The sequence below is a fragment of the Sphingomonas sp. 2R-10 genome (assembly GCF_030062225.1).
Taxonomy (GTDB): Bacteria; Pseudomonadota; Alphaproteobacteria; order Sphingomonadales; family Sphingomonadaceae; genus Sphingomonas.
In genome coordinates, this window is sequence record NZ_JASCXF010000026.1 from 1 (window position 1) to 55081 (window position 55081).

Annotated in this window: 56 protein-coding genes and 1 pseudogene (1 of these 57 cut by a window edge); 36 read left to right on the forward strand and 21 right to left on the reverse strand. The window is 66.3% G+C overall.

Going from position 1 to position 55081, the window contains the following annotated elements; all coding sequences use genetic code 11:
• Positions 1–8 precede the first annotated feature (8 nt).
• From QLH51_RS12860 to QLH51_RS12900, 9 genes are all read right to left on the reverse strand, one after another.
• Positions 9–476: a thermonuclease family protein gene (locus QLH51_RS12860; protein WP_206429151.1), complete on the reverse strand. Its 468-nt coding sequence runs from the start codon at positions 474–476 to the stop codon at positions 9–11.
• The gene (locus tag QLH51_RS12865; RefSeq protein WP_125659967.1) at positions 473–1471 is read right to left on the reverse strand and encodes a deazapurine DNA modification protein DpdA family protein; all 999 of its coding nucleotides are present in this window, start codon (positions 1469–1471) and stop codon (positions 473–475) included. Before QLH51_RS12865 ends, QLH51_RS12860 begins: the two co-directional genes overlap by 4 nt.
• A 3-nt stretch (positions 1472–1474) precedes the next feature.
• Positions 1475–1762 (reverse strand): hypothetical protein, encoded by a 288-nt coding sequence (locus QLH51_RS12870; protein WP_125659964.1) that lies wholly within the window; start codon positions 1760–1762, stop codon positions 1475–1477.
• A gap of 39 nt (positions 1763–1801) precedes the next feature.
• Positions 1802–2101 carry a hypothetical protein gene (locus QLH51_RS12875; RefSeq protein ID WP_125659961.1) on the reverse strand — a complete coding sequence of 100 codons (300 nt, stop codon included), beginning with the start codon at positions 2099–2101 and terminating at the stop codon, positions 1802–1804.
• A 326-nt stretch (positions 2102–2427) separates the two neighbouring features.
• Entirely contained in the window at positions 2428–2892 is a 465-nt protein-coding gene (locus QLH51_RS12880; protein WP_125659958.1) for a macro domain-containing protein, read from the reverse strand.
• A 53-nt stretch (positions 2893–2945) separates the two neighbouring features.
• Complete coding sequence (locus tag QLH51_RS12885) at positions 2946–3701, reverse strand: hypothetical protein (protein ID WP_125659956.1); 756 nt, start codon at positions 3699–3701, stop codon at positions 2946–2948.
• A 51-nt stretch (positions 3702–3752) separates the two neighbouring features.
• Positions 3753–4451, reverse strand: coding sequence for a hypothetical protein (locus QLH51_RS12890; protein WP_125659953.1), 699 nt, complete (start codon positions 4449–4451; stop codon positions 3753–3755).
• An 82-nt stretch (positions 4452–4533) separates the two neighbouring features.
• The gene (locus QLH51_RS12895; protein ID WP_125659950.1) at positions 4534–5025 is read right to left on the reverse strand and encodes a hypothetical protein; all 492 of its coding nucleotides are present in this window, start codon (positions 5023–5025) and stop codon (positions 4534–4536) included.
• Positions 5018–5485 carry a hypothetical protein gene (locus QLH51_RS12900; RefSeq protein ID WP_125659947.1) on the reverse strand — a complete coding sequence of 156 codons (468 nt, stop codon included), beginning with the start codon at positions 5483–5485 and terminating at the stop codon, positions 5018–5020. The genes QLH51_RS12895 and QLH51_RS12900 overlap by 8 nt, the downstream gene beginning before the upstream one ends.
• Positions 5486–5643: 158 nt before the next feature.
• Between QLH51_RS12900 and QLH51_RS12905 the strand changes: the two genes are divergently transcribed.
• The 4 genes and pseudogenes from QLH51_RS12905 to QLH51_RS12925 all read left to right on the forward strand — a co-directional run bounded on the left by QLH51_RS12905 (position 5644) and on the right by QLH51_RS12925 (position 8683).
• The gene (locus QLH51_RS12905) at positions 5644–6126 is read left to right on the forward strand and encodes a MucR family transcriptional regulator (protein ID WP_125659945.1); all 483 of its coding nucleotides are present in this window, start codon (positions 5644–5646) and stop codon (positions 6124–6126) included.
• 15 nt (positions 6127–6141) lie between these two features.
• A pseudogene (locus QLH51_RS12915) lies at positions 6142–7584 on the forward strand (DUF6880 family protein).
• Positions 7585–7735: 151 nt separating this feature from the next.
• On the forward strand, positions 7736–8284 hold the full coding sequence (locus QLH51_RS12920) for a DUF6037 family protein (RefSeq protein ID WP_206429146.1): 549 nt from the start codon (positions 7736–7738) through the stop codon (positions 8282–8284).
• Between the two features lie 123 nt (positions 8285–8407).
• Positions 8408–8683: an HU family DNA-binding protein gene (locus QLH51_RS12925; protein WP_125659939.1), complete on the forward strand. Its 276-nt coding sequence runs from the start codon at positions 8408–8410 to the stop codon at positions 8681–8683.
• Positions 8684–8793: 110 nt separating this feature from the next.
• Here QLH51_RS12925 and QLH51_RS12930 read toward each other — a convergent pair whose 3' ends face one another.
• On the reverse strand, positions 8794–9855 hold the full coding sequence (locus QLH51_RS12930; protein WP_164516187.1) for a trypsin-like serine peptidase: 1062 nt from the start codon (positions 9853–9855) through the stop codon (positions 8794–8796).
• Between the two features lie 178 nt (positions 9856–10033).
• On the opposite strand from QLH51_RS12930, the gene QLH51_RS12935 reads away from it, so the two are divergent.
• Positions 10034–11380: a hypothetical protein gene (locus QLH51_RS12935; protein ID WP_164516186.1), complete on the forward strand. Its 1347-nt coding sequence runs from the start codon at positions 10034–10036 to the stop codon at positions 11378–11380.
• Positions 11381–11478: 98 nt separating this feature from the next.
• On the opposite strand, the gene QLH51_RS12940 is transcribed toward QLH51_RS12935, so the two are convergent.
• Together QLH51_RS12940 and QLH51_RS12945 are read right to left on the reverse strand one after the other, a co-directional pair.
• Entirely contained in the window at positions 11479–12111 is a 633-nt protein-coding gene (locus QLH51_RS12940; RefSeq protein WP_125659929.1) for a hypothetical protein, read from the reverse strand.
• Positions 12112–12208: 97 nt separating this feature from the next.
• Positions 12209–12634: a hypothetical protein gene (locus QLH51_RS12945; protein ID WP_206429145.1), complete on the reverse strand. Its 426-nt coding sequence runs from the start codon at positions 12632–12634 to the stop codon at positions 12209–12211.
• Positions 12635–12977: 343 nt separating this feature from the next.
• Here QLH51_RS12945 and QLH51_RS12950 point away from each other — a divergent pair, with 343 nt between their 5' ends.
• On the forward strand, positions 12978–15245 hold the full coding sequence (locus QLH51_RS12950; protein ID WP_125659926.1) for a hypothetical protein: 2268 nt from the start codon (positions 12978–12980) through the stop codon (positions 15243–15245).
• 316 nt (positions 15246–15561) lie between these two features.
• Positions 15562–17271 (forward strand): D-arabinono-1,4-lactone oxidase, encoded by a 1710-nt coding sequence (locus QLH51_RS12955; RefSeq protein ID WP_125659923.1) that lies wholly within the window; start codon positions 15562–15564, stop codon positions 17269–17271.
• 214 nt (positions 17272–17485) lie between these two features.
• On the opposite strand, the gene QLH51_RS12960 is transcribed toward QLH51_RS12955, so the two are convergent.
• From QLH51_RS12960 to QLH51_RS12975, 4 genes are all read right to left on the reverse strand, one after another.
• Positions 17486–21763, reverse strand: a complete 4278-nt coding sequence (locus tag QLH51_RS12960; RefSeq protein WP_125659920.1) for a strawberry notch-like NTP hydrolase domain-containing protein — start codon at positions 21761–21763, stop codon at positions 17486–17488.
• A 61-nt stretch (positions 21764–21824) separates the two neighbouring features.
• Positions 21825–23867 (reverse strand): ParB/RepB/Spo0J family partition protein, encoded by a 2043-nt coding sequence (locus QLH51_RS12965; RefSeq protein WP_125659917.1) that lies wholly within the window; start codon positions 23865–23867, stop codon positions 21825–21827.
• A 34-nt stretch (positions 23868–23901) separates the two neighbouring features.
• Positions 23902–24795, reverse strand: a complete 894-nt coding sequence (locus QLH51_RS12970) for a DUF7146 domain-containing protein (RefSeq protein WP_125659914.1) — start codon at positions 24793–24795, stop codon at positions 23902–23904.
• A gap of 103 nt (positions 24796–24898) precedes the next feature.
• Positions 24899–25087, reverse strand: a complete 189-nt coding sequence (locus tag QLH51_RS12975; protein WP_125659911.1) for a hypothetical protein — start codon at positions 25085–25087, stop codon at positions 24899–24901.
• A gap of 305 nt (positions 25088–25392) precedes the next feature.
• On the opposite strand from QLH51_RS12975, the gene QLH51_RS12980 reads away from it, so the two are divergent.
• From QLH51_RS12980 to QLH51_RS13010, 7 genes are all read left to right on the forward strand, one after another.
• The gene (locus QLH51_RS12980) at positions 25393–25851 is read left to right on the forward strand and encodes a sigma factor-like helix-turn-helix DNA-binding protein (RefSeq protein ID WP_125659908.1); all 459 of its coding nucleotides are present in this window, start codon (positions 25393–25395) and stop codon (positions 25849–25851) included.
• A 29-nt stretch (positions 25852–25880) separates the two neighbouring features.
• On the forward strand, positions 25881–26231 hold the full coding sequence (locus QLH51_RS12985; RefSeq protein ID WP_125659904.1) for a hypothetical protein: 351 nt from the start codon (positions 25881–25883) through the stop codon (positions 26229–26231).
• A gap of 39 nt (positions 26232–26270) precedes the next feature.
• Positions 26271–26741: a hypothetical protein gene (locus QLH51_RS12990; protein ID WP_125659901.1), complete on the forward strand. Its 471-nt coding sequence runs from the start codon at positions 26271–26273 to the stop codon at positions 26739–26741.
• 180 nt (positions 26742–26921) lie between these two features.
• Positions 26922–27671 carry a helix-turn-helix transcriptional regulator gene (locus tag QLH51_RS12995; RefSeq protein ID WP_125659898.1) on the forward strand — a complete coding sequence of 250 codons (750 nt, stop codon included), beginning with the start codon at positions 26922–26924 and terminating at the stop codon, positions 27669–27671.
• 80 nt (positions 27672–27751) lie between these two features.
• Complete coding sequence (locus QLH51_RS13000; protein WP_125659895.1) at positions 27752–28378, forward strand: acyl-homoserine-lactone synthase; 627 nt, start codon at positions 27752–27754, stop codon at positions 28376–28378.
• Positions 28378–29334 carry a phytanoyl-CoA dioxygenase family protein gene (locus QLH51_RS13005; RefSeq protein WP_206429144.1) on the forward strand — a complete coding sequence of 319 codons (957 nt, stop codon included), beginning with the start codon at positions 28378–28380 and terminating at the stop codon, positions 29332–29334. Before QLH51_RS13000 ends, QLH51_RS13005 begins: the two co-directional genes overlap by 1 nt.
• A complete protein-coding gene (locus QLH51_RS13010) occupies positions 29331–29723 on the forward strand; it encodes a MarR family winged helix-turn-helix transcriptional regulator (RefSeq protein ID WP_125659892.1) in 393 nt (130 codons plus the stop codon). Before QLH51_RS13005 ends, QLH51_RS13010 begins: the two co-directional genes overlap by 4 nt.
• A gap of 45 nt (positions 29724–29768) precedes the next feature.
• On the opposite strand, the gene QLH51_RS13015 is transcribed toward QLH51_RS13010, so the two are convergent.
• The 3 genes from QLH51_RS13015 to QLH51_RS13025 all read right to left on the reverse strand — a co-directional run bounded on the left by QLH51_RS13015 (position 29769) and on the right by QLH51_RS13025 (position 31331).
• Complete coding sequence (locus tag QLH51_RS13015; RefSeq protein ID WP_125659889.1) at positions 29769–30014, reverse strand: hypothetical protein; 246 nt, start codon at positions 30012–30014, stop codon at positions 29769–29771.
• A gap of 366 nt (positions 30015–30380) precedes the next feature.
• Entirely contained in the window at positions 30381–30761 is a 381-nt protein-coding gene (locus tag QLH51_RS13020; RefSeq protein WP_164516184.1) for a helix-turn-helix transcriptional regulator, read from the reverse strand.
• A gap of 153 nt (positions 30762–30914) precedes the next feature.
• Entirely contained in the window at positions 30915–31331 is a 417-nt protein-coding gene (locus tag QLH51_RS13025) for a hypothetical protein (protein WP_125659883.1), read from the reverse strand.
• Positions 31332–31622: 291 nt separating this feature from the next.
• On the opposite strand from QLH51_RS13025, the gene QLH51_RS13030 reads away from it, so the two are divergent.
• The 20 genes from QLH51_RS13030 (at position 31623) to QLH51_RS13125 (ending at position 47961) form a co-directional block, all read left to right on the forward strand.
• A complete protein-coding gene (locus QLH51_RS13030; RefSeq protein ID WP_125659880.1) occupies positions 31623–31901 on the forward strand; it encodes a hypothetical protein in 279 nt (92 codons plus the stop codon).
• Positions 31898–32677, forward strand: coding sequence for a DsbC family protein (locus QLH51_RS13035; RefSeq protein ID WP_125659877.1), 780 nt, complete (start codon positions 31898–31900; stop codon positions 32675–32677). The genes QLH51_RS13030 and QLH51_RS13035 overlap by 4 nt, the downstream gene beginning before the upstream one ends.
• A 160-nt stretch (positions 32678–32837) precedes the next feature.
• Positions 32838–33155 (forward strand): hypothetical protein, encoded by a 318-nt coding sequence (locus QLH51_RS13040; RefSeq protein WP_125659874.1) that lies wholly within the window; start codon positions 32838–32840, stop codon positions 33153–33155.
• Positions 33156–33264: 109 nt separating this feature from the next.
• Positions 33265–33531 carry a type IV conjugative transfer system protein TraL gene (locus QLH51_RS13045; protein WP_125659870.1) on the forward strand — a complete coding sequence of 89 codons (267 nt, stop codon included), beginning with the start codon at positions 33265–33267 and terminating at the stop codon, positions 33529–33531.
• 8 nt (positions 33532–33539) lie between these two features.
• Complete coding sequence (locus QLH51_RS13050) at positions 33540–34175, forward strand: TraE/TraK family type IV conjugative transfer system protein (RefSeq protein ID WP_125659867.1); 636 nt, start codon at positions 33540–33542, stop codon at positions 34173–34175.
• Entirely contained in the window at positions 34159–34929 is a 771-nt protein-coding gene (locus QLH51_RS13055; protein ID WP_125659863.1) for a type-F conjugative transfer system secretin TraK, read from the forward strand. The genes QLH51_RS13050 and QLH51_RS13055 overlap by 17 nt, the downstream gene beginning before the upstream one ends.
• Positions 34926–36230: a TraB/VirB10 family protein gene (locus tag QLH51_RS13060; RefSeq protein ID WP_206429143.1), complete on the forward strand. Its 1305-nt coding sequence runs from the start codon at positions 34926–34928 to the stop codon at positions 36228–36230. Before QLH51_RS13055 ends, QLH51_RS13060 begins: the two co-directional genes overlap by 4 nt.
• Before the next feature lie 32 nt (positions 36231–36262).
• Entirely contained in the window at positions 36263–36877 is a 615-nt protein-coding gene (locus QLH51_RS13065) for a TraV family lipoprotein (RefSeq protein ID WP_125659860.1), read from the forward strand.
• Positions 36874–39399 carry a TraC family protein gene (locus tag QLH51_RS13070; RefSeq protein ID WP_206429142.1) on the forward strand — a complete coding sequence of 842 codons (2526 nt, stop codon included), beginning with the start codon at positions 36874–36876 and terminating at the stop codon, positions 39397–39399. The genes QLH51_RS13065 and QLH51_RS13070 overlap by 4 nt, the downstream gene beginning before the upstream one ends.
• The gene (locus tag QLH51_RS13075; protein ID WP_125659853.1) at positions 39399–39722 is read left to right on the forward strand and encodes a hypothetical protein; all 324 of its coding nucleotides are present in this window, start codon (positions 39399–39401) and stop codon (positions 39720–39722) included. The genes QLH51_RS13070 and QLH51_RS13075 overlap by 1 nt, the downstream gene beginning before the upstream one ends.
• Complete coding sequence (locus QLH51_RS13080; protein ID WP_125659850.1) at positions 39719–40069, forward strand: hypothetical protein; 351 nt, start codon at positions 39719–39721, stop codon at positions 40067–40069. The genes QLH51_RS13075 and QLH51_RS13080 overlap by 4 nt, the downstream gene beginning before the upstream one ends.
• Entirely contained in the window at positions 40066–40299 is a 234-nt protein-coding gene (locus QLH51_RS13085) for a hypothetical protein (RefSeq protein ID WP_125659847.1), read from the forward strand. Before QLH51_RS13080 ends, QLH51_RS13085 begins: the two co-directional genes overlap by 4 nt.
• The gene (locus QLH51_RS13090) at positions 40289–40912 is read left to right on the forward strand and encodes a conjugal transfer protein TraW (protein WP_125659845.1); all 624 of its coding nucleotides are present in this window, start codon (positions 40289–40291) and stop codon (positions 40910–40912) included. Before QLH51_RS13085 ends, QLH51_RS13090 begins: the two co-directional genes overlap by 11 nt.
• Positions 40909–41922 (forward strand): TraU family protein, encoded by a 1014-nt coding sequence (locus QLH51_RS13095; protein ID WP_125659842.1) that lies wholly within the window; start codon positions 40909–40911, stop codon positions 41920–41922. The genes QLH51_RS13090 and QLH51_RS13095 overlap by 4 nt, the downstream gene beginning before the upstream one ends.
• 232 nt (positions 41923–42154) lie before the next feature.
• The gene (locus QLH51_RS13100; protein ID WP_125659982.1) at positions 42155–44041 is read left to right on the forward strand and encodes a hypothetical protein; all 1887 of its coding nucleotides are present in this window, start codon (positions 42155–42157) and stop codon (positions 44039–44041) included.
• On the forward strand, positions 44038–45141 hold the full coding sequence (gene traN / locus QLH51_RS13105) for a conjugal transfer protein TraN (RefSeq protein ID WP_125659839.1): 1104 nt from the start codon (positions 44038–44040) through the stop codon (positions 45139–45141). The genes QLH51_RS13100 and traN overlap by 4 nt, the downstream gene beginning before the upstream one ends.
• Positions 45113–45964 (forward strand): type-F conjugative transfer system pilin assembly protein TrbC, encoded by an 852-nt coding sequence (locus tag QLH51_RS13110; RefSeq protein WP_206429140.1) that lies wholly within the window; start codon positions 45113–45115, stop codon positions 45962–45964. The genes traN and QLH51_RS13110 overlap by 29 nt, the downstream gene beginning before the upstream one ends.
• A complete protein-coding gene (locus QLH51_RS13115) occupies positions 45936–46532 on the forward strand; it encodes a S26 family signal peptidase (RefSeq protein ID WP_125659836.1) in 597 nt (198 codons plus the stop codon). Before QLH51_RS13110 ends, QLH51_RS13115 begins: the two co-directional genes overlap by 29 nt.
• Positions 46529–47404, forward strand: a complete 876-nt coding sequence (locus QLH51_RS13120) for a conjugal transfer protein TraF (RefSeq protein ID WP_206429139.1) — start codon at positions 46529–46531, stop codon at positions 47402–47404. The genes QLH51_RS13115 and QLH51_RS13120 overlap by 4 nt, the downstream gene beginning before the upstream one ends.
• Positions 47401–47961, forward strand: a complete 561-nt coding sequence (locus QLH51_RS13125; RefSeq protein ID WP_125659833.1) for a hypothetical protein — start codon at positions 47401–47403, stop codon at positions 47959–47961. Before QLH51_RS13120 ends, QLH51_RS13125 begins: the two co-directional genes overlap by 4 nt.
• An 11-nt stretch (positions 47962–47972) precedes the next feature.
• On the opposite strand, the gene QLH51_RS13130 is transcribed toward QLH51_RS13125, so the two are convergent.
• A complete protein-coding gene (locus tag QLH51_RS13130) occupies positions 47973–49139 on the reverse strand; it encodes an ATP-binding protein (protein WP_125659830.1) in 1167 nt (388 codons plus the stop codon).
• Positions 49140–49246: 107 nt separating this feature from the next.
• Here QLH51_RS13130 and QLH51_RS13135 point away from each other — a divergent pair, with 107 nt between their 5' ends.
• Complete coding sequence (locus QLH51_RS13135) at positions 49247–50665, forward strand: conjugal transfer protein TraH (RefSeq protein ID WP_125659973.1); 1419 nt, start codon at positions 49247–49249, stop codon at positions 50663–50665.
• A 5-nt stretch (positions 50666–50670) separates the two neighbouring features.
• Positions 50671–54327 (forward strand): conjugal transfer protein TraG N-terminal domain-containing protein, encoded by a 3657-nt coding sequence (locus QLH51_RS13140; protein WP_125659827.1) that lies wholly within the window; start codon positions 50671–50673, stop codon positions 54325–54327.
• Positions 54328–55052: 725 nt separating this feature from the next.
• Here the strand turns inward: QLH51_RS13140 and QLH51_RS13145 are convergent.
• On the reverse strand, positions 55053–55081 hold the end of the coding sequence (locus QLH51_RS13145; RefSeq protein ID WP_125659824.1) for a DUF3108 domain-containing protein. It continues 667 nt past the right edge of the window; 29 of the gene's 696 nt are visible here — the last part of the coding sequence; its start codon lies beyond the right edge, outside the window — the gene reads right to left on this strand; it ends in the stop codon at positions 55053–55055.

The window sequence follows — 55081 nt, forward strand, 5'->3', positions numbered from 1 at the left end:
GTTCGGGTCTAGCGGTGCCGAAAACCCCGCCCGCCTTCCCGCCCGCCCTCGGCACGCAGCCAGGAGCCGATCGGCCGTCCATCCATCATGCAGCGCGCAACGATGCGGTCATAGCTGCGGTGCCCGGCCACGCAGGTGAGCGTTCGGCCCATCGTCAGCGCGGCCAGCCTTGCCTTGGCGCGTCGCCCCCCGGCCTCTCTCGATTCGGGCGCATAGAAGTCCGCGAGCCGTATCTCGATCCAGCGATCGGGTCGACCGGCAGGTCCGACACACAGCCCGTCGCCATCGATGACATGGCGGACGGTGCCTGTGAACCGCGTACCAGGGGCAGGGAGCGCCGCGGTACAGGGGTCGGCATGCACAACCGTGGCCGTCAGGCAGCAGGATATGCCGGCAAACAATGCGACGGCGCGCAGCATGCTCGAAGCGGTGAACGACATGTCCCGGATCATCGGTATGTTCGGGTCGGCGATCAAGGATCGAGCATGTCGGCCGCCCACTCGGCGATCCACCCGGCGGTGATCTGATCGTGACCGATCTCGCCATCGGCGATCAGGTCGCGGATTTCCCGGCGAGCGTCGGCCAATGCCCGTTCCCACCGGTCGGATGGAGAAGGATCGGGAACGTCCAGTTCGAGGATGCCCTGCGCAGGAACGGCACGATCGGCCCGCTCGTACTGACGCGCCGTCCAGCGCGCCATATGAGCAGCGACCATCTGCCCGGTCTTCGATCGGCCGGCGGCATGGGCTTCCCGGCGCGCAGCGATGCCATAGGCCTGGCTGTCGATGCTGGCGATCCGGTCGCCGAAGCCGGCGGGCAGCGACAGTGCCGTGCCCTTGACCCCGAAGCCGTGCAGCCGGACCTCGGGAGGCAGGGTCCGGTCGAGCCGGTCGATCACGGCCACCAGGCCGTCGGGGCCGCCGACATGCCTCCGGCAGAGGCTGCCGACGCCGACCACCTGTCCCGGCCGCACGAGATGCGCGATACCGTCCCACGATCGCAGATAATCCTCGGGCCGCCGCCCCTGCAGCACGGGCATGAAGGCGTGCGCGATGCCAGCGTCGATGGCGCGCGCATGGCAGGCGCGATTGAGCTGGATGGTCCGCGCGATCCGGTCGAGCACCTCGTCGCGGTCCTGCGCGATCTCGGCCTCGCAGCACAGGTCGAGGCTGGCGAAGCGCCGGAACGGGAAGGATCCGGCGAGCGTGATATAATCGTCGATGGTCCAGGGGATGCCGCGTTCCTTCACCGCCAGGACGAAGCCCGCGCTGTCGAGATCGACGGATAGGAGGCCATGCGCGTTGGCGAGCGTGCCGGTGCGCCAGCCGCACCACTCGCGCCAGCCCTGGCGGCACTGCCAGCGCGAGAAGGCGTTCGCGGAGACGAGGACCGGCACCTGCATGGCACGGGCGCGATCGAGCAATGGCCCCCTGGACAGGCTGGGCAAGCCGACGACGATCTCGATCGCCACGGCTCAGGTCCGCCGGGGTCGTCCGTCGGAGTCGTAGCGCGCGGGGTCCGCACCCGCCACGTCCCAGCCGAACATCGAGCCGACCAGCATCGCCTCGATCTGCGCGGGACTTGCCTTGAACACGGCGTTGATGCGCTCGATCGTCATGCCGTCGGGAAGCGGCCAGTGCCCGGCCTGCCCGCGCTTTATGATGATCGGCTCGTGCGTGCTCGGCAGCACCGTCGCGCACATCTCGGGCAGTGCGGCGAGGATTTGTTCGTGATTGCGGTCGACCTCGGTCGGCTCGATCATGGTGATGGCTCCTGTACGAAACGGCGTTGGAGGGTGAGGTCAGGCGGCGCGCCAGCAGCACCAGCGCTCGGCGGCCTGCCGGGGCGTGAGGAGATCACGGCAGCCCGCGCAGTAGCGGCGGAACGATGCGTCAAGCACGAGGCCCGGATCGCGCAGGATCGCGATCACGGCGTCCTGGAACGGATCGTCGTCGTTGGCGGCACCGCGCTCGCGATCGAGAAAGGCCTGCAGCATCGCCGCCGATCCAGTGTGGGCGGCATAGCGCAGGAGCACGGCGACCTGGGCGGCGTCGGTCCAGCCGTGGTCGGCGGCCACCCGCCGGAACAGGGTATCGATCATCGGAAAGCTCCTCCGGGGGGATGCGGGTCGGGACGCTACCATCGCGTGCCTCAGTCGAATGGAAGGCCTGGCTGAAAAGGCCGGTTCACCGCGCCGCAGATGCCGAGCGGGCACATGCCGTAGCGGCCCTCACGGTCGGCGAGCAGGTCGCGGGCGGCATGCAGCGTGACGAACGGTCCGTAGTGACCACTGGGCCGGCGACAGCGAGTGCCTTCCCGGGCGCCGCAGGTCGGACAGACGACGGTGATGGCAGGATCACACGACCAAGTGCGATCGCAACCCGCCCGGTTACATCGGACGGGTCGGCACGAGACGCCAGCCATGGCTCAGGAACTCAGGAAACTACGAGACGCGCGTGGCTGGTAAAAGAGGATACGCGCATCGAGGTCGACGAGCGTCGCCCGGATCATCGCCGCGATTCGCTGCCAGTCGAGGCCGCCGCAACCGCAACCGAGCGCCGGCACGGCGACGCTCGCCGGCTCGAACCGTTCGATGCACGTCCGCAGCGCCGCCAGCCCGGCGTCGATATCGCCGTAGCGCGATCCATCGCGCCAATGCCGCTTGGTCGGCAGGTTGACGATGCGCCGGCCATCGGGAAGCCGCCACACATGCAGCCGGCCGGGACGCAGGCGACCGGCGAGGCAGACACGCCGATAGTCGTCGAACATGTCGGGATGGCGCCGCCGGAACGCGAGCGCGATCCCCGCGCCCATGACGCCGGCACAGTTGACGGCATTCACCAGCATGTCGGCGCGGGAGGCCAGGAGGTCGCCATCGACGAACGCGATCATGGGTGTCTCCGGATGTCGGGGAAGTCGGCGACGGACATTTCCGCCGCCCCGGATCAGGTGATGACGTAGCGCGCCAGGTGCTCCCAGCAGAGTGCGAGCGCATCGTCGGGCGTCCCGACGCTGCCGAGACCGACGTAGCGGCAATGCCCCGCCCGCACCTCGTGCGCGTGGACGTCGATCACGTCACCCTTGGGATAATGGATACCGCGGCGATCGTTGAACATCGCCGGTATGAAGGTCAGGCGATAGGGCGCGTAGAGTCCGACGTGGCGATCGGCCGGGCTTCGGACCCTCGCCTCGTCCGCGAGCTGGCGGAGCAGCTGATCGACCTCCTCGGCTTGCGTCGGGTACGCAGCACGCAGATGCGCGATGCGGATGGCCTGCCCGACCGTGCCGTAGCCGTCGATCCGCAGTCGCTCCATCAGCAGCATCGCCCGCCGCGCGGCGTCGAAATGGTCGGTGCAGGCGAACTCCTCGACCTGCGAGCGGCGATCGTAGATGACGGGCGCGAGGAAGTCCGCATCGAGCCAGCGAGCCAGGCCGTCTTCGAGCCGGTACGCCCAGGCAGCTGCCGCCTCGTAGTCGGCATCGTAACCCACCGCCAGCTCGCGGTACGTACCGAAGTCGTGGACGTTGCGCTCGATGTGGAAGGCGGCGCCCTCGGGCGGCTTGCCGTGGCAGGCGGTCAGCGCGGCGCGGTAACACAGGATTTCGAGCAAATTGGCCTGTTCGAACAGGTCGGTGATGCCAAGCTGGGCGCAAGGCTCCTCGGCTGGTGCGGGACCGATGTTCAGCGTTTCTCGGGTCATGGGCGGGCGTCCTCCTTGCTCGACGCCCGCCCACACACCCCTCTTCTCCGGTCAGGCGGCTTTGCGCTCCCATTCGTACAGTAGATGTGCATCGGGTTCGCGCTCGCTGCCCATCGCGATCCGTACCAGCCGACCGTCGCAGGCGAAGCCGGTTGCCCGAGGATAGCTGAGATGGCTGCCGCCGATCACGACATCGACCGAGCGGACCTTCTCGACCGTGCGTACGACGCCGAGGTTGCGGTTCGGCCAGGGGGAGTGGATCAGTTTGAGCGTATCGCCGAGTTTGATCGTCTTCCGGAAGGCGGCAAGCGACAGCTTCTGCTCGACCGGATGCGCGGTACCGCGCCGCGCCGCCAGCGCCGCCCAATAGGCCGCGCCGATCCGCACCTCGCTATATAACGCGCAGGACATATGATCCTGGTAGAAGTTGGAGCGGGTGAAACCGAACCGTTCGATCTGGTCGCGCACTGCGGTCTCGAACGCGCGACGATCGTCCTCTGCCGTCAGATCGTCGGGATGATCGAGCAGTTCGACCGTGATCTTGCGCCCGCCCGCGAACGTCTCGCTGCGCAAGCCGAAGTGGCTGCTGCCGAACGTCGCGGTGAGGTGATGCTCGATTCGCCGGCTCAGGTCGGAGAGCGGCTCGCCCGGGCGGTGCAGGTCGCCCTGATAGTGGAAGTTGCCGCGCTCGTCGGTCGGAGTCTGGCTATAGAGGGCGAGCGGCTGGATCGCCACATTCGTGTCGGGCATGCTGTGTATCCTTCGATGAGAGAATGACGCGCCCCGTCGCTCCCCCACGCGCGGTGGGGCGTGGCGGGCTTTGGATGTGGAATCAGATGCGCAGGGCGGCGGCGAGCGCCTCGCCGGTGGTACCGCTGTCGAGGTGGTCGGGATGGACGACGCACCAGCCGCCGCCGAACTCGCCGACCCGGGGCTTCGAGCAGCTCCAGCTATATTCGAAGCCGATCGGTGCCTGTTCGAGGCTGGCGCGGCAGCATCGCTGGGTCAGCGACGCGATGGCATTCGGCTGAAAGTCCGTGGTCCCGAACACGTGGACGACGCTGCGATCGGGATGCTCGATCGAATTGCCGCCTTCGATCCCGGCACCGAGCGACGGGAAGTCGGGATCGGTGAAAATTCGGCGCAGGCCGCTCCACGCATCGTCGCCGTCGGGCGGGAAGATGACGAAGAACTCCGGGCTCGGTGGATCGGGCTCGAAATCGTCGGCGAGGTTGGCAGCGGCGAGGAACGCCTCTTCGAGCAGTGCCATCTCCGCGTTCGAACAGGTGAAGGCGAAGCTCGCCTGGATCCAAGTCTCAGCCATGGGTCGCCTCCGCGCATTCGGAAGGCAGGTCGTCGACGATCACGAGCGGGCCCGGCGTGAAGTTGGCCTCGACTGCCCGCGCCTCGATCGCGGCGATGCTGCCCAGTTCGCGGATCGTCTCGAGGCTGAAGACGAACTCATCGTCCTCGGTGACCGCGTGGCTCCGCGGTTCACCCGATCCGGTGAAGACTTCCCGGTCCGGTCCGAAGCTGCCCGAACAGCGGACATAGGCCAGCCCATGATCGCGGCAGAATTGCTCGAGCTGCTCGAAATAGCCCCAAGCGACCTCATGGGCCTTCAGGTCGAGGGGAGTATCGACAGGCAGATTCTCGGGGTCGAAGGGTTCTCCCTCCCAATCGACGCGGAGATCCTCGTCGTCGATATGCTGTTTCAGGTCGTCCAGAAGCGATCGGGGCAAGGTGCCACCGATCGCGATCCGGGCCGATACACGGTCCGCCATGGTGAAACTCCGGGTCGAACACATGATCGTGCTCCCCCTTCCCTGCCCCCTTCCTCCTCGCATCATGGCGGGACGGCGCGTGCTGGATTGGCACTGGACACGACAGCGGATCGTCGCCCAGAACCGGGCGACCGACAGTCCAGCGAAAGATGTACGCGATGGCCGATGCCGAACAGCCCGACTATACGACCCTGACCGTCCAGCTTCTCACCGCCTATGTCTCCAACAACACGGTACCGATCGATCAACTATCCGGTCTGATCGAACAGACGCGGGCGACACTGGCGAAGCGGGACGAGGTGCCGTCGGCGCCGGAGGCCGAAGAACAGGACTTCACGCCGGCCGTCTCGGCTCGCAAGAGCCTCGCCTCGCGCGAGCACATCGTCAGTATGATCGACGGCAAGCCGTACAGGACGCTCAAGCGGCATCTGTCGACGCACGGCCTGACGCCCGCCGACTACCGCGCGCGGTACAAACTGCCCGACACTTATCCGATGGTAGCACCGGCCTATTCGGAAGCGCGTCGCGAGACGGCAAAGCGCCTTGGCCTCGGTCGCAAGCCCGCGATATCCCCAAGCGATGCGCCCGAGAAGCCACGACGCGGTCGCCGGCCGGCCGGCAACGTGCCGGAGGCCAGCTGACATAAGGCGGGAGGGATGGCATCCGCGAAGACACTCAACGCGAAGAACCTCGAAATGCTCGGGGCCGAGCGGCTGGCGGCTCTGCTCATGGATATTGCGGCCGGTGACGCCGCGATCAAGCGGCGGCTGCGTCTGGCGCTCGCCGGCGAGGCGAGTCCGGCCGATGCCGCGCACGAGGTGGCGAAGCGGCTGACGACCATTACGCGGTCGCGCAGTTTCATCGGCTGGGACAAGGTGAAGACCCTCGCCGCCGATCTCGAAGCATAGCACCGCGCGATCATGGACCTGGTCGCACCGCGCGATCCAAAGGCCGCACTCGACCTGCTGTGGCGCTTCGCTGCCTGCGGACAATCGGTGTTAGAGCGCAGCGACGACGGCAGCGGGCGGTTGGGAGAGATTTTCTGTAGCGTGGCCGAGGATATCGGACCGGTTGCGGTCGCCGCGCGGGCTGACCCGCTCACGATCGCCGAGCAGGCGTTCGAAGCGGTGCGGTATGACGAGTACGGCGTGTACGACCGGCTGATCCCCGCACTCGCCCCCGCACTCGGTGCGAACGGTCTCGCGCGCATCCGCGATCTCGCGACCGCGTGGCAGGCCGAACCGGTCGTCACCCCTCCGCAGAAGGATCGGAAGGCCATCGGCTGGGGTAGCGGCGGTGCGTTGTTCGCCGATCAGATCGACACCAGCCACCGCAAGCATGCCTCGGCACGATTGCTGAAGGAGGTCGCCGATGCCTGCGGCGATGTCGATGCCTGGATCGCGCAATATGACGCCAAGGGACGACGTGTTCCCGCGATCGCCGCGGGGATCGCCGAGCGCCTGCTCGCCGCCGGTCGCGCCGACGAGGCATGGACCGCCATTGAGGCCAGCGAAGCGGGACGCGGCGGCTGGGTGCCGCCGGAATGGGAGAAGTCACGCCTCGCGGTGCTGGACGCGCTCGGGCGGCACGAGGATGCTCATGCGTTCCGATGGGAACGGTTCACGACCGCGCTCGATACAGGTCACCTGCGCGCCTACCTACAGCGTCTTCCTGATTTCGAAGATTTCGATGCCGAACAGCGTGCCCTCGCCCATTCCCGCGCCTTCCCCGATGTGCACCGCGCGCTGGCGTTCCTGACCGCCTGGCCGGCGCTCGATCGTGCCGCGTCGCTGGTGCTCGAGCGGCCGGACGCGATCGACAGCAACCTCTATGAGCTGCTGACGCCCGCCGCCGAGGCGCTGGAACCGAAATATCCACTCGCGGCCACCGTGCTGCGCCGTGCGATGATCGACTTCACGCTGACGAATGCGCGATCCTCGCGCTATCGCCACGCCGCACGTCACCTTGCCGAATGTGCTGGTCTCGCACGACGGATCATCGATCACGGCGCCCTGCCCGACCATGACCGCTACCTCGCGCGGCTGCGCGCCGATCATGGTCGCAAGCCTGGCTTCTGGCGCGAAGTGGATGGGCAATGATGCCTGTTTCATGACAGGGCAGGCCCAGCGCCGCGTCCCGAATGCGACGCCTCCATCGACACGTTTCTCCGGCATGGGCTATTCCCAATGACTGGCATCAATACATATCGCTCCTCAGGCGGATGTGGAATGGAGCGATCGCATAATGGAAATGGCCGGACTGCGCGCACTTCACGCCAGCATGCGTGGCCTGCCCGTCGATATCCAGCAGTTCCGCTTCGAGGCCGGCGCGGTCGAATTCGCCTGCCTCTTCTCGGTTCGCGAAGCTCCGTTCGTACTGACGCTTACCTCGCGCACCCGAACCCCGGTCTTCTTCCGGTTCGACGTCCAACGCGGCTACAGGATCGATGTCTATCTCGGCGAACGATACCGCGATCTGCGTGACCTGCTCTTCGTCGACGGACGAAGTGGCAAGGCGTTCGAACCCACGACATTCTTCGCCGAGCTCGATCGCGCAATTCCGCGAACGGCACGTACCGCGGCGGTGCCGACGGCCGCTGCAATCGCGCAGTTGCGCCATGACATCGAGGAGCGCGACCGTCCCTGGTTCGATCGATGGGAACAGCGGGGCAGCGGTCCGAGTCGGCGCAACCTCGCCAAGACGCTCGCGCTGCTCGGTCAGGAGGCCCGCGACTTCAGCGTCGAAGCGAACAAGTCGAGCATATGGAGCGCGGTACCGACCCGGGGACTCTGGCAATGATCTCCCGGCGTCAGATCACTCCTTGATCCTGAAAGGTCTTTCGGTACCGCCGTTGATCGATGTTGCATGAACAGGACCGTCGGCGTTAATCGGACTATCGAATTCGCAAAGGACCGCGGCTCCATGAACAATGCCGAACTCGCCGAAACGCTCGCCGCCGATCACGGGATCGGCAAGGCCGATGCGAAGAAGATCGTCGATGGCCTGTTCGCCGCGATCGGTGAAGCGGCCGCTCGCGGCGAGGAGGTTTCGATCAACGCCTTCGGGAAGTTCAAGGTGAAGGACAGCCCCGCGCGCGATGGCCGCAACCCGCGCACGGGCGAGAAGATGACGATCAAGGCTTCACGCAAGCTGACTTTCCAGCCGGCCAAGGCCGTGAAAGACAAGCTTGCCGGCTGACCCCTGCTCATGTTCGCCGCGCTTCGACCCGGCTAATCCTACGTCTTGCCACCCGACCGATGAGACATCGGACGCGAGGATCAAGCTTGTCGGATCGCCGCCCGCCCGGATCAACCCGGCAGCGCGCCGTACCGACGGAGGTCATCCGCCAGCTTGTCGAACACCGTTCCGTAATTCGTCCTGCGCGTACATCCCCCGAAGTGCAGGGCAAGGACGCGTGGCGGCCGACCGGGTCCCAGATCGAAGATCGGCGACCCCGAATTGCCGCCCAGCGTCGAGACATCGTGGCGGATCGTCCAGCCACGCACATCGCCATCGAAACCCGGCTGCGCATCCACCTCGCCCGAGGCTGCGCGCTTGAAGCCGAAGCGGTTGTCGAAGACCTTGAGCAGCGCGCGTTCGGCTTCTTCGGCGCAGGCGAGTTGGTCGTCGGGCTTCTCTACGACGATCCTCGGTCGACCGGGGTAGCCGACGATGCCGACCGTCTGGCCCTCACCCGGTTCGTCGAGCGTCAGGGCGAGTGCACCCGGCAGGACGTCGCCCGCTTCCGCCGGCCCCAGGCGGAGCAGCGCCATGTCCAGTACGTCGAGGCCGGATCCCGTACCGACCACGTCTGACCCTGCCCATAGCACCTCCAGTACAGCGAACCGGCGACGAACAGATGATCCGTGCTCACCTGCGAAGTTCAGCCACCACAGGCCGTTGAGCGGAAACGGCCCGGACCCCGCTTTGCCGCCCCGGATCATGATCTCGGCGACATGTCGGTTGGTCATCGCGAGATCGGGGCCGACGACGAAGGCCGAGCCGGCATAGAACACGCCGTCCATCCACGGCTCGGCGATGCGGACATCCGATTCCACCCGGCCGACCGATCGCCCGATCGTCTCGATCGTCGCCGCCTGCCGGTTCATCAGGTCGATGAAGGGACCGTTGCCCATCGGCGGAAGCATCTTCCCGTCCTCGATGAAGGATACAGGACGCGAACCGTCCGCGATGACGATCGCCTCGACGGCGAAATCGTCGAGGACATGATCGTCGGGCACGCTCGGATCGTAGATCTGATCGACGGTGGAGCGAAAGAGATCGATCGTCGGACGCGAAAATGGCGTTTCCTGCCAATCTCTTGGCAGCAACGTATCGATATGCTGCTCGATGTCGCCTCGTCCTGGCATCGCGTCCGAAATGGAACCCGGCCCGGCATCCACGTTTCCGGACATCAGTATCTTTCGAACGGCCCCCTTTGTGTTCGCACCAGGCATTACGTCCTCCGACTCGCCATCATACCGCTATAGACTATACTGGGGCGGCGACTCGGCAAGGTCGCGTGCGGGGGCACGAAACATGCGGGCAATGGCGACGGGATTGGCCCTGGCACTCCTTCTGACAGGAAAAGCAGCAGTGGCGCAGTCGGTGGACGAGCTCAACGCGGACAAAGCGAGGCTCATTGCGCAAAAGGAGCGTGACGAGGCAGCCAGGCAGGCGGTAGACGCCGCCGCGGCGCTCAAAGCCGCGGAGGCGGCCGCGGCCGACGATCTCGCCCAGCGCAAACAGGCTGCCGAGGCCACCAAGGCGGTGCTCGACGCCGAGAAAGCCAACGTCGATCTGCAGGTCGCCAACGACAAGGCGGCGGCGGCGCGTCTCGAGCAAAAGGTCGGAAGCGTTCCCGACGCGCCCGCAATCACCGGCGGTGTCACCCCGCAGACGGGTGCGGGCAAGACGGAAGCGGCCTTGCTGTCTGCCGCCGCTTCCGCGGATGCGGCGCGGCAGATCGCCCGGAAGCTCGAGAATGTCGGCGGTCCGTTCATCGTGCGGGCCGGGACCGCCCGTCTGTCGCTCGATCAATGGGATCAGTTCGACGTCGGCATCAAGCTCATCGATGCGCAATTGGTTCGGGCGCAGTCATTGTTCGATACCGCCGAGCAGAGCAAGCCGACGCCGGCCGCACTCGGCACGGCCAGTGTTCGTGAAACGCCTTTTCTTGCCGCTGCCGGTGTCGGCATCCAAGCGCTGGCCAAGTTCGGCAAGTTCTTCCAGACCGAATATACGGCCGGCAGCATCGACCTGACGCCGGATGACAGCCTCCTCGTCGCCGATGTCGGCAACGCGCTCAAGTCGAAGGGATTGCTGCTTCCCGACATGTATCTGGCCGCCCGGCCGGGTACGACCATATTGCCGACGTTGCAGGCGACGGCGGCGACGGTGCAGACGGCAGTCGAGAACGCGACGGCGGCGGATCGCAGTGCCGCGGCGCTCAAGGATGAAGCCCAGAAGGCCGCCGATGCAGCCGTAAAGGCGGGGAAGCTGGCAGCGGCCGCGCGGTACGAGGCGGCAGCCGGCGCGGCCAAGGCGGCGGTGACCGCTTTCGAGGCGTTCACTTCGCGCATGTTGCAGGCCGACGAGAAGGGCCGGTTGCCGGTGACCGCGATCGCCGAGCAGAAGGTCATCGTCGATGCGCTTGCAGCGGGCCGGAAGATCCTCTTCGTTCACGTCCATTTCGCCGGCGGCAGTTATTATACCTACAAGAACCTCTGGACCTTTCTCGGCAAGATGCCCTTCCGGGTGTCCGGCGCCATCGTCGCGTCCTATACCGTGCTGGACGGCAAGACCGCCGCGGTGGTAGATACCGGATCGGTACGCGTGAGCGGCGGTTTCAAGACGATGCGCGAGGTCGCGCAATCGGCTGCTCCGACGCAATGATGGTTCGATGCGGCAACAGCGTCGCCGGTTCCTCAGCCGGATCGATTGATGCGATCATGACCCTGAAACCTGAGCGCCATCGCGGCTCGCCCTGACAGTCATGCCGTCAGGTCGACTGTGCCGCCTCGCACGGCCAAGAGCGATGCATCGAATTTAAGCGCGCCCGGCGATTGCAGGGACTTGCGCAGTTTCTCCAGGATCGTGTCCTGTTCGGACTCCTTCGGTGCTCCACCGAAATTGCGAATGACGGCGTCGCTGCCGGTCAGTGTCGCCTCAGTCCACCCCAATGCTGACCGGACGGCTGGACTGAGCGCGGGAAACAGGGACTTGACCGCCGCGGCCGATCCGCGAGGATTGCCTTCGAACGGAGCGAGCGTAGCCCACATCCGTCCAGCGAGGGCAGCTTTAGCGGTCAGGCTTTCATCCGAGGAGAAGCCGTCGCCTTTCGCAGCGGCCGCCAGTTCCTCATCCGTCAAGGATGATACGTCGAGGTGCCGCCCCCCATTTGCGGTATCGGCGACGATCCTGGTGCCTTGCGAAGCGGCCTTGGCATAATCCGCATCGAGCTTCTCACGTGCCGCCTGCCCGGCTGCTTTCGAAACAGGCACCGAACTCGGAGTCGAGCTTGCAGCAGGCGTATCGCTTGCGACCCTGGTCGCACCGATGTTGCTGCCTGTGCCGATTCCGACAGATCCGTAGCTTTTTGGAAACGTTGCGCTTGTGATCTGCATGCCTGGGCACCATGGTCTAGATTTCACCGTATCTTTACGGGAACCGGTTGACGCTTGGTTAAAGGCCCGGAACATTCCTGCTCCGGGCCTTCATCGATCATTGAATTCTGACAGTCCAGGCGTAATTGCCGAAGTTGTCGAGGTTGGTCAGTGTCACCGTACACCGCGCAGATCCTGCTCGCGACGTGCCGGTGCCGCGGGGTGTCCAGTATCCCTGCGTGCCGAGGATAGGGTTTCCTGGCGTGTAAAGACTCGAGAGGTTGAAGCGGCAAACCTTCGCACCACTGGTGTAGTCGAAGGCGACGGCGGAGTTCTGGCCGCAGCTGACCGTGGAGGTACCGCTCGTCGCACTCGGGGACACCGGCGTGAGCGCCGGCGAGGGAGCCGCACAGGTGTTGAGATAGGTCGGCGAAGCGACGGCCGTCGTACTGTTCTGGACGCGAATTCCCACGGAAGACGCGCTGGCAGAGCTGGCGGCTACAAGAGCCACAGTTGCAAAAGCACCAAGCACAACCTTCTTCATCGGCTCACTCCTCCATCGACGAACAATATTGATCGCCTCGAGTGATTATATTGACGCATTATGACTCTTTTTATGCGTAAAGACGTCCATAGCCGAATAAATCCTCCAATATGAAGGTAATAAATTTCGATCTATCCACGTCACTTGATAGATGAAAGTCCAGTCTATTTTTCAGATGCTGACTTTGAGTTGCAACAAACCGATATTATCTGCGACACGTCTTTAGAGACGGCAGCTTTGGTTGAGCCCGTAACGTGATCGCAAGCGGCGTGGTCGAAGCACCGAATTGCGAACTGGCCAGGACTTTGGTCTGGCGCCCCAAGACGATCGCGAGGCGCGGAGCATGTTTGAAGCGAGCCTGTCCGTGCTGATTGTCGCTTTGGCCAGCGCGCACAGCGCGCAGCGCCCACCCGACCGATCATCCACTGCTGAGGCGGATACAACGGACATCATAGTCACCGGTCGGCGGCGTAGGACCGGCGTGACCGATCGATATTCGGAAGCATCCATCCGAACGCTTGGCGCGATGACGATCGGAGAAGTGATCGCACGTCTCGAACGGCGTAATGGCGGTCGTCCATTCTCCATCATCGTGAACGGGCGTCGGATCGCCGACATCTCCGACCTGCGCGAGATTCCGCCTGAAGCCCTGGCAGAAATCGAAGTGCTTGCGAATGATCGCGCCGGCACGTTCGGCTTCCCGGCCGACAGGCAGGTTCTCAATCTCGTTCTAAAGGAACGGTTCGCATCGATCACAGGAGATGCGGCAGTCCGCGTGCCGACCGAGGGCGGTGGCTACGGTGGTACCTCGGCGATACGAAGTGCCAACATCCACCACGAGCGACGCTTCAATATCGTCGCATCACTTCAGGGTTCCGCCGCATTGAAAGGCAGCGAACGACGGCACCTTCTTGAGGACGAGCAGGATGGCGCGCTGGCTCGCTATCGGACACTCGTCCCTTCCAACAGAAGCCTGTCCGTCACATCCGGATTAGCCCTGCCGCTCGGCGCCGTCAGCCTGAACGTCTCGGGATCGGTCAGCGACACGCTCAGCCTTCAGCAATCGCGCTTCTATCGCGTTCCGTCGGTGCCACGCGATAGCGGCGAGGTCGTTAGCGGCGCGATCGATATTTCGCGAAGCCGCTCGATCGTCACCGGCGTCAGTGCCTCCGGGGTCTTCGGCCGCACCAACTGGACCGCCGAAATCACCGGCTCGGTGATTTCCAACCGCGTTCGCAGTCGGGCGTCCGATCGGGCCATTTCACTTGCTCAGCGAGACGTTCGGGCATCCGTCCTACCCGGGACATACTCGCCTCTAGCCAGCAGCAGCGATAGCACGAATCTCGACTTTTCTGTCATGGCAACCCGAAGTCTCGTTTCGCTTCCCGCCGGCGAGATTAACGCGAACATGCGGATCGGTGGGGGTCGGCAAACGGTAGCCGCTTCCAACACAGCCGATCGAGCAGAGCGTCGACAGCGCTTCGCGCAGGGGCGAACGCGGTGGCACGGCGGCGTAGACGTTCCTTTGATTGGACCGGCGATGCCTGGGTGGGGTAAACTGGGAACCGTATCACTCTCGATCAACGGTGATGTCGAAAGGGTTGGCGGCAGCAGTGCCAATCCCGGCTACGATACCGCCGTGACATGGCAACCTGTCGATGCCCTGTCGATCAGTCTCAGCAGAAACCGAACCGGTATCATCCCCGACTTGTCGAGACGCCGCGATCCGGTCGTCTATAGCGACGGTACGCTAGTCATTGATGCCAGAACCGGCGGTTATGCCATCGTAACCCGCATCGCCGGGGGCACGCCCGATCTCCAACGCACGTCGCAGATCGACACCGTCGCCAGGATCGGTGCCAACACATCGAGAGACACCCTGAACCTTTCGGCGACAGCCGAATACGCGAGTGCGCGCATCATCAACCCGATCGTTCCTGTCGCCTATCCAAGCGCATTCTTCCAGCAAGTCTTTCCCGACCGCTTCTCAAGAGACGATCGAGGGGCGCTGACGGTGATCGACACGCGGCCGTTCAACGCTGCGGACGAACGTCGCGACGTCTTGCGAGCCAATCTTCATATTTCGAGCACCGGCCGCGGTCACGCGTCGACTGCCGGGTCAGAAGAACGACGCAACGCTGTCGAATGGGACTTCAGCCTTGGATACGAATGGACCATGAAGGATGTTCTGCGTCCATTCGGCGGTGTCGGCAGCATCGATCTGCTCAGAACCCCGCTCGACGGGATTCAGGGAACACCGCGCCACAAGCTGAATATGGAAGCCAGCGCCGCACGTAAGAACATCACTATGCAGCTTAGCAGTCGATGGCGGTCCGGTGCCCGCGTCGACAATCTGACCGCGACGGAGCGTTCCGGCATCATTTACGCTGCCTTCTGGACGACCGATGCCGAAGTCACCATCACGCTGGACCAAGACCAGAGCGCCGATTCTGTAAAGGGTTCGACGCGGCTTTGGTTGTCGGTGGAGAACGTCTTCAACAGACGATTGTCGGTGGTCGATCTGCAAGGCACCACGCCACCGGCATTTCGACCGGTGTTTCTCGATCCCATCGGTCGCATCGTATCCGTTCGGCTGAGCACGCCATTTTGATCCCAGTTAGTTCTGTTTATGGCTGCCATCTACGACTGATCCAAGGGGCATCTTCCTCGTGTCGACTGGCATGAACGGGCGTACGCAGTACTAAATAATCTCGATGGACACGCGACAGATTCATGACCCAACGTATTTTACCTCCATTTTGGCGGTAATCGCTGGCCTCCATCATTCCGGTGCGAGGCGGGGTTCACATCGGTAGAGATTCTATGTTTCACCTGATGGCCGTGAATATTCAGATAGACGTCAGGCGCGGGATCGACAATTCTCTTTCCCGGCGACAGTCAGTGTCGTCCGTTGGGGGAGATCGGGCATGTACGACCAATCCATCGTGCCGCGGGCGACCGACGGCTATCATCATCCGGCCAGCGAAGACGATGTGATCGCGCTCGTCCGCCATGCGGTCGCGCACCGGCTCCAGATCCGCGTGCGCGGCGCCAGCCATTCGACGGCGTGGAGCATCTTCACCGATCCTGTCGACGGTTTCCCGGCCAACCATACCCTGGCGTGCGACCCGCCACCCGGACCCAATCTCGACCTCGTCATGGACCGGATGATCGATCTCGTCTGGATCGACGAGGTGAAGGGCATCGTCGAAGTCGGCGCGGGCATCCATCTCGGCCCGGACCCCTATAATCCGATCGGCCCCTCGACGCCGGAGAACAGCCTGCTCTACCAGATCTATGAGAAGGGCTGGGCCGTCAACGATCTGGGCGGCATCACCCATCAGACGGTCAGCGGCTTCTCCGCGACGGGATCGGCCGGCGGCTCGCTGATATACGATTTCGACAATATCGTCGCCTTTCGGGTCGTCGATGGTCGCGGCGATGCCGCGTGGATCGAGCAGGGTGATCCGATCTTCGATGCGATGCGGGTGTCGGTCGGCCTGCTCGGCATCGTGGTCCGGGTGCGGCTCCAGCTCGTGCCGATGTTCGATATCTATGGCCAGGAACTGACGGTGCAGATCGACGACCCCGCCTGCCCGATCGACCTGACCGGGCCGGGCGATGCGACGCGGCCGTCGATGGCGCACTTCCTGACGGAGACGCCGTACAGCCGGGTGCTGTGGTGGCCGCAGCGAGGGGCCGAACGTCTCGTCATCTGGCAGGCGATCCGCCAGGATTCCGGCAAGCCGTCGACGATCATCCCGGTGCCCTATCAGGAATTCACGCCGGACCTCGGCGGCTGGGTCGAGCAACTGCTCGGCTACGTCTTCTATACGCTGCTCGGCAATCACGGCTTCGCGGCGACGGTGCCCAAGCTGCGCCGGGGCTATGCCCGATTCGCGCATTGCGTCGCCCGGATGTGGGCGGGGCGGCTCGGTCGGCCGGTCGCGGTCTTCCTCGCCAACGCCATCGCCGGGCTCATCGGTGTGCTGCTCGCGATCCCGACGCTCGTGTTCCTCCTCGCCCCGGGTCTGCTCGCGAGGCTCTTTCCCACCGCGCTCAACATCTTCCAGCCGATCAGCAAGCCCGGCCGGCCGACGCTGTTCCAGGACCATTACTGGCGCAGCCTGTGCATGGACAACACTGCCGACGACATATTGATGGGAACCGAGTTCACCGAGATCTGGGTGCCGATCGGCCGTACCGAACAATGCATGAAGCTGCTGGACGCAATGTTCCGGCAGCGCGGCACCCAGGCGATCGGCTGGTTTTCGACCGAAGTATACAGCAGCACGCCGAGCAAGGCATGGCTCAGTCCCGCCTATTCGGACGGTGGGGACGAATGGCGGAATGGCGTCGCCCGCTTCGATGTGTTCTGGTTCCGCGGCAATGCCGGCGAACCGCAGGCGGCGGAGGGCTTCTTCCGCCAATATTGGGATCTGTTCCGCGACGCGGGCGTCCCGTTCCGGTTCCATTGGGGGAAGTTCGTGCCGTCCTACGACTTCCCGATCTGGGCGGAGCATTACCTGCAGACCCTGCCCCGCCTCAACGATTTCCTCGCGTTGCGCGCCGAACGCGATCCGCAAGGCGTCTTCTTCACCGGGTACTGGAGAGAACGGCTGACCGGCCGGGCCTGAAATCATGTCCATGCGGTCGGAGTGCGACATTCCGTCGTCGGCAAAACGGAGAACGGGTCGCCCCCGGATCCACGAGGCGCTACCGACACCATGTCACTATTCCCCGGAACGTGGATGAAGCCGCGCGCCGAGCCCAGCGTGGCGTTGGTGGCAGGTCACTCTGACGGCGACGAGGTCGTGACTTGAAGTACACGGGGTATGTTGGTGGCGATAATCAGCCTTCGATCACCCCAAGGATTGACACCGCCCGGCCGACCGGCACGAACAGCCGTGTGCGATACTGGATGATCTCGGTGAAACAGCCAAGCGACTTCAGCCACTCGCGCTTCTCGGAGGGATAGCCGCGGATTTCGAGCCGGGCATCGCCATTCACCAATGCGCGGTGCAGTCGCGCCTTGCCGAGCGCGGGGAGTGGCCCGCCTTCGGCTGCGGCGGCAGCGGCGATGATCTCGTCGACGGTCAGGCGCGGCACGGCGTCGGCACCGAAATTCTCTGCCAGCCGGCCGAGTGCCTGCGCGGGCACGATCCGTCCCAGCTGCGAATATCCATGGGCATCGGCGATGCGCCAGACGCGGACGGTGTCGTCGGGCAGCTTGTTCCACACCGGCAGCAGCAGTCCGGTCGCGATCGTGATCGTCTCGCGGTCGAGCCGGTTGCGGGCATCGTCCGCCTCTGCGTCCCAGCGCGCGCGGAACTCGGCCTCGGCGATCGTCTGCCACTGCGTGTACCAGAGCTTGTCGAACGCGATCCGGTCCGAGCCGATCGGTCGCACGAGCCGGCACATCGTGATCGGCCGTCCCTCTTCGTCGGTGATCGACCAGGATGGTACCCGCAGCGCGACGCGATCGGATTTGCGGTTGTGCAGGAAGGCGATGTCGCCAGCCCGGCCTTCGGCGTTCATCAACTCCGCGAACGTCGTGGCGTGGCGGTGGATATGAAGATCGAGCCGTTGCAGCCTTGTCTCCGCGCCCGTGTCGGGATCGCGACGCAGTAGCCGATCGTCGAGCACATCGACCCGTTCGGCCAGGATCGTCTCGACGCCGACGTCGAGCGTGCCGGCGGCGCGCGCGGCATCGACGCGGGCTTCGATCAGCCCGAGATATTCATCGAAGATCGCGTTCTGGATAGCGATCCTGAGTGCCAGGATACGGTTGAGCCAGCGCTGGATCGGCGGGAGCCGTTCCTTCAACGCGCCACCGTCCTCGGCCAGCGACAGGCCCGTCATCGCCTCGAAGTCGGTCAGCCCGACGCTGGTGAGCTTGCCTTTCTGAAGCAGTCGATACCATTGCACGAGCGCCTCCTTCGCCAGATCGCTTTCGAGGTTGTCGGCGGGATCGAACAGGTTCTGGCTGCCGGTCTGGCGTTGACCGCGAGTGAGCGCGCCGAGCGCATCGAGCCGCCGTGCGATGGTCGAGATGAAGCGGCGCTCGCCGCGGCAGTCGGTCGTCACCGGACGAAAGACCGGTGGCGTCGCCTGGTTGGTGCGGTGCGTGCGCCCGAGGCCCTGCACCGCGTTGGCCGCGCGCCAGCCGGGTTCGAGCAGGAAGTGGATGCGGCGGCGGCTGGCGCTCTGCGTGGCGCGGTCGCTGTGATACGACCTCCCGGTCCCGCCCGCCTCGCTGAAGGCCAGGATATGCTTGCGCGCCGACATGAAAGCGTCGGTTTCGGCAAGGTTCGCACGACCGCCGCGACGCTCCACTTTCTGCCGGCCGGCGGCATCAATGACGATGCGGCGGCTGCGGCCGGTCACCTCGGCGAAGCGTTCCGTGCCGAAGTGGCGGACCAGTTCGTCGAGCGCGGCCGGCACCGGCGGCATCGCGCACAGGTCCTCGATCAACGCGTCACGCGCTCGGATCGCCGCCTGGCACAGCACCGGGTTGCCGTCGAGATCGGTCATCGGTTCGGAGCGCATCGTGCCGCCGGCATCCCCGAACACCCGCATCTGACGGGTCGGGAAGGCACTGGTAAGGTAATCGATCATCGACTCCCGCGGAGACAGGTCGAGATCGAGGCTGGCGCGCTCCTCGGGTGTCAGGGCGGCCAGCCGCCGGTCGAGGACCGCTTCGGCGGTGGTAACGAGTTGGACGACGGCGGAATGGCCGGCATCGATCTCGCGTTCGACCGCGGCGATCACCGAGGGCATCTTCATGCCGATCAGGAGCTGCGAGAAGAAGCGCTGCTTGGCGGACTCGAACCGCGACAGTGCCGCGCCCTTCGCCTGGGCGTTCAGCGTCTCGCCGTCGACCCGGTCGACGATGCCGCTCGCCTTCAGCGCCTGATCGAGCCCGCGATGGATCACCGCCCACGCATCGGCATAGGCGTCGTAGATCCCGATCTGGTCATCGGTCAGCTCATGCTCCAGCGGGTCGTATTCGACCCCGGCGAAGCTGAGCGCGCGGGCGGTGTAGCGGCCCATCGCCTTCAGGTCGCGCGCGACCACCTCCATCGCCGCGATCCCGCCCGCCTCCATCGCAGCGAGGAAAGCCGAGCGCGTGTCGAATGCGGTGCCCGGTCCCCACAATCCCAGCCTCCCTGCGTAGCAGAGGTTGGCGGGATCGGTCGCGCCGGTCGCCGAGACGTAGAGGATGCAGGCGCGCGGCACCGCGTTCTGGAGGCGGACACCGGCGAGCCCCTGTTCGGAGCCTTTCGCGTTACCGAACTCGGTCTCGGTGCCGGCGGCGTTGGCCATGCCGTGCGCCTCGTCGAAGACGATCACGCCGTCGAAGTCTTCGCCGAGGAACGCGAGGATCTGCTGGAGCCGGGATGCGTCCTCGCCACGCTGCGAGCGCAGCGTGGCATAAGTCATGAACAGGATGCCACTCGTCATCGGGATGGTAATGCCGATCGGGAAGGCGTCGAGTCCCTGGATGTCGACGGCGAGCCCACCAAGCGCGCTCCAGTCGCGGCGCGCATCCTCGACCAGCGCCGCGCTCTTCGAAATCCAGAGGTGGCGGCGGTGTCCGCGGCACCAGCGGTCCATGATGCAGGCCGCCGCCTCACGGCCCTTGCCGACGCCGGTGCCGTCGCCGACGAAGAAGCCCATGCGATAGGCCTTGCCATCGGTATGCTCGACCAGCTGATCGCCGGCCTTGTTAGGCTGGAATCGTCCCGGCAGATCGCGGTCGAACGCGGCGCCGGCGAGGATCACCGTTTCGAGTTGCGCATCCGACAGGGCGGCTACGGCGCGGGTGGGGAGTCGCGGCCGGTAGGTCACGGGCGGCGGCAGCACCGAGGCCATCGCCAGCGACTCGACCAGATCGTCGGGGTGCGGTTTCGCGCCGGGGATGTCGATGCGCGCCAGCCGCCACGGGGCGTAGATGCCGACCGCTTCTCCCGCCGGCCGGGGTTCGTCGCGCAGCGTGTAGCCGAGCAGCGGCACCTCCTGCTCGATGGTCGGCGCCGGCACGGGTGCTGCCAGCCGCCGCGTCCCGACGCCGCGGAGCAACCCGCCCGGTACGGGCGACCGGGGCGCGGTGGGACGCTGGACGATCGGCGCGGCGGGCGGTGGCTGATCGTCGGGATCGAAGCGATCCGGGATGGCGAGTATGATCGGCAGTGCCGCCTCGATCGTATCGGCGATATGATGCGTCGTCGCGCCGAGCCAGCCCTTGTCGAAGACGATCAGCCGGACGGCGATCGAGGTGCCGTGTTTCGCATAGACGTTGCCGCCGATCGTGATCTCGACACGGGGTCGTGCGATCTCGGCGACGCTGGCATAGCCTGCCGCACCGGGACCGTCCGCCATGAACGAGGGTGGCATGATCGCGACGCAGCGGCCGCCCGGCGCCAGCCGTTCGAGTGCCGAACTTAGGTGCCGCGCGCCGGCATGACGGTCGCGCCCGCGCGCCTCGCTACGACTGAAGGGCGGGTTGATGAGGACGACGGTCGGACGGACCTCACGGGGAAGCAGGTCGTCGATGTGGACAGCGTCATGGGTCGACACCGGCTGGCCGAGCGCGTGCGCCAGCAGGCCCGCGCGGGCCGGATCGCGTTCGTTGAGCGTCAGCGACGCCCCGGCGCGGCGGGCGTGAACCGCGAGCATGCCTGTACCCGCGGACGGTTCGAGGACGTGATCGTCCGACCTGATCGCCGCCGCCTGCCCTGCCAGCCACGCAAGCGAGACCGGGGTCGAGAATTGCTGCATCTCGATCTGGCCTTCCGAGCGATAGGTCTGGGTCAGCAGCGATCGTTCGAACCGGCGCAGCGCCGCGAACACCACCTCGCGATCGGTGCGCGGATCGCAAGGCCAGCCGGCGCGGCTCTGCACGAGCACCTGCGCCGTCTCGAGTGCATCATAGGCCTCGCGCATCGTCCAGGCGCCATCGGCGTCGGAGCCGCCGACACCTTCCTGCATCAGCCGCTTCAAGGTTTGACGGGTCACGGTCTCGCCGCGGTCGAACAGACGGGCGATCGCCTGCGCGACGACGAACAGGCGCACGGATCGGTCGGGCTCGCCACCATCGGTGGCGAGCGCCAGCATCGGCTGGGTCATCAGGAACCTCCAGGTCGGAGAAAGTAAGGCGGGACCGGCATCTGCCGGTCCCGAACGGTCGTCAGGCCGCTTCGTCGAGCGCGCGGTCGCCAGCATCGTCGGCCGGTGCTCGGGAACCGCCATGGTCGCGATCCTCGTCAGCGGCATCCTCGCACCCGACCGGCGGTGGGCCGAAGCGCATCGCATCGGGTATCCAGGCGATCGCGCGTGCCTTGATGTCGGCTTCGACGATCGTATCGCCGGCGAAGAGCCGTTCCGCCGAGGCGGCGAGATCGTGCTTCTTCGACGCACCGTAGCGCGCGCGCAGTTCGGGGCCGCCGATCTCCTCGAACAGCGCCAGCGTCGGACGCATGTTCAGCTTGTCGAAGAAATTGCGCGCGGTCGGCCGCCACCACGCGGCAACGTCGATCGCGAGCTTCTGCCCGAGCCGATCGATCAGACCGCTGCCGGCCTCGCTTACCGGCACCGCGTGAAGCGTGCGCGCGACGCACCAGCCGAGCCACGCCGCGCGCGCCTCGTCGGGCAAGGCGCAGAAGGCATCGTAGCGGTCCTCGATCGCCGGATGATCGAGCCAGCTGCGATCGAGCGCGGTATCGAACTTCGTCCATTCCGCCGCGGCGGCGGTGCCGCTCTCGAAGTCGCGGGCTCGGGCCGGGGCGGGCTCGGCGCGCAATTCGCTCGGGATATCGCCGCCGCCGAACGCCCGTGTCGCTCGCTCGGCCATGACGAAGGTGCCGAGATCGAGCGCGAACGCCGGGTCGCTGGCGACATGGACCGCGAGCAGTTCGGTCTTCATCGTCGCCAGCCGGTCGATCTGTACCTGGCTCATCGCCGGCTGCTCGGTCGGATCATCCATCGCCGCATCGACGCTGACGGCAGCGCCATCGGCATTGCCGGCATCGTCGATGTCGCTTTCGTCGCTCGCATCGTCGGATTCCGCGATGGGTTGAGGGAGCGCGAAAACCTCGTGGTGAAGGCGCGGCTGGCCATCGGCACCGATGATCAGATACGCCCGGGCATTCGCACGCTGCGCCTCACCGAGCACCGCCGGCCGGCCCGCGATCGCCTGATACTCGGCCTGCAGTTCGGCGATGCGGGTTTCGTCGTCGTCCTCGGGTTCGTAGCCGGGGTCTTCCGACGCCGTTTCGATGTCCTCGATCTCACTCGCGATCGCTTCCAGTCGCTGCTGCTGCCCGGACGTCAACGGCTCCCGCTCGCCCTCGACGGTATCGAGGGCGTAGGTTTCCATGTAGGGCACGATCGTGGAGGACACGGTTCGGACCTCGGCATAGCCCTCGCGCGCCTGGATCTCGCCGGCCGTCTTCAGCAGCGCCTCCTCGGCGAGCCGGTCGACGATATGCGTGTCGAGCCAGCGTTCGTTCTCGGCATCGGTGTACAGGTCGCTGTCGAACCTGCCGTCGGCGGCGATATAGGCATCGCGGCCGACCAGCCGGCAGCGCGGATCGCTCGCCGGATAGCTGTACGAGGCGATCTGGCGCCGGATCTCGTTGACGTTGTCGCGGCCGGAGCCTCGCCGCAGCAGTTCGAAGACGGCCGCCTGACGCTCGACGTCGCCAGTCGAGTAGGCATAGGCTTCGGCCACCTCGATCGAAATCTCTCCGGCTTCGAGTGCGTCGAATACGGGATCGGCGAGGTCGGCGAGGCGCAGTCGCCCTTTGACATAGCGTTCGGTACGATGCAGCCGTTTAGCGAGTTCCGCGGGCGTGACACCCTCGATCCGGATGACATCCTGATAGCCACGGCATTCTTCCGTCGGCGACAGGTCGGCGCGCATGATATTCTCGATGAGGCTCGTCTCACTCGCGTCCTTGCCGTCACGAACCAGCAGCGGCACCGGATAATCGGCATCGAAGACGCCATCGGCGATGTTGGCGTTCACCGCATCGAGACGACTTCCGCCGGCGGAGACATAGTACCAGCCCTTCTTGCGTGGCACCGGTCGTCCGACGAGATTCTGAATGACACCCTTGGCGGCGACACTCGCCTTCATCTGAGCCTGGAAAGCAGGACTACGTTTCTTGCGGACGTTCTTCGGATCGATCATCAGCCGCGATGCTGGGACCGCGATGGGGAGTTGGGACATGGGCGAATCCTCCGTGGTGCCGCGGACCTGACCGTCAGGCCGCGTGCCGCAGCCCATCCACTCCCCCTCTCCTTCTCGCGCGCAGCACGTCGTTCCAGTCGTTGAGCCCGTACCACGGCCAGAGCGTCTCAATGGTGCGACCGGGCTGGGCATGCGCGATCGCGGCGGCAGCAGCGCCCCGGCGGCCGGGCAGATCGTTGTCGGGGAGGAGGATCAGGCGGCGCACCGTATCGGGGATGGTGACCTGCGCCATGCGCTGGCTGCCCAGTACCGCCCAGACCGGCAATCCCAGCAGGATCATCGCCGAAAGGCCGGACTCGACGCCCTCGCCGAGCGCCAGATCGTCGTTCGCGGCGGCGAGGCGGACGGTACCGCCCGCCGGACGCCCCCACGAACGTCGCGGGTTGGTCAGATCGCGGGCACGGCACCCGAAGCGGTCGAGGAAGGTGCGCTGGAGCGCAATCAGGCGCGGACCATCGGTCACGGCCGCGAGCATCGCGGGCCGCAGGCGGAACGCCCGACCGGTTCCCAGCGGCGTCAGGGGTTGGAAGCGAAGCGAAGGCGACGCGATGTCGATTGCGCGGCGTGCCAGATAGCGGCCGGCGATGGTGTCTTCGATGTGGCCGGCATCATCCCACAGGTCAGATATTCGGAGTCGGCGCCACTCAGCGACCCGGTCGTCGATCGTGGAGGGCACTGCGCTGCTACTACGGTCGAGCGCCTCGGGCCGGATGCGCGCGATGGCGCGCAGCACGTCGCGCGTGTCGCAGCCAGCGAAACAGTGGAACAGCAGCCGCGTGTGGCCGACCCGCACCGACAGGCTGGGTTGAACGTCCGCGTGCGCCGGGCACAGGCACATGCCGCGATCGCCGCGCCATGTGCCGCCAAGCCGGCGAATCAGGTCGGCGCCGGCGTTCTCGATGATCATGGATGTTCGGGGTCGCACGGGGCTCTCCGGAAAAACGGGCAAGTGTCGCGTCATGAACGCAGCATCGTTTCTCCTCCCCGCTCCGCATCAAACCCTGACAAGTTCAATGGGGTATGGCCTTGAGGCCGCGCTCGTCGGCGATCGCCTCCTCCAGGAGATCCGCCGCTTGCCGGAGATGCGAAAGCGCATCCGCGTCCAGATCGCGTCGATAGCTCTCGAGCATGGCACGTGCTGCCCGCGTCATCATCAATGCCTGCAGGCGGGTCATCGCCTCGTCCGCCGACTCGTTCATTACCGCCATCCTGGTTCATTCTCGCAGCGGCAGATGCTGTATTGATCCCTATCGCATCTGCAACAACACTCGATACGATCGCGTCACAACGCTGGTGGAGGATGACGTGTACCCAGCCTGGCAGTCGAGCGTTGCCACGCCCTTCGCTGTTCGGGATCGCTTGCAATCGATTCCTCGCACGCGAGGGGAGATGATGCGACTGGATCGCAGAGCTTCGATCCAGGGCTGGAGCAGCGACAGGTCGTTATCTCGAGGGAGGTATGACACCAGAGTCGAATGTTGACGAATCAAGCGAGCGAGAGAGTATGAAGCCACCGGCAAGAGACGAGATCGATGCCCGGCCCGGAGAACCGTTCGATCGTGTCAGCCAGCGGCAACGGATCTATCTGCGCCACGTCGCTCGAAACTTGAGCTCGAAGGAAATCGCGGAAATCGAGGGCGTCAGTGCTCGTGCCGTCGACAAGCAATTGTATTTGGCCAAGACCTTGATCGGCGCGGCGACGCGCGCGGACGCCGCCCGTCGCCTGATCGCCCACGAGGAGGGGGTAGAATCTTTCTACCCTGCAAACGCTCTACCTGTTCAGGAGCCGTTTCGTCCGCTTCCCCTGCCCGTGCCGAGCAGGCGCATGTCGGTGAACCTCATCAAGGCACGCGAGGTCCTGATCTGGAGCGCGATTATCGGAATCGCGATCACGATCGGTCTGGCGGTCGCCGCGATGCTGATCAACGCGCTCATGATCCTGTTCGGCGCCAAACCGGTATAACTGGCGCTACGGCGCCGATGGAGGCGTCAATGCAAACCCGATCCACCCTCTCCAACACCGCCCTCACCGTCGCGGACGATCTGCGACGGGCCGAACGCTCGATCAATCTCGCGACGCGCGATACGGCGCAATTCCTGATGACGACGCTGGACGCCACCGAGGCGCACGGCGTCTCGGCCGCCATGACCCACCGCACAGTCAAGGCGACGGTGGGAGCGCTTGCCTCTCTCGTCGATGGCCAGACGCAGATGACGATGCGCGCGCATCCATCCGCGGAGCGTGTGGCGCGGCAACTCGGCCTGAGCGAGACGAGCTTCGGCGAGGCGCTCCCCAAGCCCTCGCGCGCCGAGCAAGGCGTGGAGCATCATGTCGCCGTCTGACCGGCGCAGAGGACGAGGATCTGGTATATGCATGCTCCGATGACGACCAATCTCATCTTGGCCGGCCTCTACAATGCGGTGCTCGTCGGAACCTGCGTCTATGCATTCGTTCGGGGCGGTCGCCCCGAACGGATCGGCGCGGCGGTGTGTTTGCTCGCTTCTTATGGAACGGTGGTCATCCGGATCATCTGGCCATCGCAGTGGCTGCCCGCGAGCGCCCTGGTTCTGGCGGTCGATGTTGCCGTCCTGGCAATATTCTTCTGGCTCGCCACGTCCACGATACGCTTCTGGCCGATCTGGGCGTCCGGGTTCATGCTTGGCAACGTCGCCGTCACGATCGCGGGTGCCATGTTCCCACAGGTGCACCTCTTCTCGTTTCACACCGGGCTCGGTGCCTACGCCTATCTGGTACTCGGCGCCATCGGACTGGGAACGTATCGCCTGGGCTCTCGACCTGACCCTATTGTCAGGAACGGATCAAGGAGGCTCTGGCTTCAAGGTCAGCGTTGACCACCGTATCCGAACACAGCGAGAGGCCAGTTCTCTGGCCGCCGCACGAAGGTAGGTCTGATCCGTCAGATCTATAATCATCAAGCCTGCATTTGAGCCGCATCTATCAGATATTTGCTCAAATAGGATCTCTGAAACTGAATCCATAACGATACCAACTGCGCGAAATTGGAGAACGGGATGTTCATGTCGCTTGAACTCAATCGCTTCATTTCCCTTTTGAGAGAGTCCGCCTCGGCCGACGATCTGGTCGATGTGCTGACGGATTTCACATGCTGGCTCGGCCTCGAGCGGTTCGCAATGGGGCATCACGTCGACCTGATGCGGCCGCCCCGCGATGCGATCCGGGCGACGAACTATGACATGAGGTGGGTCGAGCAGGTCGTCGAAAGCGGCTATCTCACCGACGATCCTATTCACGCGATCAGCATGAAGACCGTGGCCGGCTTCCGTTGGGACAGCATCGATGTCTCGCGGCTGACCGGGCGACAAAGGACGATCCTCGAACAGGCCGCGCAGCACGGCCTCGTTGCCGGCTACACTATTCCCGTATCGCTGCCCGGCGAGTATTTCGGCACCTGCTCGTTCGCAGGCCGATCCTTCGATCGCCTGCGCCCGCTTGCGCTCGAACTCAGCGGCGTGATCGCAACGGCGGCGTTCCAGAAGGCGCGTCTCATTATGCAGAAGCGCGATGGGCGCGGTGAAGCCGTCATCCCCGACCTGCGTCCGCGGGATCGCGAGGCTCTCATCCTCGTCGGGCGCGGGAAAACCGACGAGGAGATCGCGCTCATCATGGGAACATCGCGCTGGACGGCCCATGAGCGTGTCGAGCGCGTCCGTCGCGCCTATGGCAATCTCCCGAGACCGTCACTGGTTCTGCGGGCGGTGTTCGACAACCAGTTCTCGTTCGCGGATGTATTTCGGCGATGATCGCAACCCCCTTTTCAGGGGTTTGAGCGAAACGATAAGTTCCGGCGACAAATCTCCCGTTCCACTCGCACGGGGGATGTATGATCAGAATACTCGACGGCTTCGACGGTCCGCGCCACGATCCGCTATTCGACGCGATGTTCCGCGATCGCAAGCGCATCTTCGTCGACCTGCTCAAATGGGATGTGCCCGTCGTCCGGGGCACATTCGAGATCGACCAGTTCGACGGTGAGCGCGCCATCTACTGCATCGCGACCGACGATGCCGGTCGCCATCTCGGATCGATCCGGCTTCTGCCGACCGATCGGCCGCACATCCTCGCCACCATCTTCCCCGGGCTGTGTCTGGGCGAGGTCCCGCAGGCCGCGAACGTATGGGAATTGAGCCGCGGCTGCCTCAGCCCGGATCTCGCCAGCGGTGAACGGCTTCACGTTCGCAACCTGCTCACCACGGCGGTAGTCGAGTACGCGCTGTCGCGGCGGATCGCGGCGTACACCTGCATCGCCGACTTCACCTGGTACGGCCAGATCCTGATGCTCGGCTGGGATTGCTGGCCGCTCGGCCCGCGGAAGAAGATCGGCAGGTCGATGACCGGTGCATTGCAGATCGACATCGACGCCACCACGCCCGACAAGCTGCGTGCTGCCGACACCTACGTTCCCTGCCGGATGGTCGACCTCGATGCCGTCGTCATGGGGAGAGCGTGATGGGCGCGAAAGCGATGACGATCTCGCCGGATGCGTCGAGCGATGCGGAAGCTTGGACCGACCGCCTGCGTTCGGACGGTTATTACATCATTCCCGACGCGATGCCCGCCGCGGATGTCGCAGCCCTGGCGGCCGATCTCGCGCCCGATTTCGAGGAAACCGCGCTGTCGGTCGGCCCCTTCTACGGCGACACGACAAAACGCTTCCACGGCCTGCTCCGACGCTCGCCCTTCGCCGCCGCGTTCGTCGGCCATCCGCTCATCCTCGACGTAACGCGCGCGATCCTGGGTTCGTTCTGCGATCGCATCCAGCTGAACCTCACGCAGGCGATCGAGATCCTGCCCGGCGGGGATAGGCAGCCGCCCCACCGCGACCAGGACATGTGGCCGATCCGCTTGCAGGGCGTCGAGTATCTGGTCAACGTCATGTGGCCGTTCACGCCTTACACGGCCGATAATGGCGCGACGATCGTCTGGCCCGGCAGTCACCGGCGCCAGGACGAAATCGTCATGTCCGAAGACGATGCGATCGCTGCCGAGATGAAGCCGGGATCGGCCCTCGTGTTTCTTGGGTCCACGCTCCATGCCGGCGGGGCCAATCGGACCATGACATCGCGGCGGGGCATGGTGATCAGCTATAGTCTCGGCTGGCTCAAGCCCTACGAGCTGCCGTGGCTGGCCTACCCGCCCGAGATAGCGCGGCACTTCTCGCCCGATGTCGCCGACCTCGCCGGCTACCGCGCCCACCGTCCCAATCTCGGCACCTACGAGGGACGGTGTCCGTCGCAATTGTTGCGACCATCGACAGAACCGACGCGATCCGGGGCGATCGACGTCCTCCGACCGGAGCAGGAACAACTGATCGGTGCCTACCGCGCCGGCCAGATCCCCGCCGGCAGCACCGCCGAGCAAATTCTCGCCTGGGCTGCTGCGAGCGCGGGAGGTACCGGGACATGAGCGATGCGGCGCGCATGGACCCGCACGACCCTCGCAAGGCCATCGTCTGCCGACTGCTCGTTCGCGAACGCGACATCGTCGGCGAGGCCTTCGGCAGGTCTTTGTGCGCCAACCCCAATTGGGACATGCTGCTCGCACTGTACATCGCGCGGTGCGAGCAACGGTTCGTCATGCTGACGGCGCTGTGCGCATCGTCATATGCATCGGAAGCCACGGCCTATCGCAGAATATCCGATCTCGAACGCCGCGGTCTCATCGTTCGAAACGACGATCTCCAGGACCGACGGCGAGTGGAAATCCGCTTGAGCGATGATGGCGTGGCGCTCGTGGGCGGCGTGCTGTCCCGGATCGATCGGCTGATCGCTTCGATTGGAGGCGACGACGGGTAAGTCCGACGGACGTCGAATGACCCACCTGTTCCTGTGCTCGTCATATCAGCCGGTGCGCATGTCTTCAGCTGTATCCTTCACGATCGACGCCCAGTACGCCAGCGCTCCCCCGGCCGCGGGATCGCTCTCGCTGGTGAGGCAGGCATACATCGTCAGATGATCGCCGACCTCTCCGATGTCGAGTAGCTTGTTTCGATGCAGCATCGTCAGCAAGAGAGCGGCAAAATGGCCGATGGCCCTGACGATGGTCGGATCGTCCAGGGCCGGAAAGACCGGGTCGACGTCGTCCACGCAAACCTCCTGTTACCCGTGACCACGGGAGCAGGTTGACTCCCGCGCGCTACTGGCGCGGGAGCCGGGGCTGGTAACACGTCGAGACATGCGCCTGCACTTTTAGCGCCGGAGCGCCTGGACATGGCACAGGCACCCCGGCGTGAAACACACCGAGTTGCCGTTCTCGACGGGATTACCAGTCCCGGCGCTGCCGCTTTGCAGCGCACGATCGGATTACCAGCGGGCGCCGGCCCTGCCAAGACGAACGTGGGCGTTTTGGTGCAGTCTGACACCCCCGCCGATCGGATCCCGGTCACCGTTCCGGCCTGTCAGGAGAACATACGCTATCCGCGACGTGCGTCGGGTGGGCCGAATGGCCTCCCCCTAAGCAGGCTGGTTCCGCACCAGCACGTCGATCGGCGCGGTTGTGATCGCATCGACGCATCGATCTTCCAAGGGACCAAGCGCGGACAACAGCAGATCTCTGGGAAAGACGCGGCCGCGTTCTTCGTAGAGTATGGGGATGAACAGATAACCGGTCGTGAAACCGAGCGCCCAGGCGCAACGCAGGTGGTCGTCGACGCTCGTCTTCGGGCTACCGCTCTCGATCTCCCGGAGCCAGCGGACCGCGACCCCGACCTTCTTCGCCAAATTCTTCTGTCGCACACCGTCGCGCGTTCGGCGGGCTTCGATGCACCAGCCCGAAATGACCTTGATGCCTTCGAGTTTCTCGTCGCCGAACCGTGGCCCCTTTCGAGACGACATCCCCATGTCTCCTCAACCTCGATGATCGGATGGTCGGACATGAAAGTGAAAAAAGTGTTGTGAGTCACATCAAAAGACAGCTCAGTCCCCGGCGTCTTCCCGATGCGCTTATCAAGCATTTGAGACGCATACGAAGCGCACCGGCCTGCCTGATCAAGCGGGCCTGATCGCGCGAAGCCGTCGATACGCACCGCCGATCGCCTCCTCGCTGGCAGATCCGAGACAGGACAAGCCCGCGGCGTAGAGCCGGTTGATCTTCGGCGCCTTCCGCGATGCTGCCTCCAGCAAAACGCGCTCGCGTAATCGCTCGGTGATGTCCGCGAGATGGCCGGTGAAACCGACGAAGCGCACTTCACGCCCAACCAGGCTTTGACATGCCGGTGCATCGAGCATGGCTGCCAAGACCGTTGGCGCGAGATCATCGGCGATGGTCAGGCCGACGAATACGGTGGCTCCGAAAGGCAGCAGACTGCGCGCGACCAGGCCGACACGCCGATGACAATCCAGCAAATGGTCGAAGCCCGCGTCCGACAGGCACAGCTTGTACGTCCTCGATCCTCTCGCATCCATTCCAGCCTCCATGGTGATTCTGCATCACCGGTCTTCCAGGCGCGCAGTCCGTTCGCGCCCTGTTCCAGAAAGCGGCATTTGAATGCCGCTTTCGGCATTGAAGTGCCCCCCAGCGGCACTTCAATGCCCATACCATTGCTGACGCGCCCACCGTCGCCCATCCCGGCCTCGTTCCGATGACGGAGGCGCCGCAGGCCGACAGGCTGAAATGTCCTCCTCGCCGACACGATGAAATCAGCCACCGGAAGCGCGCCGACGTGCCGCTTTTACGGACCGGAGGAGTATTGCCCGATGCCGATCGCCTTGCCCGGCACCTTCCCCATCCTGCTCGCCCAGGCACCCGCCCTGTGCGGAGCAGCGCCGATCCCGCCTGCCAGCCCGCCACGGGAGGTTGCGATTGTCCAGCGCGACGATGCGTTCGTCATCGTGGCGACCGCGACGGTGGCGCCAGTCGTGGAGCCGGTTTCCACACCGGTCATCCCGGCAGCAACGAGGCTCGGCAGCACCGTCAGCATCGATCCGACGCTGGTAGTTTCCGACAGGCAGCCTGCCCGCGGAGCGGCACGATGAGCCGCCGCGCCCTCCGCCGCCTGACAGCGTCCCTCCCGTTCCTCGCCCTGATCAGCCTTGCCCTACCCGCGAACGCACAGTCCGCGCCAGCGTCGCCGACCGACGTCGCGCGCCAGGCCGAGGCGGCGCAGCGTCAACTCCAGCAGACGTTCACCAACCTGCAGTTCGAGGACTTCGGTCCATCGCCCGTCGAGGGTCCGATCTACCAGGCCAATGCCGGCGGACGCATCGTCTACTATGCGCCCAGGTCCGAACACCTGCTGTTCGCCGCGGTGTATGACAGAAACGGCGTCAACGTCACCGCGCTGGCGCAGGAAACCGCGGCGACGAAGCGACTGAAACGGATCGATCCGTCGAAGGCGCTCGCGATCGGTCCGGTCGGCGCGCCGACGGTGATCGAGTTCACTGATCCCGATTGCCCCTATTGCCGCGCGCTCGACCGCTTCTGGGCGGCGAGGGCGGCCGAGGGTAAGCCGGTCAGGCGCCTCGTCTTCTTCGTCAGCGACATCCACCCGGATGCCGCCGCCAAGGCCGAGCATATCCTGTGCTCGCCCGATCCGGCGGCGACGTTCGAGAAGATCTATGCCGGCGCGTCGCCGAAGGTGCTCGCCACCTGCGCAGCGGGCAAGGCGAAGGTCGCAGTGCACGCCGCGACGGTCGCGCAGCTCGGCATCGGCGGCACGCCCACGATCATCGCCGACGGCAAGATCGTCTCGGGCTTCCGCCAGGACGAGCTCGAAGCCTTCCTCAACAAGGCGGCGGGCAGTGGCCGCTGACCTCCTCTTTCGTGGCGGCCGTCCGGCAGGTGCCGGGCGGGACGAGATGCCGGGGGGCGCGGGCTTTCGGAGCCGCCCGACGCGCCAATCGGCCGCCATCGGGTTTCCTCGCTGTCGGCAGGCAATTTCGGGCGGCTCCGTTCTCAAGGAGTACAAGATCATGATCCGGAAGATCGGCACACGCGTCGTGTCGTTCGCCGACGTCGGCGTCCTCGTCGCGCTCGGCCTCGCGCTGACGATCGGCGCCGCGCATGCCTTCACCGCACCCGCGGCGGGCGACCTCGGCTACGACATCTACGACATCGTCGTGAACAAGGGCGTGAAGGGACCGCTCGGCTTCGTCGCCGGCGTCGCGGCCTTCCTGTTCGGGGTCAGCCGGCTGTTCTCGAACATCATGGTCGGCATCCCGACGATCGTCGCGGCGGTCTGCCTCATCAAGTCCGACACCATCCTCCAGACCTTCGGGATGGTCGTCTGAACCCGATCGGCAGGGCGCCGGTCGGCGCCCTGCCTCCACCGCTCGGGGCCGATCCTGGCCCCGGGAAAACCGCCCCGCGCACGGGGTGATGAAGCAGGGGAGAAGAGCGATGGACGAACGCCTGCCGCAGTACCTCCACCGGCCCGTTCAGATCCTCTGGTTCGGTGCCGACGAATTCCTCGTGGTGGTGTCGACGATCTTCGTCGCGGTCATCGTCGGTGGTCTGATCGGCTGGGCGCTGATCCTCGCCCTTCTCCTTTTCATCCCCTGGAAGCGCACCAAGCCGCGCGGTTTCCTGCCGCATCTCGCCTGGCGCTGGGGCCTCGTCTCCTTCCCCCACTATCCGGGTCCGACCCAGACCCGCTTCTACGAGTGAGCGGCGCCATGTCTGTTCTCCACCGCAATCGTCCCGACGCCGATCCGCTGACCGGCAAGCCCGCCAGCTTCGGCATCCACCGCTACCTGCAAGGCTCGTCGAACCTGTTCGAGGAGAACCGGCTGCTCAAATTCGCGGTTCTGGGCCTGTTCGGAATCACCGCGGTGCTGGGCGCGGTCGTCTACAGCGCCGACCAGAACCGCCGCACCGTGGTGGTGCCGTTCGCGAGCGGCGGCGATCTCTACGTCACCGGCTCGAAGCCGTCGGCCGATTACCTGCGCGCGATGACGCGCAACATCGTCGCGCTCGCCGGCACCTATTCGGCCTATTCCGCCGACACCCAGTTCCAGGCGCTGCTCGGGATCGCGCACCCGTCCGCGTTCAACGGCTTGCGCGACAGCTTCAACGCGATCCTTGATGAGCTGGGCGACAACCCGACGCTCTCGATCGCGACGTACATCCGCCCCGACCAGCCGGTCACCTTCTCGGACCACGACATCGTCGTGCCGGTCGAGAAGGTCCGCGTGATCGGCGGGGTCATCCGCAAGTTCCGCGGCAACCTGCACATCCGCTTCATCATCGACAATGGCCGCTTCTGGCTGACCGGTCTCACCGAGGAGAATTTCGATGCCGAGCTTCGGTAATCGGGCGCGCGCGTCCACGGCGGGACTGACCCTGCTGCTCGGCGCATATCCTGCCTTCGCCCAATCCATCACCGCGCTGCCCGACCAGCGCAGCACGATCCGCCTGTCCAACCGCGACATCAATCATATCGTCTGTCAGGGCGGCGAGATCGAGGACGTGAAATTCTCCGCCGAGAAGGGGCTGGCGGTCGAGAAGGCCGGCTCGGACGCCTGGATCAAGTTCCTGGTCAAGGAGACCGACGACAGCGGCAATGTCAGCCGCGCCTATGTCACGACACCGTCCGAGTTCTTCGTGTCGTGCAACGGCGCGATCTACCCACTCTACGCCGAGCCCGCCGATATCCCCGCCCAGACCGTCACGCTGGTGCCGGGCGCGACACAGCGGGCGCGCGCCAACCAGGACCTGCTCGGGCCGCTGGTCGAGGAGGAGCGCGCCGTATCGGTGACGCTGGCGATGCTGCAGGACCGGGTGCCGGCAAGCTTCACCACCGTCGCGCCCGAGGCCGCCGATATCCGGCTCGCCGGTCTGCCCGGTGCCACCCTGCGCGAACGCCGCCGCGTCGAGATCGATGGGGCCGGATTGTCGGCCTCCGAATATGTCGTCGCCGCGACGGCTGCGATCGACCTCGACGAGCGCGTGCTGCTCGACCGGCGCCTGGGCGCGCGCATCTTCGCGGTCAGCGCCGATCGCCTGACGCTTCGCCCCGGCGAGGTCGCGCGTGTCATCGTCGTGCGCCGCGGAGATGTCCGGTGAGCGGCGGCGACGACACCACCGCCTCGCCCAAGGCAAGCGACAAGCCGGCCACCCCGACGGTCGAGCGCGGCGCGCCTCTGCTCGATTTCAGGACGCGCTGGGCGACGATGGATGCGAAAGCGCGACTGCGCGCCAAGCAGTTGGGCGTGGCCGCCTCGGTCGCGGTGCTCGGCTACGGACTCTACACCGCCTCGAACGGCAGCGGTGAGAAACCCGAGGCGGCGCCCGTCGCCTCGAAGATGGACATGGGCGCCGGCCTGCGCGGCGACAGTCTCGAACTGAAGCTGCGCGGCGACGTGAAGAAGATTCTCGACGGGCAAAGCCTGCTCGGCGAGCGGATCACCGCGATCGAGGAAGGCCGTGTCGCGCCCGGCAGCAAGCCGGATCTGAACGGGCTGCCATCGGGCATGAATCCGCAAGACGGCGACCTGCCGTCGGCGTTGCCGGACAGCGCGCCGGCCTTCCCGCCCGCGCCCGACACCGCGGCGGTCGAGCCCAAGGGCGACACGCTGCCGCCCCCGCCGGGCAGTGTCGCGCCGGCCGCACCGCCGCCCCCGCCGGTCGAGAAGACGGTCGGCGGAATCGGCAGCGCCGCAGGTCCGATCGCCGCCGCGGCGGGCGGCGCGTCCGCCGGACCCGACGCCAAAAAAAAGAGCCGGACGATCTATTTGCCGCCTGGTTTCATGAAGGCGCGGCTGCTGACCGGGATCGACGCGCTCGCCAGCCGCGACGCGACCTCGAACCCCGAGCCGCTGATCGCGCGCGTCCAGGCGCCCGCCGTGCTGCCCAATGACGTGAAGGCGAACCTCGCCGGCTGCTTCGTCGTCGGCAACGCCACCGGCAGCCTCGCCAAGGAACGCGTCGAGGTCCAGCTCGTCTCGCTTTCCTGCGTCGACTTCGACGAACGCTCGGTCGTCGATCAGCCTATCAAGGGCTTCTTCGTCGACACCGACGGCAAGAAGGGGCTGTCGGGTAAGGTCGTCACCCGTGCCGGCGCGAGCCTCGCGCGCACCTTCATCGCCGGCACGATCGCCGGGATCAGCCAGACGATCGAGGGGACGTTCGGCAGCACGGCGACGTCGGCGCTCGGCAACGTCCGCACGCTCGATCCGGGCGATGCGGCGAAGAGCGGCATCGCCGGAGGCTTGGGCAAATCCTCCGACAAGCTCGCCGACTTCTATCTCGACCTCGCCCGCCAGGCCGGACCCATCGTCGAGGTCGGTGCCGCCAAGGACGTGGTCGTCGTCATCCAGGAGGGCGTGACCCTCGAGATCAAACCCGGCGCGGGCGTGAAGTTCTGATGCGCCCGCCCTTCACCATCGGAGACACCGCGATGTCCAAGTCGTCCCGCAAGTCGACCGCGCTGCTGCTGCCGCTCACGCTCCTGCCGCTGCTCGGCGGATGCGCGTCGCTAGGCCACACGCTGTCGCCCTATGCCGAGAACTTCTCGTGCAAGAACAGCGATCACGGCCAGTGCATCGCGCCTGACAAGGCCTATGCCGACGCGGTCGCCGGTCGCGCACCGCGCTCCGATCCTGCCGTCACCCGCGACAAGGCGCTGCTGGGCGAGGCACCGGTCGAACCGGCGCGGCAACGTCCCCGCAAGGTCGGCGATCCGGCTGTGGCGACGGCGTACCAAGGCTATCGCGACAGCGTCTATCGCGAGTTGCAGGGGCTGGTCGACCGCCCGGTGACGCCGATGCTGCGCCCGGGGCGCACCGTCCGCACGCTGATCCTGCCCTATGCCGACCGCGAGCGACCCGACCGGCTCTACATGCCGCGCTACGTCTATTCGGTGCTCGACGCCCCGCAATGGGTGGTCGGCGATTACCTCGTCAATCCGGTGAGCCCCGCGGCCCGCGCGCCGGTGCTGGGCCAAGTCCGCGACAAGGCCATCGACGACGCCGCACCGATGCCGGTGGCACCTGGCACGGGGGACGACAAGTGAGGGCCCCCGGCACCCGCACCGGCGGCGGGCTGACCCTTTCCGCGCTGCAACGCTCGGTGTCGCGCGACCGCTATTCGGACTTCCTGCCGCTCGTCGCGTGGGAGCCGGAGAGCGAAGCCTTCATGTGCATCGATGACGGCTGGGGCCATGCCTGGGAGTTGACCCCGTCGGCCTACATGTTCGCGCACGTCCACCAGGCGCTGGTCGGGCTGTTCAACGTCGCCTTCGCGCCCGGTACGGTGGTCCAGCTCCACGCCCTCGCCGATCCGCTGATCGACGATGCACTCGATGCCTTCCTCGACCTCAAGACCCGTCCCGACCCGCTGATCCAGGCGTCGGCCAGGCGAACCGCCGACTATCTGCGCGCCGGCACCGCCGGGCTGGCGGCGCTCAACAACATCCCGATCCGCAACTTCCGCCTGTTCCTGTCGGTCAAGACCCGCGAGTCGCTCGGTGCCGACCTGCGCCGCCAGATCGAGGAGCAACTCGCCCGGCTCGGCATCCGCCGCATGGCTCCGCAAGCGCTGGTCGCCTTCTACCGCCGCATCTTCAACGGCGTGTTCGCGCCCGCCCCCGGCGTGTTCGCCGCGGGCGATGGCGCGCGGCCGATCCGCAAGCAGATCATCGATGCCGGTCCCGACCTGCGCTTCGAGGGACCGGAGGTGTTCCTCGGCAACCAGGTCGCGCGCTGCCTGACCCCGCGCGCGCCGGCGCGGCGGATCACCGCCGAGCGCGCCAACCGGCTGCTGGGCGGGATGCGCGGCAGTAGCGAGGACAGCGACCAGATCGGCGGCCCGTTCCTGCTGACGCTCAACCTGCTGTTCGACCATTCGCAGTTCGAGATCCACAAGCGCGCGCAAATACTCTCGGCGCAGAAGGCGGCGGGCAGCTTCGCGGTCGAGGTCGGCAAGCAGGTCGAGGAGATTGGCTGGGTATTGGACGAAGCCGGCAACAGCCGCTTCGTCTCGGTCATCCCGACGATGTGGGTGTTCGGCCGGACCAGCGCTGAAGCGCGCGAGATGGCGGCGCGCGCCAAGCGGCTGTGGGAGTCGGAGCCGCTGCCGTGGATGATGCAGGAGGAGAGCTACCTCAATTCCGTCCTGCTGCCGATGAGCCTGCCGTTCGGGCTCTACCCCGAGAAGCGCACGCTCCGCCTGCTGGAGCGCGACCTGAAGGTGCCGGCGAAGGCGGCGGTGCTGATGGCGCCGGTGCAGGCCGACTTTCGCGGTGGCGGACGCCCCGCCCTGCTCTACGCGGGGCGCAAGGGCCAGCTGGTCACGCTCGACCTGTTCGATCCGCGCATCAACAACTATAACTTCATCGTCTCGGCGGAAAGCGGTGCCGGCAAGAGCTTCCTGCTCAACAATCTCTGCCAGCAATATTACGCGCAAGGCGCGCTCGTCCGCATCATCGACATCGGCGGGTCGTACCGCAAGCTCTGCACGCTCTGCTCGGGCCGCTATATCGACATCGGCGAGGAACGGCTGGTCCTCAACCCGTTCGACATGGGGTTTGCGCTCGATGGCGATGATCGCCAGTCGGCGATCGCGATGGCGGTCGCCATCGTCGCCGAGATGGCCAACGCCGCGACCCGGAAGGGCGTCTCCACTTCCGAGTGGAACCTGCTCAAGTCGGCAGTGCAGTGGACGATCGACGGCGGTCATGCCGAGGAAGGCATCGACGCGGTCCGTGCCTGGCTCGGCGCCTACCCCGAGTTCGCCAGCTCCGATCTCGACCGCGTCGACCATCTCGTGCCGGTCGCGCGCGAACTCGCCTTCAACCTGCGCGATTTCGGCTCCGACGGTGCCTATGGCCATTATTTCAACGGCCCCTCGACCTTCGACATCTCGGCGGACGAGTTCGTCGTGCTCGAACTCGAGCGGCTGAAGGGCATGCCCGACCTGTTCAACGTCATCGTCATGGTGGTGGTGAACGCGGTCACGCAGGAGCTCTACCTGTCGGCGCGCGACCGCCCGCGCTTCGTGCTGTGCGACGAAGCGGCGCAGTTCATGACCCGCAGCGACGGGCAGGACCTCAGTCGCCTCGCCGAAGCGTTCGGCCAGGGCTATCGCCGCGCGCGCAAATACCAGGGCAGCTTCGGCGTCGTCCTCCAGTCGCTGAACGACCTGCTGCTCTTCGGCGGCACCGGCCAGGTCATCCTCGAGAATGCCGCGACGCGCTTCCTTCTCCAGGGCTCGACCTATGACAAGGCGGTCGAGAACAAGATCCTCGACTATTCGGGGTTCGTTCTCGACCTGCTGAAGTCGGTCCGCAACCACAAGCCGCATTACTCCGAAGTGTTCATCGACTCACCGCTGGGTCTGGGTGTCGCGCGCCTCGTCGTCGATCCGTTCAGCTACTGGATCAACACCTCCGCCCCGAACGAGGTCGCCGCCTTCGACGCGCTGGTCCGTCTGGGCCGCTCGCCGCTCGAGGCGGTGTGCGAACTCGCCGGCGTCGATTCTGCCGAGATCCTTGGACAGCACCACCGCACTGGCGCCCGCGCGCCGGAGGCACGCTGATGTTCCGCAAACCTCACCCCGACCAGATCGCCTTCGAGTGGAGCAAGGATGCGGCAGTGGAGCGCATGATCGAGGCGCGGGTCGCGATACGCGCGGAGGTCGAGGCGATCCGCTGGCGCTTCCGGCTGATCTGCATGGAGACGGTGACGATGGGCGTGCTGGTCGCCGCGGCCGGCATCGCGCTCGACCAGCCGACCGCGCGTGTGATCCATGCTGCGATCGGCGTGTCGCTCGCCTGCCTCGCCAGCGGTTTGCTGCTGATCGCGCTGTCGGCCGGGTGCGGCCTCCTGGTCACCCGCTATCGCCGGTGGAGGGCGCGATGAACGGTCATCGTCACCGCGACCCGCTCGCGCAACTCTCCGACGACCTCGTCGCGATGGAAGCCGACATCTACGGGATCGCCGCACTCGGGCGCGAGATCGCCGTGCTGTTCGATGCCGAGCGGCGGGCAGCGCACGAGCGCCTCCTCGCCACCGTCGCCGCGGCGGCGGTATTTTCCGCCCTCTCGGCGACGTCGGCTGCGATCGGCTTCGGTCATATTGGTGCGGGCGCGCTCGTCATCGGGCTCTTCGCTGGTCTCGCCGCCGCCAGTTCGGCACTCGTCACCTGCCCGGCTCCGCCTTGTGTCAGTCAGGTACATGCCAGCCTCCGGGCATGGTGGCGGCGATGAACGGTATCCTCTCCGCTCATCCCGGCCAGGGCGCGGTGCGGCTGCTGGTCGGCGCGCAGGGGCTGTTGCTCACCCAGTCGCTGCTGCTCCTGCGCGGCAACCTGCTCGCCGCCACGGCGTGGCCGCTCGTTCTCGCGCTGACGCTGCTGGCGCTTCTGTCCACCCTCGTCGCGATCGTCGGCGACGGCAGCGATCACGATCGTCCGTGGAGGTCGCGCCATGGCCGTTGAGCCCCTCGCCATCTTGCGGATCATCGGCGTGGGCGCGCTGGCGACCACGATCGCCGCGGCGGTCCATGCCGAGACGACGACGATCGGACGCACCTGGCCGATCGCGGAGCAGGACGCACTGACCGAGATCGAAGCTCGCGTCGGTCGCCAGCCGGCGAACATCGCATCCCGCTTCGGCCCGCGCGAGCGCTGGTCGGCGATGCGAGCCGCCAGCCTCGCGCCCGCCCCGCAGTCGCGGGTGCGCAGCGTCGTGCCGTTCCATACGCTCAGCTTCGACATCCGCGGTGCCGATGGCCGCATCGTCTACCCCAAGGGCTTCACCTTCAATCCGCTCGGCTATGTGACGCTGCCGCAGCGGCTCGTCGTCGTCACCCCGCGCGATCTCGGCTGGGCACTGGCCCAGGCCAAGCCGACCGACTTCATCCTGCTCGCCGCGGGCAAGGGCGCCGATCCGATCGCGCTGTCGGAGAAGGCGCAGCGGCCGATCTTCCTGCTCGAGGCACGGGTGAAGGAGCGGCTCGGGCTGACGGTCGCGCCGGTCATCGTTCGGCAGGCCGGGCAGAAGCTCGAACTGACCGAGGTGCGGATCGATCGCATGGGGGCGGCGCGATGACCCGGCTCATCGTCGCCCTTCGCGCCGGGGCCGCAGGCATCGCGCTGTCGCTCCTCGCGCCAGCCACGCCCGCGCACGCGTCGAAGTGCGAGAGCGGCGCCTTCAACCCCATCACCAGGGTGCGCTGGACCTGCATCTTCCCGATCACCATCGGCGGGGTGAAGGTCGGTCCCTCCGATCCGCTGGGCAAGGCGCTCGACGCGCAGACCGCCGCCAGGCCGCTATGCGCCTGCCGCAAGGGCGCGACCTTCACCTTCGGGGTGAAGGTCAGCTTCTGGTCGCCCAACCGCATGGTCGACGTGGTGACCGAGCCGGGCTGCATGATGGCGCTGGGTGCCGACATCATGAACACCCACGGGCGCCTCCAGGGCAGCCAGACCAGCATCTCGGACGGGACCAACACCCGCAAGCTGTTCGCGCAGATGCACTATTACGTCGCGCCGGTCTGGAAGATGCTCGACCTGTTCACCGACCTGCCGTGTTCGCAAGATGACGGCTTCGACGTCGCGATGATGACCGAGCTGCTGCCGACCTGGCAGTCGGCGACATTGGGCGCGATCGTCCAGCCCGAGGCGGTGCTGTTCGGTAACCCGGCCGCGGGGCTCGCCTGCATGGCCGACAGCGCGGCGGCTGCGGCAGGCAAGGTCATCGACCCCTTGTTCTGGTGCATGGGATCGTGGGGCGCGACCTACCCGATCGCCGGCGACATTCATTTCGGGGACTCGGTCGAAGCCTGGGCCGGGCTCGCCGCGCGCGGCACCTTCCTGATGGGGCGGCTCGGCGCGCTGACCATCTCGTCGGAGGACGGCTGCTCGTTCCGGCCGCAGCCGATCTGGACCAAGTCACGGCTTAAGCTCCAGCTGATGGAACCCGTCAAGGGCGGCCAGTGCGTCAACATCGGCCGACCCGGATCCTTGTGGACCAGCGCCAAGCACGCGCCGGGCAAGGACAACGCCCAGTTCATGCTCTTCGAAAAGGTGATCTGCTGTGCCGGCATATTCACGCCCTGAGCGGCAATCACCCCTCACCCCCTTGCCCCCCTTCGTGCGTGTCCCGGAATTGCCCGGGCCTGCCCGCCCCAGCCATGGTGGCTGTCCGGGCACGCATGGAGCCGGGGCGGCGTCGATGATCCCCCTCATCGGCGTCGCTCCACCAGCACGGCCGGCGGCGGCGGGCACCCCCTCCCCGCTCCGCCGTCCGTCGGTCGTGCTGGCCAGCTGTGCCGTCTTCGTGCTTTCGGGTATGAATGCGAGCGCGCAAGGCATCGAGGATCGCGCGCGCACGGCGGCGAAGGCATCGCGCCAGCGCTCGGGCGACAGCGAGGCGCTCCGCCGCAACTATGTGACGCCCGGCCTCGCCGGTCAGCCGGTCGCGACCGTCGACGAGCGCACCCGCTTCACCCCCGAGATCGCCTGCAAGCGCTCGGCGACGATGCTCGAGATAATGGTCCAGCCAGGTGCGACCGGGGACATCGGTCGGCTCACCGTGTCGCGCGACGTCGACCTCGATGGTCGCTTCGATACCAGCTTCACCGCACCGATGCCGGTGTCGGGCATCTGCGCCAACGGCGTCGTCGCCTGCCAGCCCGGCACGTGGAACGCCTGCCGCAGCTATCGCTGGGATATCGCCGCTGGCGGCGCGGTGAAGCTGACCGAGGTCGATCTAACACGGCTGGCAGGCTGCTACTGCATCAACGCCAGCTGTGGCGCCAACCTCGTCATGGGCAATCTTCCGTCGGTGCTGAAGGACCTTGGGGGCGGCGTGGTCGGCGCGCTGACCAGCGTCGATCCGCGCATCGGCGTCGCCGAGGCCAGCATTGACGGGCCAGTCATCCGCTACACCGGCGCGGTCACCACAGCCTGCGCCGCATCGCCCGGCCTCGCCGCCACTACCTATCGCGCCAACCCGGCGACGATTCAGCCCGATGCATTCGTGCTATCGCGGACGAATTCGGTCTTCCAGTCGCTTGCCGGCTCGGCGACGGGGCGTGGCAAGGTCGAGCAGACCCGCGCTTGCACGGTCGAGCGCGAGGTGCGCGTCGCCGAGGTGAGCGCCGACGACATCATCGCGAGGATTGCTGGCGCGTACGCGACGCTCGCGCCCACACCTGACACGCGCCTGTTCCAGCTCGGATCGCCGACAGACGACAGCCTCAGGGGCGGTAGCTGTCGCCTATTCGACTTCCGCATGACCCTGCGCGTCGGCGATGTCGATCGCCTGCGTTCGGTCAGGCTCTCGCGCTATTTCATGGACGACTGGATGCAGTTGCGCATCGACGGTCGGCTGGTGCTGTCCGATCCCGCGAACTGGACCGGCAGCGGCAATCCGCCGGGCAAATGCGAGCGCGGCAGGACATGGCGCAGCGCGCCCGATGTCGACCTGACACCGTATATGACGCGGGGCGATCACGAGATCTGGCTGCGCATCGCGGTCGGCGGCGAAGGCGAGGCGTTCGCCGAGATCGCCGCGACGCTCGATCTGACCTGCCGGTCGACCGAACGGGTGGTCGATCTGTGCGCAGGCTATGCCGCTGATAAGGCCTGCCGCCTCACCGACGAGCGCGTCGATGACATCGCGACGGTTCGCGGCAGCGTCGTGACCGGCCTGCGGGCGCTGCCGCAGACGCGCAGCTTTGGATCAGGGGCCTGTTCGCTCGGCCTGACGCGCGACTTCTTCCTGAAGGATCGCCGCTACAGCTGCATCAGCGATAGCGGCGTGACGCCCGAGCCGGATATGAGCCGCGCCGCCTATATCATCGACCGCTCGACCGAGACGATGCTCGCCGATCGCACGCGCGCCAGCAACGGCAGCACCACCGCCTCGACCCGCGTCTTCGGCCTACCGCCACGCGCATCGGTGCCGGCGTGTGAAACGCTGTGCAAGACCCGCGCGCCCGTCGTGAACACCGCCGCCGTGCCGGACGGCGTCATCGGCAGTCGCCAGACTGATCCGACCGGCTGGCAGACCTTCTATCATGCCTGCACGACGGAGAATGTCTGTCCCGCCGGTCCGGGCGAGACGATCGTCTCGCCGTGCGGCTGCCTCGACGACTTCCCCGAAGCCGCGGTGATGATGCAGACCGTGCGCCTCGGCGGCGCCGACCTCGTCTGCACGAGTGCGCCGCGATGAACCGCTGGCTGCTCCCGCATCGGCTGGCGCTGGCATCGCTGACCGGCTTCACCGCCGTGCTCGCCTGCTCACCCGTCCACGCGCAGATCTGCGCCGCCGACCGCAACGGCGATGGCGATGCATCGGGCGAAGGCGAGACCTCCATCTGCGATGCGATGGCAGGCGGTGGTGCGCAGTGTCCAATCGACCGTGTCGCCTGCGTCGCGGACGCGGCCGGCACCTATGCCTGCCCGCTCGGTGTCCAGTTCGCCTGCGCCGCGCCGACGGTCGGCGCGACGCCGACCTGCTCGCCGCATGCCTGCACGCTCCCGGGCACACCCGGCGGCGGCGTCGAGACCGAGCCGGTGGTCGACGATCCAGGCACGCCGGCGAACGGACCGGTCGATGCCGCGGGCAACTGCACCGGCACCATCGAGATCTTCTCCGGCCGCGCGGTGCGCTGCCGCACCGCCGGGCTCTCCACGACCTTCACCAACTGCTGCAAGGACAAGGGCAGGATCGTGAAGGACGGGAGCGGCTCGGCGCTGTCCTCGGCCGGCGCGACGGTGGCGGTCGCGAAGGGCGTCTTCACCGGCATGAAGGCCGCCTACACCGCGTTTCAGGCCGGGGCGACGGCGGCACAGGCCGCCTCGACCGGCGCCCGCGCGCTCATCATAGGCATCGACCCGACCAGCCTCGCGATCAGCGTCGCGATCAACCTGATGGTCGAGGTGCTGCTCCAGGGCTGCGACAGCCAAGACATGGAGGTGGGCATGCTCAAGGGGTCGGGCATGTGCCACGAGGTCGGCGAGTACTGCACCTCGAAGATCTTGGGTTTCTGTGTCCAGAAGGCACGCGGCCAGTGCTGCTTCAACACCAGGCTCGGCCGCATCATCCAGGAACAGGGGCGACCGCAACTCAAGTCCTTCGCCGGCCTCGGCTGGGGGACGCCGAAGAAGCCCTTCTGCCGCGGCTTCACCGCGGAGGAGTTCCAGGCACTCGACTTCAGCCGGATGGACCTCTCCGAATATTACACCGAGATCGAAGCCCGCTCGCAAGGCTCGATCCAGTCCAACATGAAGGAGCGGATCAATGCGTACTCCCGCACGATGGGCAAGTAGCGTGCTGCTGCTCGCCGGCAGCGCCGCCGCGCAGGTTCCGCCTGCCCCGCCACAGGACGCGCGGCCGCGCGTCTCGGATGAAGGCGCCGCGGCGATGGAACGCCTGCGGGCGGCGACGGCGCGGCGCACGGCCGAGGCTGGCAGGACGCCGACGCTGCCCTCCGCACCTGATGCCGCCAGCCAGCGCCGCGCAATCGACGCCATGCGGCGGCGTCAGGCATCGCCGCGAATGGACGATCGTGCCCGCGCCGGCCTGACGAAGGGCCGTGAGGCGCTGGTCAGCCAGCGGGACGCGATGGCGAAGCGGCTCGGCCAGGCGCTCGGGCTCGATGCGCCCGACATGGCCGCGGTCGCAGGCGTCGTGGCACCCGGCGGGACCGGCTGGGTACCGGTGCTGTTCGTCTCCTCCTCGATGCCGGTCACCATGCTGCGCACCTATGCCGGCCAGCTCGAACGCGTCGGCGGCGTCCTTGCCTTCCGCGGCATGCCGGGCGGCATGACCCGCGTCGCGCCGATGGCGAAGCTATCGGCGGAGATCCTGCGCCGCGACGCCGGTTGTTCGGGTCCGTCCTGTGCGATGCGCGCCGTGCAGGTGATCGTCGATCCGCTCGTCTTCCGCCAGCACGGCATCGCCCGCGTGCCCGCGCTGGCGATGATCCCCGGCGATCCGACCCGCCCCTATTGCGAGCGCGAGGAGGGCAGCCCGCGAGGCACCCATGTCGTCTACGGCGACGCCACGCTCTCCGGCCTGCTCGATGAATATGCCCGTCTGGGCGGAACACAGGAGGTTCGCGATGCTCGTCGCCGTCTGGAAAGCCGGTAAGGCGCTCTGGCCCGAGGTGAAGCTGCTGCCCTTGCGCGCCGCCGTCGCGCTCGGCAGCGCCGGATTGGGCGAGCCGCCCCGCCCCGATCGGTTGCGGAAGGGCTTGGGCATAGTCCTGCCGGTCGGCCTCGCCGCGTGGTGGGCAATCCCGCAGGTCACCTGGGTGATGAGCCCGTCGATCGACGCCTGGGCGGTACGCGCGGCACCGGGTCCGATCGCACGCGGCGATCTAGTCTCCTTCCGTCTGTCGCACCCGATCGCGGGTCCGAAGCCGGTGAACGTCACCAAATATGCGCTCTGCTTTCCCGGCGACCGGATCAGCATGGTAGAGAACCCATCGCTGACCGGCGGCGCGATGGACGGTTGGTATTATTGCAACGGCCGGCTGCTCGGCGTCAGCAAGGCACGCGCGTACGGCGGCCGCCGGCTGGATCACTGGCGTCCGTCGAATGGTCGCATCCTGCCCGGCACCATCTATGTCGGCTCCGCCCATGAGAGCGGGTTCGACAGCCGTTATTACGGGCCGGTGGCCATTGATCGGCTGACCCGGATGGAGCGGGTGCTGTGAGCCGCGCGATCGAGATCGCGGCGGCAACGCTCGCAGTGCTCGCTTCCGGCAACGCCTCGGCGCAAGCGAGCGCGACCGGCGGTCAGCGCGGCTATTGGTGGTATCAGGCACCACCAAAGCCGGCGGAAAAGGTCGAACCGGACGAGCTGGTCAAGCCGGTCATCCCGCCGATGGCGGAGCTGGCGACCTGGACCCCGCCCAAAATCCGCAAGCTGATCGAGGCGCAGCGCGACTATGCCGCGACCGTGCTGACGGTCGATGCGGTCGCCGACTTCTGGAAACTCCAGGACTTCGCGCGCCGCAAGGCGCGTGCCTTCGCCGGCGTCACTCAGGTCGCGATGCTCCAGCATCCCGAACTGAACGCCCGCAGCGCCAACCCGATGGTCGGCGAGGCGCGCGACCGGATGGGCGTGATGAAGGAGGCGACCCGGCTCGCCTACCTCCGCGCCCATGCCGGCCAGTTCGCACTCGTCATGTTCTCGCGCTCGTCCTGCGGATACTGCCGCGTCCAGTGGCCGATCATCGAGCGGCTCCGCGAGGAGACCGGCTGGCAGGTCACGCTGATGGACCTCGACCGCCGCCCCGACCTGGGCGCGCGGTTCGGGGTCTCGGTCACCCCGACGACGATGGTGATCCGCCGCGGGTCAGCCCAGCGGATGGTGATCGCGACCGGCGTCGAAGCCTATCCCGGCCTTTCCCAGACCGCCTATCAGGCGGTCAAGCTGCTCACCGGCGACATCCGCCCGCAGCAGTTCCTGACCGGTGCGGGCGAGGAAGGCGGCTTCTTCGACGCGCTCGCCAACGGCCCGGTCAGCGCTAGTGGCGGCGTGGACGAAGCCTCTGCCGCAGCGCCGGAGGGCCGCGAGCCATGAGCGTGCGCTTCACCCTGATTGCGCTCGCCCTCGGCACGGCGGTGTCCGCATCGGCACAGGTGCCACAGCGGGACGTCGCGCGCCGCGCCGCGATCCACCCGGTCGCGACCGTTCCCGACATGCGGGCATGGCTCGCCCGCGTGCCGGTGACCCGCGCGTTCCCGCCCGACTTCGCCGCCTCGCTACGCGCACAGGCTCCGCTGTTCACGATCGAGATGACCACCGCCCCCGGCTGCGTCCCGTGCGCCGACGCATGGACCAGACTCGCCGCCTTTCGCGCGCGTTACGGCTGGCAGGTCCGCGTGCTCGGTCGCGATGAGGCGCTGCTGCGCTCCGGGCGGCTGGGCCTCCCCTGGGTCGGGCATCCCGTCATCTGGGTGCGCCCTATCGCCGATCCGACCCGCATCGTGCCGATCGCGGTCGGCACCGACCATGATGCCAACATCGCGCGTAACGCCTGGCTGGCGGCGCGGATGCTCACCGGCCTGCCGCCGCAGACGGGCTTGCGCGCCATGGCCAAGTTCACCGGGATCGTCGGTGCGGGAGGGGCACGATGACCGCTAGGGTGTCAGTGTCGATCCAGCAGCGATCGGCAGGCCTGCACGAGCGGCATGACCTCGATTCCTTCCCCCAACGGATAGGCTTCGGTACCCGGATAGATGACGATACGACGCTCCGACGCCAGATCGGCGCAGGCATGATGAAAGCCGCGCTCGACCCTGGGCGCGGTGCTACGCTTGACCTCGAACGCCCAGATGCGACCACCCGGCAAGGTCAGCAGCAGATCGATCTCGGCGCCGGCCGCCGTGCGATAGAAGTTCGGCCGCGTCCCCTCCGGTGCGGTCGCGATCAGGCTTTCGATCACGAAGCCTTCCCAACTCGCCCCGGCCACCGGATGGCCGAGGATGTCATCGGGTGTCGCAAGCCCGAGCAGCGTATGGACCAGCCCGCTGTCGCGGACATAGACGCGCGGCGACTTGACCAGCCGTTTGCCCGTATTGCTGTGCCAAGGCTCGAGCCGGCGCACGAGCAGCAGGTCGACGAGCAGATCGAGATAGGCAGCTACGGTCTTGGCATCGACGCCGAGCGCCCGCGCGAATTCGGCGGCGTTGAGCAGCCCGGACTGATGATGCGCCAGCATCGTCCAGAAGCGCCGCAGCGTCTCCGCGGCGATCCGCGGTCCCAGCATCGGCACGTCGCGCTCGAGATAGGTGCGGATGAAGTCCTGTCGCCAGCGCTGGCTCGCGCGTTCGTCGGATGCCAGATAGCTGTCCGGGAAGCCGCCCCGCGCCCACAGCCGCCCGGTCTCCGTCATCGGCACCTCGCCCGCATCGAGGGGATGCATCTCGAGATAGCTGATCCGGCCTGCCAGACTTTCGCCGGATTGACGCAGCAGATCGATCGAGGCCGACCCCAGCAACAGGAACCGACCGGTCCGAAGTCCCTTGCGGCGCCCGCGATCGATCAGGCCGCGCAACGTCTGGAACAGCCCCGGCAGGCGATGCACCTCGTCGAGGATGACGAGCCGGTCCTCGTGGCCGGCGAGATAATGCTCGGGATCGGCGAGGCGGGCGCGATCGGCTTCGGATTCGAGATCGAGATACAGCGAGGGACGAGCCTCCGCGATCTCGAGCGCCAGCGTTGTCTTGCCGACCTGGCGCGGTCCCAGCAGCGCGACGGCCGGCACCTGGTCGAGCCGATCGACGAGTTCGGTATTGATACGTCGCTCGATCATCATCGCATTTACGGAATATCGCTCCCGATTTGCAAGGTTAATTGCAGTCGTCGACTGACCGTAGTTCCCATCCTTTCTTACTACGATCTCCCATGAGGATCATCAGCATGTCGCCCCGTATCGCCTATTTGAGCGCCACCGCCTGCACCGTCCTCCTGTCATGCGGCGTCACGGCGCCCGCCCATGCGCAGAGCTGGGCGGAAAGCTGGTTCGACAACGTCACCTACACGCAACCGGGCAGCTTCGAGGACCAGGCGCGCGGCTATGTCACCGCCAGCGGCATGTCGGGCCACGTCGACGTCCATGACGATTATCTGATGTCGCTCACCCTGCCCAAGGTGAAGGCGGGCTGCGGCGGCATCGACATGTTCCTCGGCGGCATGTCGTTCCTCGATCCCGATTATCTCGTGCAGAAGCTCGAGACGATCCTCCAGGCCGCCCCCGCGGTCGCCTTCCAGTATCTGCTCGAGACGCTCGACGAGAAGATGGGCAACATCATCTCGAAGATGGAAGCCGCGACCAATTACCTGAACTCGATTCAGGTCAACGACTGCCGCCTCGCCAACCGCATGGTCCAGATCGCCAGGGGCGACGACAACATGTCGGGCGTGGTCGAGGAGATGACCGGCTACAAGTCGGTGCGTCAGGGCTTCGCGAAGAGCTGGCAGCAGAGCCGCGAGAAGATTCAGGCCAACCGCGGCAATCCGACCGAGGATCTGAAGGACGCGCTCGCCAACTGCCCGCGCGAGGTCACCGACATCTTCCGCACCGGCTCGCTGCTCGCGCATGCCGCCGCGCGCGTCGGTGCCGGAGACTGGGCAGGCGTGATGCGCGCGCGGGTCGGCGACGTCTATATGCGCTGGTCCGACACCGACAAGGTGCCGGTATTCGCCGCCATACCGGCCTGCCCGCGCCAGGACGGTGAGTCTGCCGACGATTTCCTGACCGGACGCGTCCAGCGCCGCGCGCTCAACATTCCCGCCACTGCGGGCGACTGCGCGCGCGACGGCTCGGGCCGCGGCGCGCTCGTCCTCGCCCGCGACCGGATGCAGGCGATCGCAACCAAAATCCGCACGAAGGCCGCGCTGACCACCGAAGAACGCCAGTTCGTCGCCAATGTCCGCACCCTGCCGATCTACCGGATGCTCGAATGGGGTGTCCGTGAAGGCGTGACCGACTCCGTCATCGGCGACACCGACGAACTCGTTGCGCTGACGCTGGCCTATCAGATGCTCAACGACCTGACCCGGACGATCGACTTCGCGTTGTCGAACGCCGAGCGCGGCGCCGACGCCGCCGGCGCGGTCGATGCCGCCAGCCCGAACCTTTGCCAGACCCGCATCCTGACCAAGGGGATGGAACAGCTGCGCGGACTTCGCGACGAGGTGCTGCGCCAGCGCGCGCAGATGCGCCAAAGCTACGTCGCAGCGCTCGGTGCCACCAACCTCTCGGCCAACTATGCCGGTCTCGTCCGCCAGCGCGACCGCGACGCGCGCGACGCGGCCGGCGCCGACGCACGGCGCTGATCCCCATGAACGCCAGCTTCCATACCTGGGACGGGTTCGCCGAGACGATCGACGCCTTCCGGCTCGTCTCGATGATCTTCGCCGATCCGCGCTATATGACGCTCGTCCTCATCGTCGGGGTCGTCGGAATCGCACTCGGTGCGGTCATCGCCAGCGTCCGCGGACAGGGCATGGGCCTCGTCGCCTACGGCTTCCAGATGCTGGTCGGGATCGGGCTGTTCGTCGGGCTGATCGCCACCACCGGCACCGTCCATGTCTACGACCGGGTCCGCAACGCCTATCAGCCGGTCGGCAACGTCCCCAATCTGATCGTGCTGGTGGCGGGCGCCACCAACCTCATGGAGCGCGCGCTGGCCGAGACGATCGACGACAACACGCTCGATCCGAACGCCAAGCTCGAAATGGGCGCGGGCGGGAATAGCTTCGACCTGTTCCTCAACGCCGTCTCGCCGACAGGGCCGATGACCGACAGCTTCCTCGACACGACCATCCGCGACTATGCGCGGCGCTGCTACCCGGTCGCGCGGGTGTCGCCCGCCTATGGGATCGACGACGACACGCTGTTCCGCACCACCACCGACCTGCCCGCCGCCTTTGCCGCGATGGCGGGACCGGCGACCTTCTCGACGATCTACACCGCGGCCGAGAAGGGCGGACGGACGGTCAGTTGCACCGAGGCGTGGGAGCATATCTCCAGCCGCCTCGCCGATCCGGCGCTGTTCGACGACTACACCCGCCAGATCTGCCAGCGCACCGGCTATGCGATCGCCGACGCCGGCCAGCTCGCCCGCTGCCGCCAGCGGCTCGGCCAGATGGGCGGCATGATGATGGGAACCCCACTGTCCTTGCAGGGCTTCCTGACCGACGTGCTGCTCGGCCGCACCGTCGGCGACGTGCTGTTCGAGGACAGTCCCGCCGCGGCGGCGCGGACGATGGCCAATCGTGCGATGATCTCGAACGGCCTCGCCACCATGTCGGTCGCCAACGAGTGGATGCCGACGATCCGTGCCACCGTCTTCGCGATCATGCTGTTCATGGTCCCGATCGCGATGCTGTTCATCCTGACCCCGATCAACCTGCGCGTCGCGACCTTTGCGCTCGGGCTCTTCGTGTTCGTCGCGCTGTGGGGTGTGATCGATGCCGGCATCTACCAGCTGACGCTCGGTCGCGCGATGGCGGCGCTTGCCGAGATGCGATCGAACCATCTCGGCGCCAATGCCTGGATACTCGCGCCCTCGGCAGCGATGAAGGCGCTGGCAGTGTTCGGCAGCTTCCGTACCGCGGCCGCGGGCCTGGCCGGGGCATTCGTGTTCACCGTCTTCCGCTTCTCGGGCAACGTGTTCACCGCGCTCACCAGCGGCTCGCTCCAGGCGCAGGCGCAGGGCTCGGCCGCCGCGGCCGGCGTCGGTACGCGCGAGGGCTATGCCTCGGCGCTGGAGGCACAGGCGTCTGCCGGCGGCACCTTCTCGCGCAAGGCGACGGTATCGAGCTTCGGCGACTTCGGCGAGCGCTCGACGTTCGGCGCGACGCGGGCGTTCGGGGCCGCCGATACGGTACTCGGCGAACATGGCGGCGGTATGCCCGGCATGGCGGCGATCGGGATGGGCGGGCTCGATAGCGCGCGCGAACTGGGCGGCCTCTCCCCTGCCCTGCGCGGTCGCGATCCGAACGACCCGGCAGTGGCACAGGCGATCCGCGCCAATGCCGCCACCACCGCGATCCACAATTTCGCCGAGAAGGATGCACTGCGAACTCTCGGCACCAGCTACTTCGGTCAGGGCCAACAAGGGGAACGCGCGTTCGCCGCCTTCGCGCAGGGAATGACGCAGTGGAAGGCGTTCGGCGACAACCGTGCCTATGACATGATGCGGCAAGGTGCCGAGCGGCACTTCCAGCGGGCCGGCTATTCGCCGGAGGATGCCGCGCTGAAAGCCTCGACCGTGATCGCGCAGGCATCTGCCGATCCGACGTTCGCCAAGCTCTCCGCCAACGCCTTCGATCAGGAGGCGATGCTCCGGAATGACCTGACCGGCGCCGAGGTCAACGTCGGCGCGATGGAAGGCCGGCGCGACCAGGCGGGCGGGCATGTCACCGCGACCGAGCGCGGCAATGTCGCGACCGAGCAGGCATGGCGGACCGGCGGCAATGCCGGGCATCGCCGCGCCGCCGCGATGCTGGGGTTGCCTGTCGAGGAAACCTCGCGGCGGATCGGGTTCATCACCGCCCTGTCAGGCGAGGCGCGTGCGTCAGCGATTGGGCAGCTCGGCCGAGCGACCGGGCGCAACGAGGCGCAGGTGCTGAAGGCGCTCGAAACCTATACCGCCGCGACTCAGGTCGGCACCGCTGACGGCGCCACCGCGGAGACAGCGCGTGAAGGTACCAGCATCTATGCCCGTACCCGTCAGACCGCCGGTTACGACGTCGCCGAACGCGCCGGCAAGCTCGATGCGCAGCGCGAAGTCGGTCACGATGGTACCCGCTCGGCGGCGCGCATCGGTGAGCAGCGGCGGCAGGCGGACAATGCCGGTTTCGCCGAAGGTGCGGAGGTCGCCGGCGTCTCGGTGCGCGAGGCGTCGCGGCTCGACAGCTTCATTCAGGCACTGACCCGCACGTCCGGCAATCAGGTCGATATGGCGGAAGGCGGCGCGGCGAGCATTGCCGATCGCGCCCGCAACGACCGGTTGACCCGCATCGTCGATGGTGAGCGGCTGACCCGCATGCAGGGTTTGCTCCACGAGAACGGGATCGACCTGTCGAAGCGGCAGATCGCGATGGACCAAAACGGCGACCTCAGCCTCAATCTGACCCCGCAGACCGCCGCGGCGATGTGGAAGGCCGGACTGATCAACGGGAGCCAGCTCGGCGCGGTGGCGAACGGCGGTCACGCCCGCTTCAGCTTCGCCCACAACGACCTGCTGGTGTCGAGCAGCACCGGCTATTCGCGCTCGGCTCGGAACGACACCAGCACGCGATTCGAGGCGGGCAAGCAGGCCGGGCCGGATACGATCGAACATTTCCTCGGCGGCGGCGCGGAAGGCCATGCCGCGATGGCCAACTGGCTGCGCGGCGGGTTCGAGATGGACCGCAAGGGCGACTGGCGGCTCAAGCCGCAGGTCGCCGATACGATCCAGCGCGATGTGCAGGCGGTGATGGCGCAAACTGGATGGTCAAGGAATATCGCCAGGAACGCGGAAGACAGCGCGTTCATGGGAACGGACATCAACGCGAATATTTCTGCTGGCGCAGTCAGAGGCGCCGGGGGCAGCAAGGCTGGCGGCAATTCGATGACGGGCGGTGCAGAAGGACGAATTGGTTTCACCAGTGCCGATCGTGGTGGGACGAGAGAGAACGCTGGATCTACGCTCGACATTGTTAATTATGATGTTCGAGAGGCTATCGCCGGAGCAGAACGAGCGGCGGCCAGATCCGGGCGCCCAGAGGAGGCATTCATAACGGAACTGAGCCATCGGACCCTTGGTGAAAATGGCCTGCGGAACCGATATCTCGAGCAAGCTGATTCAGCGCGTGCCACATTCGATTTGACAGCGCCACTAACGTCAATCGAACAGTCGTCGTTGTTGGATCGTGGTCGGTTCTCGAACGATTTACCCAACAGTTTATCTGATGGCGACCCAGCGTTCAAAAGTAGGCGCGATAAATAGGCTAGTTTTCCGCTTCATTGGTCCCAATATCTTGGTGACCGCGGATCCAGTGGATCAGCCATGGGATCAAGAAAGCCGCCAACCGACCGTTCAGGTTGCTGCCTCGACGGATCTGGTGCGGTCAGCACCCAGTCCCCTTTGTCTAGCTTGGCTCGAATATATCCGATGCTGAGGATCATCAGGATGACCGGCGGGTAAAACGCAACGTTGAGGCAGCCCGAAAACGCCGTCGAGTAGAAATCGCTCAGTGATCGGACATAATGCGATGTCACCATCCCAGACCAGTATAGACCGGCCCCGAACCACCATAGTCTGGCATGGAGAGGACGCCATAACCAATTTCGCGCGCGAAGTTTCACCTCAACTGTTGGTACAGTCTCTGGTTGATCGGCGTTAGCACGTGTAACGGTGTCCATGAAACGCACCTCTTGCTACTCTATTTGTAGCACATTTGTGCAGAGCAAGAAAGCGTCATCGGGATCGATGGCTGACGCCTCTCACCGATAGCTCCGTCCTCCTTTCCTTCCCACAAATGTCAGCTCGGTCATCAAGCGCTTTCCTACCGTGGGGACCGTCGTAGCTTTGGCCGGGTATCTACCTTAATGCACGATGCGTGGTCCGCCACCGACAGGTTATTTGTAGCTCTATATCGCCAGCCTTGAGACGCCTCAGAATCAAGCGTGCGGTCGTCAGATCAGGACGTTCGTCGAGCGAGAGGCTTTTGATCATTGGCAAATGCCGCCCAAGCGCTGAC

What these genes read in the sequence shown, in the direction of transcription:
- QLH51_RS12890 (WP_125659953.1), bottom strand. Translation starts at nt 4,451, where the DNA reads ATGCCCGACACGAATGTGGCGATCCAGCCGCTCGCCCTCTATAGCCAG.
- QLH51_RS13065 (WP_125659860.1), top strand. Translation starts at nt 36,263, where the DNA reads ATGTCCAAGTCGTCCCGCAAGTCGACCGCGCTGCTGCTGCCGCTCACG.
- QLH51_RS13000 (WP_125659895.1), top strand. Translation starts at nt 27,752, where the DNA reads ATGATCAGAATACTCGACGGCTTCGACGGTCCGCGCCACGATCCGCTA.
- QLH51_RS13075 (WP_125659853.1), top strand. Translation starts at nt 39,399, where the DNA reads ATGTTCCGCAAACCTCACCCCGACCAGATCGCCTTCGAGTGGAGCAAG.
- QLH51_RS13045 (WP_125659870.1), top strand. Translation starts at nt 33,265, where the DNA reads ATGGACGAACGCCTGCCGCAGTACCTCCACCGGCCCGTTCAGATCCTC.
- QLH51_RS12880 (WP_125659958.1), bottom strand. Translation starts at nt 2,892, where the DNA reads ATGATCGCGTTCGTCGATGGCGACCTCCTGGCCTCCCGCGCCGACATG.
- QLH51_RS12870 (WP_125659964.1), bottom strand. Translation starts at nt 1,762, where the DNA reads ATGATCGAGCCGACCGAGGTCGACCGCAATCACGAACAAATCCTCGCC.
- QLH51_RS13095 (WP_125659842.1), top strand. Translation starts at nt 40,909, where the DNA reads ATGACCCGGCTCATCGTCGCCCTTCGCGCCGGGGCCGCAGGCATCGCG.
- QLH51_RS13135 (WP_125659973.1), top strand. Translation starts at nt 49,247, where the DNA reads ATGTCGCCCCGTATCGCCTATTTGAGCGCCACCGCCTGCACCGTCCTC.
- QLH51_RS13025 (WP_125659883.1), bottom strand. Translation starts at nt 31,331, where the DNA reads ATGGATGCGAGAGGATCGAGGACGTACAAGCTGTGCCTGTCGGACGCG.
- QLH51_RS12955 (WP_125659923.1), top strand. Translation starts at nt 15,562, where the DNA reads ATGTACGACCAATCCATCGTGCCGCGGGCGACCGACGGCTATCATCAT.
- QLH51_RS12945 (WP_206429145.1), bottom strand. Translation starts at nt 12,634, where the DNA reads ATGAAGAAGGTTGTGCTTGGTGCTTTTGCAACTGTGGCTCTTGTAGCC.
- QLH51_RS12930 (WP_164516187.1), bottom strand. Translation starts at nt 9,855, where the DNA reads ATGCCAGGACGAGGCGACATCGAGCAGCATATCGATACGTTGCTGCCA.
- QLH51_RS12920 (WP_206429146.1), top strand. Translation starts at nt 7,736, where the DNA reads ATGGCCGGACTGCGCGCACTTCACGCCAGCATGCGTGGCCTGCCCGTC.
- QLH51_RS12985 (WP_125659904.1), top strand. Translation starts at nt 25,881, where the DNA reads ATGCAAACCCGATCCACCCTCTCCAACACCGCCCTCACCGTCGCGGAC.
- QLH51_RS13115 (WP_125659836.1), top strand. Translation starts at nt 45,936, where the DNA reads ATGCTCGTCGCCGTCTGGAAAGCCGGTAAGGCGCTCTGGCCCGAGGTG.
- QLH51_RS13080 (WP_125659850.1), top strand. Translation starts at nt 39,719, where the DNA reads ATGAACGGTCATCGTCACCGCGACCCGCTCGCGCAACTCTCCGACGAC.
- QLH51_RS13050 (WP_125659867.1), top strand. Translation starts at nt 33,540, where the DNA reads ATGTCTGTTCTCCACCGCAATCGTCCCGACGCCGATCCGCTGACCGGC.
- QLH51_RS12965 (WP_125659917.1), bottom strand. Translation starts at nt 23,867, where the DNA reads ATGTCCCAACTCCCCATCGCGGTCCCAGCATCGCGGCTGATGATCGAT.
- QLH51_RS12895 (WP_125659950.1), bottom strand. Translation starts at nt 5,025, where the DNA reads ATGGCTGAGACTTGGATCCAGGCGAGCTTCGCCTTCACCTGTTCGAAC.
- QLH51_RS12935 (WP_164516186.1), top strand. Translation starts at nt 10,034, where the DNA reads ATGGCGACGGGATTGGCCCTGGCACTCCTTCTGACAGGAAAAGCAGCA.
- QLH51_RS13055 (WP_125659863.1), top strand. Translation starts at nt 34,159, where the DNA reads ATGCCGAGCTTCGGTAATCGGGCGCGCGCGTCCACGGCGGGACTGACC.
- QLH51_RS13110 (WP_206429140.1), top strand. Translation starts at nt 45,113, where the DNA reads ATGCGTACTCCCGCACGATGGGCAAGTAGCGTGCTGCTGCTCGCCGGC.
- QLH51_RS12925 (WP_125659939.1), top strand. Translation starts at nt 8,408, where the DNA reads ATGAACAATGCCGAACTCGCCGAAACGCTCGCCGCCGATCACGGGATC.
- QLH51_RS12970 (WP_125659914.1), bottom strand. Translation starts at nt 24,795, where the DNA reads ATGATCATCGAGAACGCCGGCGCCGACCTGATTCGCCGGCTTGGCGGC.
- QLH51_RS13085 (WP_125659847.1), top strand. Translation starts at nt 40,066, where the DNA reads ATGAACGGTATCCTCTCCGCTCATCCCGGCCAGGGCGCGGTGCGGCTG.
- QLH51_RS13035 (WP_125659877.1), top strand. Translation starts at nt 31,898, where the DNA reads ATGAGCCGCCGCGCCCTCCGCCGCCTGACAGCGTCCCTCCCGTTCCTC.
- QLH51_RS12995 (WP_125659898.1), top strand. Translation starts at nt 26,922, where the DNA reads ATGTTCATGTCGCTTGAACTCAATCGCTTCATTTCCCTTTTGAGAGAG.
- QLH51_RS12990 (WP_125659901.1), top strand. Translation starts at nt 26,271, where the DNA reads ATGACGACCAATCTCATCTTGGCCGGCCTCTACAATGCGGTGCTCGTC.
- QLH51_RS13100 (WP_125659982.1), top strand. Translation starts at nt 42,155, where the DNA reads ATGAATGCGAGCGCGCAAGGCATCGAGGATCGCGCGCGCACGGCGGCG.
- QLH51_RS13030 (WP_125659880.1), top strand. Translation starts at nt 31,623, where the DNA reads ATGCCGATCGCCTTGCCCGGCACCTTCCCCATCCTGCTCGCCCAGGCA.
- QLH51_RS13130 (WP_125659830.1), bottom strand. Translation starts at nt 49,139, where the DNA reads ATGATCGAGCGACGTATCAATACCGAACTCGTCGATCGGCTCGACCAG.
- QLH51_RS13010 (WP_125659892.1), top strand. Translation starts at nt 29,331, where the DNA reads ATGAGCGATGCGGCGCGCATGGACCCGCACGACCCTCGCAAGGCCATC.
- QLH51_RS12900 (WP_125659947.1), bottom strand. Translation starts at nt 5,485, where the DNA reads ATGGCGGACCGTGTATCGGCCCGGATCGCGATCGGTGGCACCTTGCCC.
- QLH51_RS13090 (WP_125659845.1), top strand. Translation starts at nt 40,289, where the DNA reads ATGGCCGTTGAGCCCCTCGCCATCTTGCGGATCATCGGCGTGGGCGCG.
- QLH51_RS12875 (WP_125659961.1), bottom strand. Translation starts at nt 2,101, where the DNA reads ATGATCGATACCCTGTTCCGGCGGGTGGCCGCCGACCACGGCTGGACC.
- QLH51_RS13140 (WP_125659827.1), top strand. Translation starts at nt 50,671, where the DNA reads ATGAACGCCAGCTTCCATACCTGGGACGGGTTCGCCGAGACGATCGAC.
- QLH51_RS13125 (WP_125659833.1), top strand. Translation starts at nt 47,401, where the DNA reads ATGAGCGTGCGCTTCACCCTGATTGCGCTCGCCCTCGGCACGGCGGTG.
- QLH51_RS12905 (WP_125659945.1), top strand. Translation starts at nt 5,644, where the DNA reads ATGGCCGATGCCGAACAGCCCGACTATACGACCCTGACCGTCCAGCTT.
- QLH51_RS13005 (WP_206429144.1), top strand. Translation starts at nt 28,378, where the DNA reads ATGGGCGCGAAAGCGATGACGATCTCGCCGGATGCGTCGAGCGATGCG.
- QLH51_RS12975 (WP_125659911.1), bottom strand. Translation starts at nt 25,087, where the DNA reads ATGAACGAGTCGGCGGACGAGGCGATGACCCGCCTGCAGGCATTGATG.
- QLH51_RS12950 (WP_125659926.1), top strand. Translation starts at nt 12,978, where the DNA reads ATGTTTGAAGCGAGCCTGTCCGTGCTGATTGTCGCTTTGGCCAGCGCG.
- QLH51_RS13040 (WP_125659874.1), top strand. Translation starts at nt 32,838, where the DNA reads ATGATCCGGAAGATCGGCACACGCGTCGTGTCGTTCGCCGACGTCGGC.
- QLH51_RS12980 (WP_125659908.1), top strand. Translation starts at nt 25,393, where the DNA reads ATGAAGCCACCGGCAAGAGACGAGATCGATGCCCGGCCCGGAGAACCG.
- QLH51_RS12960 (WP_125659920.1), bottom strand. Translation starts at nt 21,763, where the DNA reads ATGACCCAGCCGATGCTGGCGCTCGCCACCGATGGTGGCGAGCCCGAC.
- traN (WP_125659839.1), top strand. Translation starts at nt 44,038, where the DNA reads ATGAACCGCTGGCTGCTCCCGCATCGGCTGGCGCTGGCATCGCTGACC.
- QLH51_RS12940 (WP_125659929.1), bottom strand. Translation starts at nt 12,111, where the DNA reads ATGCAGATCACAAGCGCAACGTTTCCAAAAAGCTACGGATCTGTCGGA.
- QLH51_RS13020 (WP_164516184.1), bottom strand. Translation starts at nt 30,761, where the DNA reads ATGTCGTCTCGAAAGGGGCCACGGTTCGGCGACGAGAAACTCGAAGGC.
- QLH51_RS12885 (WP_125659956.1), bottom strand. Translation starts at nt 3,701, where the DNA reads ATGACCCGAGAAACGCTGAACATCGGTCCCGCACCAGCCGAGGAGCCT.